General features: G+C 57.8%; 48 protein-coding genes, 7 tRNA genes and 1 pseudogene (1 of these 56 running past the window's edge). 28 read left to right on the top strand and 28 right to left on the bottom strand.

What is annotated here, in order from left to right; genetic code table 11:
* From dnaB to rpsF, 5 genes are all read right to left on the bottom strand, one after another.
* Positions 1-622, bottom strand: partial view of a replicative DNA helicase gene (gene dnaB, locus DXD94_RS03740; RefSeq protein ID WP_117763264.1) — the beginning only. Its footprint begins 776 nt before the window's first position; only the first 622 of its 1,398 coding nucleotides appear in the window; it begins with the start codon at positions 620-622; its stop codon lies off the left edge, out of view.
* Between the two features lie 219 nt (positions 623-841).
* Positions 842-1,381 (bottom strand): 50S ribosomal protein L9, encoded by a 540-nt coding sequence (gene rplI / locus DXD94_RS03735; protein ID WP_117763263.1) that lies wholly within the window; start codon positions 1,379-1,381, stop codon positions 842-844.
* A gap of 15 nt (positions 1,382-1,396) precedes the next feature.
* On the bottom strand, positions 1,397-1,663 hold the full coding sequence (gene rpsR, locus DXD94_RS03730) for a 30S ribosomal protein S18 (protein WP_006235829.1): 267 nt from the start codon (positions 1,661-1,663) through the stop codon (positions 1,397-1,399).
* A gap of 72 nt (positions 1,664-1,735) precedes the next feature.
* On the bottom strand, positions 1,736-2,188 hold the full coding sequence (locus DXD94_RS03725; RefSeq protein WP_117743356.1) for a single-stranded DNA-binding protein: 453 nt from the start codon (positions 2,186-2,188) through the stop codon (positions 1,736-1,738).
* 48 nt (positions 2,189-2,236) lie between these two features.
* A complete protein-coding gene (rpsF, locus tag DXD94_RS03720) occupies positions 2,237-2,530 on the bottom strand; it encodes a 30S ribosomal protein S6 (RefSeq protein ID WP_006235831.1) in 294 nt (97 codons plus the stop codon).
* A 505-nt stretch (positions 2,531-3,035) separates the two neighbouring features.
* On the opposite strand from rpsF, the gene DXD94_RS03715 reads away from it, so the two are divergent.
* Both DXD94_RS03715 and DXD94_RS03710 read left to right on the top strand, forming a co-directional pair.
* Positions 3,036-3,126, top strand: a tRNA-Ser gene (locus DXD94_RS03715).
* A 48-nt stretch (positions 3,127-3,174) separates the two neighbouring features.
* A tRNA-Ser gene (locus DXD94_RS03710) sits at positions 3,175-3,265 on the top strand.
* A gap of 235 nt (positions 3,266-3,500) precedes the next feature.
* Here the strand turns inward: DXD94_RS03710 and DXD94_RS03705 are convergent.
* A complete protein-coding gene (locus DXD94_RS03705; protein WP_117763262.1) occupies positions 3,501-4,433 on the bottom strand; it encodes a hypothetical protein in 933 nt (310 codons plus the stop codon).
* 303 nt (positions 4,434-4,736) lie between these two features.
* Here DXD94_RS03705 and DXD94_RS03700 point away from each other — a divergent pair, with 303 nt between their 5' ends.
* Entirely contained in the window at positions 4,737-5,426 is a 690-nt protein-coding gene (locus tag DXD94_RS03700; protein WP_233540312.1) for a trimeric intracellular cation channel family protein, read from the top strand.
* 106 nt (positions 5,427-5,532) lie between these two features.
* The gene (locus DXD94_RS03695) at positions 5,533-6,678 is read left to right on the top strand and encodes a polymer-forming cytoskeletal protein (RefSeq protein ID WP_117734801.1); all 1,146 of its coding nucleotides are present in this window, start codon (positions 5,533-5,535) and stop codon (positions 6,676-6,678) included.
* Positions 6,679-6,805: 127 nt separating this feature from the next.
* On the opposite strand, the gene typA is transcribed toward DXD94_RS03695, so the two are convergent.
* The 9 genes from typA to DXD94_RS03650 all read right to left on the bottom strand — a co-directional run bounded on the left by typA (position 6,806) and on the right by DXD94_RS03650 (position 13,151).
* The gene (gene typA, locus DXD94_RS03690; RefSeq protein WP_117734802.1) at positions 6,806-8,644 is read right to left on the bottom strand and encodes a translational GTPase TypA; all 1,839 of its coding nucleotides are present in this window, start codon (positions 8,642-8,644) and stop codon (positions 6,806-6,808) included.
* Between the two features lie 117 nt (positions 8,645-8,761).
* On the bottom strand, positions 8,762-9,211 hold the full coding sequence (locus tag DXD94_RS03685; protein WP_117734803.1) for a hypothetical protein: 450 nt from the start codon (positions 9,209-9,211) through the stop codon (positions 8,762-8,764).
* A gap of 30 nt (positions 9,212-9,241) precedes the next feature.
* The gene (locus tag DXD94_RS03680) at positions 9,242-9,631 is read right to left on the bottom strand and encodes a hypothetical protein (protein ID WP_117763260.1); all 390 of its coding nucleotides are present in this window, start codon (positions 9,629-9,631) and stop codon (positions 9,242-9,244) included.
* Positions 9,632-10,132, bottom strand: a complete 501-nt coding sequence (locus DXD94_RS03675) for a bifunctional nuclease family protein (protein ID WP_117734805.1) — start codon at positions 10,130-10,132, stop codon at positions 9,632-9,634. It lies immediately after the preceding gene.
* 186 nt (positions 10,133-10,318) lie between these two features.
* Positions 10,319-10,395 (bottom strand) — tRNA-Ile (locus DXD94_RS03670).
* A 4-nt stretch (positions 10,396-10,399) separates the two neighbouring features.
* Positions 10,400-10,475 (bottom strand) — tRNA-Ala (locus tag DXD94_RS03665).
* Between the two features lie 67 nt (positions 10,476-10,542).
* A tRNA-Ile gene (locus tag DXD94_RS03660) sits at positions 10,543-10,619 on the bottom strand.
* Positions 10,584-11,702: a VanZ family protein gene (locus tag DXD94_RS09795; RefSeq protein ID WP_233540311.1), complete on the bottom strand. Its 1,119-nt coding sequence runs from the start codon at positions 11,700-11,702 to the stop codon at positions 10,584-10,586. Before DXD94_RS09795 ends, DXD94_RS03660 begins: the two co-directional genes overlap by 36 nt.
* A 237-nt stretch (positions 11,703-11,939) precedes the next feature.
* A complete protein-coding gene (locus tag DXD94_RS03650) occupies positions 11,940-13,151 on the bottom strand; it encodes a Fic family protein (protein WP_117734806.1) in 1,212 nt (403 codons plus the stop codon).
* 330 nt (positions 13,152-13,481) lie between these two features.
* On the opposite strand from DXD94_RS03650, the gene DXD94_RS03645 reads away from it, so the two are divergent.
* Positions 13,482-14,075, top strand: a complete 594-nt coding sequence (locus DXD94_RS03645) for a hypothetical protein (protein ID WP_117734807.1) — start codon at positions 13,482-13,484, stop codon at positions 14,073-14,075.
* Between the two features lie 332 nt (positions 14,076-14,407).
* On the opposite strand, the gene DXD94_RS03635 is transcribed toward DXD94_RS03645, so the two are convergent.
* From DXD94_RS03635 to DXD94_RS03595, 9 genes and pseudogenes are all read right to left on the bottom strand, one after another.
* Entirely contained in the window at positions 14,408-16,060 is a 1,653-nt protein-coding gene (locus DXD94_RS03635) for an RNA-binding domain-containing protein (protein WP_117734808.1), read from the bottom strand.
* A 1,061-nt stretch (positions 16,061-17,121) separates the two neighbouring features.
* Positions 17,122-17,346 (bottom strand): annotated as a pseudogene (locus DXD94_RS03630) (dTDP-glucose 4,6-dehydratase); the annotation flags it as partial.
* A 12-nt stretch (positions 17,347-17,358) separates the two neighbouring features.
* The gene (gene gyrA, locus DXD94_RS03625) at positions 17,359-20,109 is read right to left on the bottom strand and encodes a DNA gyrase subunit A (protein ID WP_199406615.1); all 2,751 of its coding nucleotides are present in this window, start codon (positions 20,107-20,109) and stop codon (positions 17,359-17,361) included.
* A gap of 41 nt (positions 20,110-20,150) precedes the next feature.
* On the bottom strand, positions 20,151-22,181 hold the full coding sequence (gene gyrB, locus DXD94_RS03620) for a DNA topoisomerase (ATP-hydrolyzing) subunit B (protein ID WP_117734810.1): 2,031 nt from the start codon (positions 22,179-22,181) through the stop codon (positions 20,151-20,153).
* Between the two features lie 105 nt (positions 22,182-22,286).
* Positions 22,287-22,850: a DciA family protein gene (locus DXD94_RS03615; RefSeq protein ID WP_117763259.1), complete on the bottom strand. Its 564-nt coding sequence runs from the start codon at positions 22,848-22,850 to the stop codon at positions 22,287-22,289.
* Positions 22,837-23,943 carry a DNA replication/repair protein RecF gene (locus DXD94_RS03610; RefSeq protein ID WP_117763258.1) on the bottom strand — a complete coding sequence of 369 codons (1,107 nt, stop codon included), beginning with the start codon at positions 23,941-23,943 and terminating at the stop codon, positions 22,837-22,839. The genes DXD94_RS03615 and DXD94_RS03610 overlap by 14 nt, the downstream gene beginning before the upstream one ends.
* Positions 23,944-23,952: 9 nt before the next feature.
* Positions 23,953-25,056 carry a DNA polymerase III subunit beta gene (gene dnaN, locus DXD94_RS03605; protein ID WP_022094338.1) on the bottom strand — a complete coding sequence of 368 codons (1,104 nt, stop codon included), beginning with the start codon at positions 25,054-25,056 and terminating at the stop codon, positions 23,953-23,955.
* Between the two features lie 238 nt (positions 25,057-25,294).
* Positions 25,295-27,019: a DnaA ATPase domain-containing protein gene (locus tag DXD94_RS03600; protein ID WP_117763257.1), complete on the bottom strand. Its 1,725-nt coding sequence runs from the start codon at positions 27,017-27,019 to the stop codon at positions 25,295-25,297.
* Between the two features lie 15 nt (positions 27,020-27,034).
* Positions 27,035-28,180 carry an ATP-binding protein gene (locus DXD94_RS03595; protein ID WP_117763256.1) on the bottom strand — a complete coding sequence of 382 codons (1,146 nt, stop codon included), beginning with the start codon at positions 28,178-28,180 and terminating at the stop codon, positions 27,035-27,037.
* A 345-nt stretch (positions 28,181-28,525) separates the two neighbouring features.
* Between DXD94_RS03595 and rpmH the strand changes: the two genes are divergently transcribed.
* From rpmH to DXD94_RS03550, 9 genes are all read left to right on the top strand, one after another.
* On the top strand, positions 28,526-28,660 hold the full coding sequence (rpmH, locus tag DXD94_RS03590; protein ID WP_019127408.1) for a 50S ribosomal protein L34: 135 nt from the start codon (positions 28,526-28,528) through the stop codon (positions 28,658-28,660).
* 20 nt (positions 28,661-28,680) lie between these two features.
* Positions 28,681-29,019: a ribonuclease P protein component gene (gene rnpA / locus DXD94_RS03585; RefSeq protein WP_117763255.1), complete on the top strand. Its 339-nt coding sequence runs from the start codon at positions 28,681-28,683 to the stop codon at positions 29,017-29,019.
* Complete coding sequence (yidD, locus tag DXD94_RS03580) at positions 29,016-29,240, top strand: membrane protein insertion efficiency factor YidD (RefSeq protein WP_117584026.1); 225 nt, start codon at positions 29,016-29,018, stop codon at positions 29,238-29,240. The genes rnpA and yidD overlap by 4 nt, the downstream gene beginning before the upstream one ends.
* A 29-nt stretch (positions 29,241-29,269) precedes the next feature.
* Complete coding sequence (locus tag DXD94_RS03575) at positions 29,270-30,040, top strand: YidC/Oxa1 family membrane protein insertase (RefSeq protein WP_117734818.1); 771 nt, start codon at positions 29,270-29,272, stop codon at positions 30,038-30,040.
* A gap of 44 nt (positions 30,041-30,084) precedes the next feature.
* Positions 30,085-30,654: a R3H domain-containing nucleic acid-binding protein gene (locus DXD94_RS03570; protein ID WP_022093802.1), complete on the top strand. Its 570-nt coding sequence runs from the start codon at positions 30,085-30,087 to the stop codon at positions 30,652-30,654.
* 168 nt (positions 30,655-30,822) lie between these two features.
* Positions 30,823-31,488 (top strand): 16S rRNA (guanine(527)-N(7))-methyltransferase RsmG, encoded by a 666-nt coding sequence (gene rsmG / locus DXD94_RS03565; RefSeq protein WP_233540310.1) that lies wholly within the window; start codon positions 30,823-30,825, stop codon positions 31,486-31,488.
* Between the two features lie 134 nt (positions 31,489-31,622).
* Positions 31,623-32,423 carry a ParA family protein gene (locus DXD94_RS03560; RefSeq protein ID WP_117743374.1) on the top strand — a complete coding sequence of 267 codons (801 nt, stop codon included), beginning with the start codon at positions 31,623-31,625 and terminating at the stop codon, positions 32,421-32,423.
* The gene (locus tag DXD94_RS03555) at positions 32,416-33,321 is read left to right on the top strand and encodes a ParB/RepB/Spo0J family partition protein (protein ID WP_199412330.1); all 906 of its coding nucleotides are present in this window, start codon (positions 32,416-32,418) and stop codon (positions 33,319-33,321) included. Before DXD94_RS03560 ends, DXD94_RS03555 begins: the two co-directional genes overlap by 8 nt.
* Positions 33,311-33,565: a hypothetical protein gene (locus tag DXD94_RS03550; protein WP_117763253.1), complete on the top strand. Its 255-nt coding sequence runs from the start codon at positions 33,311-33,313 to the stop codon at positions 33,563-33,565. Before DXD94_RS03555 ends, DXD94_RS03550 begins: the two co-directional genes overlap by 11 nt.
* Positions 33,566-33,763: 198 nt before the next feature.
* Here DXD94_RS03550 and rlmN read toward each other — a convergent pair whose 3' ends face one another.
* The gene (rlmN, locus tag DXD94_RS03545; protein ID WP_117763252.1) at positions 33,764-34,816 is read right to left on the bottom strand and encodes a 23S rRNA (adenine(2503)-C(2))-methyltransferase RlmN; all 1,053 of its coding nucleotides are present in this window, start codon (positions 34,814-34,816) and stop codon (positions 33,764-33,766) included.
* A gap of 85 nt (positions 34,817-34,901) precedes the next feature.
* On the opposite strand from rlmN, the gene DXD94_RS03540 reads away from it, so the two are divergent.
* Both DXD94_RS03540 and DXD94_RS03535 read left to right on the top strand, forming a co-directional pair.
* Positions 34,902-35,867 carry a D-alanine--D-alanine ligase gene (locus DXD94_RS03540; RefSeq protein WP_117763251.1) on the top strand — a complete coding sequence of 322 codons (966 nt, stop codon included), beginning with the start codon at positions 34,902-34,904 and terminating at the stop codon, positions 35,865-35,867.
* Complete coding sequence (locus DXD94_RS03535; protein ID WP_117763250.1) at positions 35,861-38,755, top strand: helicase C-terminal domain-containing protein; 2,895 nt, start codon at positions 35,861-35,863, stop codon at positions 38,753-38,755. Before DXD94_RS03540 ends, DXD94_RS03535 begins: the two co-directional genes overlap by 7 nt.
* Here the strand turns inward: DXD94_RS03535 and DXD94_RS03530 are convergent.
* On the bottom strand, positions 38,752-39,669 hold the full coding sequence (locus tag DXD94_RS03530; protein WP_117763249.1) for a YafY family protein: 918 nt from the start codon (positions 39,667-39,669) through the stop codon (positions 38,752-38,754). The two genes, DXD94_RS03535 and DXD94_RS03530, sit on opposite strands and share 4 nt — an antisense overlap.
* Positions 39,656-40,678 carry a YafY family protein gene (locus DXD94_RS03525; RefSeq protein WP_117763248.1) on the bottom strand — a complete coding sequence of 341 codons (1,023 nt, stop codon included), beginning with the start codon at positions 40,676-40,678 and terminating at the stop codon, positions 39,656-39,658. The genes DXD94_RS03530 and DXD94_RS03525 overlap by 14 nt, the downstream gene beginning before the upstream one ends.
* A gap of 198 nt (positions 40,679-40,876) precedes the next feature.
* Between DXD94_RS03525 and DXD94_RS03520 the strand changes: the two genes are divergently transcribed.
* Positions 40,877-44,074, top strand: coding sequence for a hypothetical protein (locus DXD94_RS03520; RefSeq protein ID WP_117763247.1), 3,198 nt, complete (start codon positions 40,877-40,879; stop codon positions 44,072-44,074).
* A gap of 21 nt (positions 44,075-44,095) precedes the next feature.
* Entirely contained in the window at positions 44,096-44,314 is a 219-nt protein-coding gene (locus tag DXD94_RS03515) for a hypothetical protein (RefSeq protein WP_117743380.1), read from the top strand.
* Positions 44,315-44,380: 66 nt separating this feature from the next.
* On the opposite strand, the gene DXD94_RS03510 is transcribed toward DXD94_RS03515, so the two are convergent.
* The gene (locus tag DXD94_RS03510; protein ID WP_117763246.1) at positions 44,381-47,812 is read right to left on the bottom strand and encodes a SpaA isopeptide-forming pilin-related protein; all 3,432 of its coding nucleotides are present in this window, start codon (positions 47,810-47,812) and stop codon (positions 44,381-44,383) included.
* 297 nt (positions 47,813-48,109) lie between these two features.
* On the opposite strand from DXD94_RS03510, the gene DXD94_RS03505 reads away from it, so the two are divergent.
* From DXD94_RS03505 to DXD94_RS03460, 10 genes are all read left to right on the top strand, one after another.
* Positions 48,110-48,184 (top strand) — tRNA-Gly (locus tag DXD94_RS03505).
* A gap of 555 nt (positions 48,185-48,739) precedes the next feature.
* Positions 48,740-50,086 (top strand): adenylosuccinate lyase, encoded by a 1,347-nt coding sequence (purB, locus tag DXD94_RS03500; RefSeq protein ID WP_055251306.1) that lies wholly within the window; start codon positions 48,740-48,742, stop codon positions 50,084-50,086.
* Between the two features lie 128 nt (positions 50,087-50,214).
* Positions 50,215-50,478, top strand: a complete 264-nt coding sequence (locus DXD94_RS03495; RefSeq protein WP_117629999.1) for a TIGR03905 family TSCPD domain-containing protein — start codon at positions 50,215-50,217, stop codon at positions 50,476-50,478.
* Positions 50,478-51,689: a twin-arginine translocation signal domain-containing protein gene (locus DXD94_RS03490; protein ID WP_117763245.1), complete on the top strand. Its 1,212-nt coding sequence runs from the start codon at positions 50,478-50,480 to the stop codon at positions 51,687-51,689. Before DXD94_RS03495 ends, DXD94_RS03490 begins: the two co-directional genes overlap by 1 nt.
* A 152-nt stretch (positions 51,690-51,841) precedes the next feature.
* Positions 51,842-52,564: a response regulator transcription factor gene (locus DXD94_RS03485; protein ID WP_117716225.1), complete on the top strand. Its 723-nt coding sequence runs from the start codon at positions 51,842-51,844 to the stop codon at positions 52,562-52,564.
* An 11-nt stretch (positions 52,565-52,575) separates the two neighbouring features.
* Positions 52,576-54,141 (top strand): cell wall metabolism sensor histidine kinase WalK, encoded by a 1,566-nt coding sequence (locus DXD94_RS03480; protein WP_117763244.1) that lies wholly within the window; start codon positions 52,576-52,578, stop codon positions 54,139-54,141.
* A gap of 118 nt (positions 54,142-54,259) precedes the next feature.
* Entirely contained in the window at positions 54,260-55,138 is an 879-nt protein-coding gene (locus DXD94_RS03475; RefSeq protein WP_117734832.1) for a phosphoribosylaminoimidazolesuccinocarboxamide synthase, read from the top strand.
* Entirely contained in the window at positions 55,139-55,714 is a 576-nt protein-coding gene (locus tag DXD94_RS03470) for a hypothetical protein (RefSeq protein ID WP_117763243.1), read from the top strand.
* Between the two features lie 90 nt (positions 55,715-55,804).
* Positions 55,805-57,085, top strand: a complete 1,281-nt coding sequence (locus DXD94_RS03465; protein WP_117763242.1) for an aminopeptidase — start codon at positions 55,805-55,807, stop codon at positions 57,083-57,085.
* A gap of 28 nt (positions 57,086-57,113) precedes the next feature.
* A tRNA-Lys gene (locus DXD94_RS03460) sits at positions 57,114-57,186 on the top strand.
* Positions 57,187-57,671 lie beyond the last annotated feature (485 nt).

The following is a 57,671-nucleotide window of genomic DNA, read 5'->3' as shown; positions in this document are numbered from 1 at the left end:
GGTCGAGCGACGGGAAGCCCGTGGGCACGCCCGCAGCCTGGCCACCGGCCTGGCACACTTCCTCAGCCTCGTTATAGGCCTCGACCATAAACTCGGTCAACGTCTTGTAGCTCGACTTGACCTCGCGCGCCGTGACCTTGAGCAGCTTGCTCTCGGCCAGCTCCACGACCTCTTTGGTGTCGGTGGGAGCGTTATAGGCCAGCGCGTTGATCTCGTTGGTGGCGCCGATCAGCTCACGCAGCATCGAATCGCGGCGAACGATGGCGGCATGGTGCTGCCAGTTCACGAGCGACAGAGTCTGACCCATCAGCTCCAAAATGTACGCCTCGCCGCCCACGGCATCGAGCTTGTTGATGCTTCGCAGGTAATCGATCAGCGAGATGGAGTCGATGGGAATGCGGCTGTTGTACATATCGACCATCGCGGTATAGATGGTCTTATGAATGGGCCGGTAGAAGTCATCGGGCTGCAGCTCGACCTGGGCCTCCTCGACCACCTCGGGCGATAGCAGCATGGCGGCCAGTACATTGGCCTCTGCATCTTGGTTTTGGGGAAGACCCAACTTTGAGCCGCGGTCCTCGACCGTCACTCCCGTCCCCCTTTCGTCATATGCCATGAGCATCCTCATTCATATCGCTTGCGAGCATCCATAGTATCAGCCACGGTCCCAAAACGCGCCGCGCGCCGCCAATCATCACCGAACGAAACGGATGAACGGTCCTGTATATAGGACTTCGGCGCAACGTTCGCCATGACACTCACTCAGCGCAAAAAAACAAAAGGGCACCCCGGTTTCCCAGAGCGCCCTTCTTAGAACAAGATTGTTGCGTTGCAGCAAATGCTACTCGGCAGCAGCCTCAGTCTCGACCTCGGCGGTCTCGGCCTCGGCGGCCTCAGCGGCCTCCTCGACCTCAGCCTCGGCAGCGAGCTCCTCGGCGGTAACGCCGACGAGAACGACAACCTCGGCCTTGATCTCGCGGTACAGCGAGATGGCAACGGTGTGGGCACCGGCAACCTTGATGGGCTTACCGAGCTCGACGCGCTTGCGGTCGATGTCCATACCGAGCTGAGCCTTGATGGCGTCAGCGATCATAGCAGCGGTAACGGAGCCAAAGAGGACGCCCTCGTCGCCGACCTTGACGTCAACGGTGACCGTCTTGCCCTCGAAGGCGGCCTTGGTCTCGTTGGCGGTAGCCAGACGAACGGCCTCGCGCTTAGCGATGTTGTTGCGACGCTCGTCGAGCTGCTTGAGGTTGCCCTTGGTGGCGGCAACAGCGAGCTTCTTGGGGAACAGGAAGTTCTCAGCGTAACCCTGAGCGACCTCTACGACGTCACCCTCGCCGCCCTTGCCCTTGATCTCATCGAGAAGAATAACCTTCATGATGCGTCTCCCTTCTTAGCCGCGGTCGCGGTTGCCACGAGAGGAAACCACGGGGACGGTGTACGGCAGGAGAGCCATCTCGCGGGCGCGCTTGATGGCGTTGGCGATGTCATGCTGATGCTGCGTGCAAGCGCCAGTGACGCGACGGGGCTTGATCTTGCCACGGTCGGTCATGTACTTACGGAGAAGCTGAGTGTCCTTATAGTCGATGAACTCAGTGTTCTCCTTGCAGAACTGGCAGTACTTACGACGCGGCTGACGTGCAGAAAAATCATTAGCCATGTCAAAATACCTTTCGTTTGGCAACTTCGGCGAACCGAAGCCGCCTCTCACTCAAAAATAGGTGAACAACCCTTAGAACGGGATGTCCTCATCGTAGACGTCGACCGCGGGCGGCGTAGCCACCGGTGCGGCAGGACGTGCTGTGGGCGCGGGAGCTGCGGGGGCGTAACCGCCCTGATCGTAGCCACCCTGGCCACCACGGGAGCTCATAAACTCGATCTCATCGACGATGACCTCAAGCTTGCTCCGGCGCTGGCCGTCGCGCTCCCAAGAGCTGTAGCGCAGCTTGCCCTCGATCGCGACCTTGTTTCCCTTTGCCAGGAAACGGCTCACGGCCTCGGCGCGGGTGCCGAACATAGTGCAGTCGACAAAGTTGGGATAGTCCTCCCACTCGCCAGTCTGCGCGTTGCGGCGACGATCGTTCACAGCGACGCCAAAGGACAGAACCTGGGTTCCGCCGGCGGTGGCGCGCAGCTCGGGATCGCGGGTGAGGTTACCGGTGATGTTCACTCGATTGATGCTCATAACTCACTACTTCCTCTTGGGGCACAAGCCCAGTCCAAAACGACAGTCTTACTCCTGGTCGTCGCGACGGACGATCATGTGGCGGACCACAGCGTCGGTGATGCGCAGGACGCGATCAAGCTCGGCGATCTGGGTAGGATCTGCGTGGAAGTTGATGAGGGTGTAGTCACCATCGGTGAGGTCGTTGATCTCGTAGGCGAGCTTGCGCTTGCCCCACTCGTCAACGGAGTCGACCTTGCCAGCGCCCTCAGCGATCGTGGTATCGATACGCTTCATAACAGCGAGACGAGTCTCGGGGTCGAGCGACGGGTCAACAAAGAACAGCAGTTCATAAGCCTTCATATTGTCACCTCCTCTGGGCAAATGTGGCTTCAGGTCGTGAAGGTGCGCCTGAAGCAGGAAAAGACTTGGTAATAATATCTTTCAACCTCCTAGGCTGCAAGAATATGCAGCTACAACCTCATGACCTCCACATATGCCCATACTCGCACGGCACTTCATGCGTCCTCCAACCAAATGCTGACCAAATGCTTGACGGAACTGTGGACAAGATACGGCGCCGTGGGGACAAGTCGCACCAAGCCGCAGGTCAACGGGCACAACGCTGTGGTCGCGAAATGCATACCAGTGGTCCACAACGCCAACCAAAGATTTTTAAATTCATTGCCAAGTCGCTTATGAATACCCTTTTTTGAACAATTGAGGTGATCAACCACGCTGGTCGGAAGCCGTTTTTCGGAACCTCAAACCCCACTGCAGCGCCAAGCGCGGCCAAGCGTTTTAAAAAATGCCAACTTTTCTGTTTGCACCTTACGATTCCTCGTGTATACTAACTTTCGCATTTAACGGAGAGTTGTCCGAGTGGCCGAAGGAGCACGATTGGAAATCGTGTAGGCGTCAAAAGCGTCTCCAGGGTTCAAATCCCTGACTCTCCGCCAGTTAATTCCAAAGCAGGCCTTCGAGCCTGCTTTGTTTTTACCCCACGCGGAGGGGTGGCAGAGTGGTTGAATGCGGCGGTCTCGAAAACCGTTTGGCCTGTATAAGGTCACGAGGGTTCGAATCCCTCCTCCTCCGCCATTTTGGTTGAGAAAGCTCCCAGCAATGGGAGCTTTTTTGTTATCGAAATACGTCTCGATCCCACGCTTCCCCAAACATGTACGTCACCCTCCAAAACCGACATTTTTCGACATCTTTGAAGGCTGACGTACACGTTTGGATTGAGCTCACGGGAGTGGCACTATTCGGAAGGTGCCTCTTCGTCTCGCATGCCTTTCCAGTTGCGGATAAGCGCCTTGCGTAGTTCGTTTTGCTCTCACTGGTGCCCGGTGTCGGTACAGCGAGGCATGCCGAGTGCTTCGCGAATGTTGTTCATGGCGCGGTGAAAGGCGAGCTGACTGCCGAACTGAGCCGAAGTGAGCGTAACGATTCGATATCCCATTTGGGAGAGAACGGCCTCTCGCTCCGCATCTGCTCCTTTGCGCTCGAACTCATCGTGAAAGCCGCCCTTATATTCGATACCGAGCTCCCTGCGCTTGTAGGTAACGAGCGCATCGATTTTGAGTGTTCGAGCTTTGGCGCAATGCCAGAGACGTTGAGGGATCTCGAGCGGTTTGTTGAGTTCGATACCTCGGATGCCAACGCCGCCTTCGCTTGTTGGGAGTGAGAGGGCGATTGCCGAAGCGGTCTCCATAGGCGAGGCAGAGCGATCGTAGATGTGCCTGAGCGCGAGCCGTGCACGTGTGGCACCGGGTTTGCCGGGATGCCGATCGAGCAGTTCGATTATTTCATCCTTGGAGGTGGTGGCTGGTTGCTCGGTATAAGGGTCGGCGGGATTGAGCCTCATGCGATAATCGCCGCAAACTTCATAGCCATATTCGAGATATTCGATCCTATTCATCCACTCGGCAGCGAGCACGAAGGTGAAGGCTTCGTCGGTGATGAAGACTCCGGGCGTCAACTCGTTAATATGCTCGTAGGGAAGATTTTGTCCAAGCATGTGGCAAATGACGCCTTTGGTGCGAATTCGCTCGAATTCGAATACAACCGAGATATCGATAGTCTTGAGCATATCGGACGGAATGCCGCAGTCGGTAAGGGCCTGTCGTATGCGCGCAACACGTTGCTGGGTGGAAATGCCTTGTGCGCCTATCTGGTAGTCGTGCCGCGCAAGAGACTGAACCAAATTCTGGGGTGCATGATGGACAAGCCATGCGGTTTTATGCGAAATGAGAACAGGGGTGTCCATTGAGGGCCTCTCGCTCTGAGCCGGTATCCAACTCTTATGTCCGTTGAAGTGGGGAAATATACCGGATGTGAGTAAATCAACTCATTCATGCTGTGGGCCCAATCCAAACATGTACGTCAGCCTCCAAAGATGCCGAAAAATGTCGTTTTTGGAGGGTGACGTACATGTTTTGGACCCCTGACATTCCAGCAATGCCACGCCCGCGCCCAGTCCCTACCGTTTGCCGAGCAATAAGGTCTCAATCGCCGTCAACCATGTACTATGTACGGGCATTGTTCAAACCTACAACTCAAAGGACCCATCTTGCCCGTCGCCGCCGCTATGACCATTACTTCACATGCTTCGGATGCCATGGTCGCTATCCCATTTTGGCTCGAGATGTTCGCCGTTGTCGCGGCATCGATCTCGGGCGTGCTGGTCGCGCGCGAGCACAAGCTCGATCTGGTGGGCGCGGTCGCGCTCGCAGTGGTCTGCGGTCTGGGCGGCGGTCTCTTGCGCGATATGACGCTCCAGGTCGGCAACGTGTATATCCTCAACCAACCAATGGCGTTACCGCTCTCCATCGCCACGGCGGCCATGATCTATATCTTCCCGGCAATCGTCGATAAGCCCGACAAGCTCATTCCCCTGCTCGACATCATCTCGGTCGGCATTTATGCGGCCACCGGCGCGGACAAGGCGCTGGTCTACGGCTTTGCGCCCGCCGTATGCATCATGATGGGCTTCTTCACCGCAGTGGGCGGCGGCATGCTGCGCGACGGCTTTATGGGCGTGGTGCCGGGCATTTTCCAACGCACTAACTTTTATGCCATCGCGGCCATCGCCGGATCGACAAGCTATGTAGGCCTCGTCATGAGCGGGCTCATGAGCAATGTCGCGGCGCTGGTCGTATGCGTCATCGTGACCATGGGGCTGCGTTGGCTATCGCTGCGCTTTGACATCAAAAGCCCAACCGAAGACGACATCGCACGCTTTTTGCACCGTAAAAAGTAGGTAGCACGGCCCAGCCCTTCGAAATGCAACCGGCAGGTTCTTTTAGAGCGCTTGCGCATTGGGTACCCTGTTAGATACCTGTCGAGTATCTAACGAAGGATTCACTATGCCTTACAACCAAGTACCGTCAACCCGGCGCCGCAAAGCGCGGAGTCACATCGCTATCCTATTCGCGCTGATTGCGCTCGCGCTCACCGCACTCCCCACGGCATCGTTCGCCAGCACCGACACCGCGGGAAACGTGCTCGCGACCGAAGTTGACTCAACTCCGTCGGGTGTCGAAGGCGACCTGTACTGGGCCGGCCAAAGCCTCAACCTAGACGACGCCTCCATCGGCCGCGATATTATCGCGGCGGGCGAGAGCCTGTCGATTCGCGACTGCACCGTAGGCGGCGCCGTTCGCCTGGCGGCGCGTACCATCGATATCGCCAAAACCACAATCGATGGCAGCGTCACGGTGGCCGGCCAGCACGTCGTCCTCAACACCGGCAGTACTGCCAACTGTTTTTACGCGGCGGGCGAGACGGTCGCCCTGCGTGGCTCTGCCAAATCGGCGGCGCTCGCCGGCGACACCGTTACCATTGACGGCACCGTCGATGGCGATGTTGAGGTCTGGGCCGACAAGCTCATCCTGGGCAAAAACGCCCGCATCACCGGCACGGTGAACGCCCACGTCTCACAGGATCCCGAGCGGACAGAGGGTGCCCAGGTTGGAGCCCTCAAGATCGACCGAACCGAAAACGAGGACACCTCTACGGTCAACGACATTATCGGCGGCATCGTTGCCGCGGCGCTTTCCACCTGCTTTGTCGCCATCCTGCTTGAGCTTGTCTTTCCGCGCGCAACCGCCAGCGCCGCCGGCATGCTGCATCAGCGTCCCACGCCGCTGTGGGTAAGCGGTCTTCTGGGCACGGTTGCCGTCATTCCCGCCGTCGTGCTGCTCATCATCTCGATTGCAGGCCTGTCGCTCGCCGGTGCCCTCATGTGCGGCATCATCGGCATCGCCCTGGTCTCGGCGGCATTTACGGGCACCGCGATCGCACGCATGGTCGGACACAACCAGAATCGCTACGCCATGGCCGCCGTGGGCGGTATCGTCGCGGGCGCACTCACGGCACTTCCTCTTATGGGCAACTTTGTCAGCGGTGTAGCCTTCGTCTTCACACTCGGCTACGTCATCCAGATCATCTGGCGCAACGCCCACCTCAAGCCGCAGCAGCCGGCTAACACGCCGGGACTCCCCACCGCCTAACCACCAACCACCACAAAGGGGACAGGCACCTTTGTGGTGGCGCAGGCCGTCTCAATCCACGTGCACCAAAAAGGGCGACGACCATTGCGGTCGACGCCCTTTCATTTAAAGCTATGAAGCCCGGCGCTTATTTGTTGACCTGGCCGGCGCGGACAGCAGCCTTCTTGCGGTCGGTTGCGTTGAGCAGACGCTTGCGCAGGCGAATGTTCTTGGGAGTGATCTCGACCAGCTCGTCGTCGGCGATGTACTCCAGCGCCTCCTCCAGCGAGAAGACACGAGGCGGCACCAGCTGAACGGAGATGTCGGAGGTCGAGGAACGCTGGTTGCCCAGGTTCTTGGTACGGGCGATGTTGACGACCATGTCGCCAGCCTTGCTGCGCTCGCCCACGATCATGCCCTCGTAGCACTCGGTGCCCGGCTCAACGAAGAGCTGGCCGCGCTCCTGCAGCGTACCCAGAGCATAGGCAACGGCCTTCTCAGTGGTCATGGAGATCATGGCACCGTTCTGACGGTTGCCGATCTCGCCGGCGTAGGGACCGTACTCCAGGAAGGTGTGGTAGAACACGCCCTCGCCGTGGGTGACGTTCATGATGCGGTTCTTAAGGCCCATGATGCCACGCGTCGGGATCTTGAACTCGAGATGCGTCACGATGCCCGAGGTATCCATGCTCGTCATGATGCCACCGGAGGTGCCGAAGACCTCAACGACCTTGCCCGAGTACTCGTCCGGGCACTCGACGACGGCCTGCTCGACAGGCTCCATCTTGTTGCCGTTCTCGTCCTTCTTAAACAGAACGCGGGGACGACCGACCTGGAACTCAAAGCCCTCGCGGCGCATGGACTCCATCAGAACGGACAGATGCAGGATGCCGCGGCCCGAGACCTCGACGCCGCTCTTGTCCTCGAGCTCCTCGATCTTCATGGTCACGTTGTTCTCGGCCTCGTTGAACAGGCGCTCCTTAAGCTGACGGGCGCCCACGATGTCGCCGTCGCGGCCGACGAGCGGGGAGGTCGAAGCCTCAAAGACGATGGACAGGGTCGGCGGGTCAATCTCGATGGGCTCGAGCTCGACGGGGTTCTCGGGATCGGTGTAGACATCGCCGATATCGGTGCGGTCAATACCCACGACAGCGGCGATATCGCCGGCGCCGACTTCCTGGCACTCGGTACGGCCCAGGTAGTCGAAGGTAAAGAGCTGCTTGACGGTAGCGGTGGCGCTGGAGCCGTCGTTCTTCACAACCAGAATCTGGTCGCCCTGATGGATGGCGCCGGAATACACGCGACCGATGCCGATACGGCCAACGAAGTTGGAGTGGTCGATGGTCACACACTGCATGGCCAGCGGGGCGTTCTCGTCAACCTCGGGCGCGGGCATGTCGTCGATGATCATGTCGAGCAGCGGGTACATGTCCATGTTGCCGTCCTCAGGGTCATGACGGGCAAAGCCGTTGACGCCGCTGGCGTAGATAACGTGCTCCATGGCAAACTCGAGCTGGTCGTCGGTAGCGCCCAGGTCTGCCATAAGGTCGAGGCAGTCGTTGTAGGCCTTCTCGGGGTTAGCGCCCGGACGATCGATCTTGTTGATGACGATCATGATCTTAAGGCCGGTGTCGATAGCGTGACGCAGCACGAAGCGGGTCTGGGGCATGGGACCCTCAAAAGCGTCGACCAGCAGCAGGGCGCCGTCGGCCATACGCAGCACGCGCTCGACCTCGCCGCCAAAGTCGGCGTGGCCCGGGGTGTCGATGACGTTGATCTTAACGTCCTTGTACTCGATAGAGATGTTCTTGGCGAGAATCGTAATGCCGCGCTCGCGCTCCTGGTCGTTCGAGTCCAGGACGCGGTCCTCGACCTGCTGGTTGGCACGGAAAGCGTCCGTGGCACGCAGGAGCTTGTCGACCATCGTCGTCTTGCCGTGGTCGACGTGGGCGATGATGGCGATGTTCCTCAGATTGTCTACGCGCATGTAGTTCCCCTATCTTCTATCCATATACAAACGGCACGCGTATGCGGCCCGCCCAGCGATACAACGCTCAGCGAGAATATTGAGCCTTTTACCGAAAACTCGTTTATTTTAGCGATTTTAGATAAGAGGGGTTTCCTCACCTGCAGGTTCAGGGTCGCTCCACATAAAACCATCGCCGGCACCCATGCCCTCATACAGCACGTATGCCGAAAAACCGCTCTCGAGCGTGGTTTCGAAGAAGCTCACGAGCAGGGCGTCGTGATAGCCGCCGTCAATCTCGACGCAGCCGGTATAGCCGATAGCATAGCGGGCGATACGGCCCAGGCCCTCGTCCTTAAGACCCATCTTGTGCTCGGAGATAAAGTTGGTGGCAGCCTCCAGGCATGCCTCCTCGCCATCCTCGTCGAGCGCGGCAAGATAACGGTTGGAAGTGGCGTCCTCAATTGCCACAACCACGCCAGGGTTTTCGCCCGCGGCCAGGTCGTCCAAGAAGGCGCCAATCAGATCGCACACCATGGCGTCGAGCTCGGCGGAGACGTTACCGGCGTCCTGCATATCCTGTGCCATCTTTAGACCTTCCCATCGAGTCCGGAGTCGTTACAGTTCCTGTGCCTCGGCGGCGATCTTGGCGGCAGCGTCGCGGGCGCGCATCATATCCATCGCGCGCTTGTCGAGCACCTTGATCTGACTGGTCAGCATCACCGCGTCGACCACGCCCCAGATCACCAGGCCCGTAGAGATCGAAAACCCAAGCGCACCAACTGTACCACGAAGGCGCGAGCAGATTGCCGCGACAAGGGCGGAGATGACGACCATCTTGATAAACGAGCCGCGGCGCTCGCGAAGCGTGCGGGCCTGCGTCACATAGACAATGCGAGCCGCCTCAAAAGCCTCTGAGCGCATCTGGGCTTCACGCGCGATGGCGGCCGCCTCGGCCGACATGCCGCCGGCCATCAGCGAACGCTCCGCAACCTGGACGCCCCGCATTTAGAAGTCATCGGGGGAGAGCGTATGGACGAACTCGTCGAACTTCTCGAACTCCCGCTCGTCGTCGACTTCCTCGGCGTGGGTAGAAAGAGTGCCCAGGCGATTCATGATGTCGTCCTCCACAAACATGGGAGCATTGCTGCGCACGGCAAGGGCAATGGCATCACTGGGGCGGGCGTCGATCTTACGCTCCTCGCCATCGGCCAGCACGACGATCGTCGCGTAAAACACCGGCGGCTCGGCGCGGACGATCTCGATGCGCTCGAGTTTGGCGCCCAGGGCGCCAACAGTATCGAGCAGCAGGTCATGGGTAATCGGGCGCTCGGCGCGGCCGCTATCGATGCCGCGGCTGATGGCAGCAGCTTCAAACGAACCAGTCTGAATGGAAAGGGAACGCAGCGGCGCGGGCGAGTCCGATTTGCTGCAGCGCTCGCGAAGCACGATAAGCGATGGCACGGGACCGGCGGCCATGACGATGGTCTCTATGTCGACACGAACCATGGAACACCTCCGGTACGTAGCGATTAACACACGGCATCTTCGCCGCATTGAATAGCTATACTACCCAATCTTTCGCACAGCACACAAAATTAAAGTAGTTAATTAGGGACGGGGCTTTTTTGACTACTTTCAGTAGGTAAGAAAAGAGCCCCGAGGCAATTGCCCCGAGGCTCTTCACAGTTTTGATGGTGGACCTGACAAGATTCGAACTTGTGACCTCCCGGTTATCAGCCGGACGCTCTAACCAACTGAGCTACAGGTCCATCATGGTGGAGGTTAGGGGGATCGAACCCCTGACCTCAGGCTTGCAAAGCCCGCGCTCTCCCAGCTGAGCTAAACCCCCACGGAGACAGTAATAAACACCCCAGCGGCGACTCGGCTCTCGCTGGGGTGTTTATTGCGAAAGAAAGTGGTGGACCTGACAAGATTCGAACTTGTGACCTCCCGGTTATCAGCCGGACGCTCTAACCAACTGAGCTACAGGTCCATCGCGGGGATTAATATAGCCCAGAGGTCGGTGGCGCGTCAACAACTTTTTTTCAAATTTGTTTTGAAAAATGAGGCGGTACACGAATGAGCCAATACTCCAAGCTATAAAGACGCAGGTAACAGCCGTGATGTAGCCTGAGGCATCCAGAAACAAATCGAGCTTGTCGAAGTGACGACCAGGCACATACAGCTTGTGATACTGGTCGGCAAACGACGCCGCCGCGCAGGCCAGGATAGTCAGGGCGTACATGAGCCACGTTCTCCATATACGAATGTGGCCTCGACGGCTGCGACGGTGCGCCCATCCAGACATCCAGGCGAGCACGTTGAGGGCTATCACTCCGCCCAAAATGGCAAATTCGACCACGTGCGCCTGCTGGCGAACGGATAGACCATGGTTAGAGAACTTCACAGAAAGCAGCAGGATGTGAGCGGCCGTCCATTTGATTGGATCGTCCTCGAAGGCCGGAATCAGCCCAGCCTGCACCAAATAGGCCCCATGTTCGGCAAGCGAGCCCGCGCCGGAGGACAGGGCGGATGTGTCTGCGACCGACTGCTCTGTAAGGTAGTAGACGGTCATCGCCCCGAAAACAAGCAGGCCGAGGCACAAGATACGCGCGATCCAGCGGAGCGCAGATGCGCCGCGGCGAGGCTGAGGCTCGGCGAGCTGCTGAGACGTCTTGCGTGTGGGGCGCTCGGGTTTTGCCGGAGACGGGTCATAGGTGTCAGGATCGTAGGCCGACGGATATGGCTGCTGACCACGCTGCCCATATGCTGCCTGATCTGCAGGAAGATTCTGCCGAGATGTGGGCGGGCGACGCATTTGCACCGTTGGAGCATCCTGCATGATGCGGTGTTGTGGAGCCGTGCTGCCTGGCGATGCAACCTGGCCGTCCTGAACATTAGGAGACTCGTAGGGGCTCGGCTGCGGAGTCGCTGCTTGAGGGCTGGTGTATGGATCAGGCTGCAGCCCCGCAGGCCAAGAATCTGCGTAGGGGTTATTCACCACCGTCTTGTCGGCAGACGGGTAATCGCCAGATGGCGCATTTTCGTTTTGAAACGGGTAATCGTTGTTGGGCATGTTGACCCCCTTCCAAACGCCATCATTTTCCTACGGTTTTATTCCAAGCGCGGAAACTCAACGGAATGGGCATGAGGAGAAATGCGCGCAACACGCGATCCCACTTTATAAAGGTTCGATTACAGGGCCCTCTCCACACCCTGCAGTAAACCCCTTAAAAGAAAGAATTGACGATTTCTTTCTTTTAAGGGACTCCTGTTTGACCCATCTGAAAGAGGGGCACGTTTCTTTTTTCCGTTACCCAATGCCCAAAAGCTCGGCACCCACATCCGTCAACTTATAAATAGGAGGTCGCTGTGAGACCCTAGACATTAACTCCAGCCTCTCAAGCTCTTTCGCGCAGTTTCGAGCCGTCGGCAGTGATACATCCAGGTATTCTCGCAGCCCATCGAGCCTGATTTCCCCAAAAATGCTGTAAAGATGAATCTGCGCCGCGTAACAAAGCGCCTCGAGCTGCCTCTTGCTGAACTCCCCTTCCAGATTATGCACGCACTCAAATAGGCCATCTAGAGCGCGCTTCTTCTCCTCAAGATTCGCGATGAGCCCATCTTGCGCGTCCGAAATCAAATCCAGAATAGCAATGACGAAGCTTGTTGCATCCGATCTGTTTAATGGGCGCTCGACCGCATCGAATGCGCGATAATACGTTGCCTTGTTTTCTGCAATCACGCGAGATAACGATAGAACGGTCGGCTGAGACAGCGGTCTGCTCAACTGCAAAGCAAGCAGATACCTGCCGGTTCTTCCATTGCCATCAAAGAAGGGGTGAATATAACCGAACAGAAAGTGACACAGTGCCGCAGCATACAGCTCGGGAATGTCCTCACGTTGAGAAAGGCCGAGCCACGCGCTCATCATCTCTTCGATTTTCTGAGGCGGGTAAACCCCTTTGTGGACTGTCTTCCCATGCTGATTGAGTATCTCGACCGGCCCGGACCGAAACAGACCATCCCCCGGTAGGTCTTCGGGGGATATCGCATCCGCAACTACCGAGTCGTATATCCGCCTGATGTCTTGCAGCGATTGGGGCATAGGTGGATTGTTGCTCAAATTAAGATACAACTGAGCAAACTCAACAAAGGGTGCATGAGCCGACTTGTCGTTGGCGGCGAGAGCCTCCTCAATCTGACGCCGGGTACTGTGCACACCCTCAATCTCATTGCTATACACAACCTCATCCATAATGAGGGAGCGAACGTAGGCACCCAAGGCAACGATAGGCAGGTCCCTCCAAAGGGCAGACACCCTTCTCTCCTTGCGAAGCACTTGTTCCGTGTTATAGAGCAGCTCATGGGGCACAGACAGAAACATCTCGCCCGATTCGAGCTCAATTCCAGTTCTATAGGTCGATTCGCTATTGAATCTAGACGTATACAGTTCTTCGACATTTGCATATCGATCGGACGAAGCGTCCGCATAGAAAGTTTTTTCGAGAGTACAGTATGCCATCAATCCTCCCTACTTTTTTCTTTTACGGTAACAGGAAGTGCTTATAAAAGAAAGAAATCGCCGTTTTTTTCTTTTATAAGATTAAATCTACCCCAAGATAAAAGAAGCGTTTTTTCGCGTTTACACCGTTTGAATCGCAGACGAGCCGACCTCTTTCCACAATGAATATCACTCTCTTCGGCAGCGGCCCCACTCACATTGGCAATATGTCCAACCTCAACAGAGTTCAGACGCACCCCAGCAGGGGTCGACCGAAAACGTCACACGATATGTACGCCCTCTACACTTGGGCAGAATCAATAAATACCGACGACAAGGAAGTAATATCACATGGAGCTTTTTAGCGCGCTCGGAGCCAATATCGACCACCGAAATCTAATTCAACTTGACGGAACCTCCCCCTCGCAACATGCTCTATATGAGAGAAGTCCGGTATTCAGTGACACCACCACAAGCTCGCTCTCCAGGAAACTTGATTTGGAAAGCGACGATCGAAAGCGTCTGGAACTTTGGAAGCACTTTTGGCTCGAGTATATTGATTCCTTTGACACACTAGCAACCGTACGCCCCGACTCCGTCGCAACCGCCTATCTAGGTGGACATGCAGTTGAACTTGGGTTTAAGTATCTCCTGCTCGCCAAAACCAACTCCTTCATTAGAACCCACAACCTCGGTGTTCTTGCCGAGAAGGTCAATAACGCATATAGCCCGCTACCGGCGTATTGCGATTGGATTGTCGATTTCTGCACGTTATACCAAAAGTGCGTTGAGGAGGGACACATTGAATACTTTCGGTATCCAGAATACGGCGGTGCGGAAGGCAGCTCCCTATTCAAAGGCATGAAGTTGGACATTCACTGGATTTCATACAACCTCGCGCTGATTACGCTCAAGCTATTACATCTTGCAGGAATAGAAAGATAATTGCGTCGAGGTCCGCTTTGAAGAACTCGAAGTCGGGCCACATCCCTCCGGAAGAACTTGTCCTTCATGTGGCCGAAGACCTGCTCCATGGCGCCGTCGTCGATGCAGTTACCCTTCCGGGGCATGCTCTGCTCAATTCTCAATGACCACGGCACTCAGGAAGCGGTGGTCATTCGGACCACATCTTAGTGAACATCAACAGTGACTACACCGTCAGCTATGAGCCTTTTGAGACGATATCTAACATCACCCCATCTATATCGGACTATCTCTGTGGTATCGATATAGATGTCAGAGTTCCAGATATAGTTCGATATAGATATTGAGCCCCACTACTGGGAGCTCAGGACGTAATGGGCGTCCGGACCGCGTTTTGCCGACTTAAGCTCTCCAGCCTTGATCAACTTCCGAATTTCATAGTAAGCAACATCGGGATTAACGTGAAGGAGCTCCGCCACATCCTGCTTGGTCACACGCCCCTGTTCCCGCGCCAGTCTTAAAATGAGTTCTGGATAGCGGATCGAATCGATGTCCGCCTGACGTACATACTCCTTAACTCTTCCCGTGCGCTTATATACTTTTGAGCTCATACGGTATTCCCTATGCGCCGCCGAGCCAACTGCCTCAACCAGACCAGACTCGACCAGCAGCTCTACCGTCTGGATGAGTTGAGCCTTTCGAACGTCAACATGCTCTGTCAGCACCTCAATCGTAGCTCGACGCAGGCGCTTGAGCGCATCGAGGACAAGCAGGGTCTGCAGGGGAAGCGGCGCAGATCTCTTCTCCGACTCTTCCGCAATGAGCTTGATGAATTCCTGGTCCGGCTTGCTGCGCGCAATAAACAGGCTGACGCCCGTCGAACCGGATTCGGAATAATCCGGGAGAGGCCTGCCCGAAAGCAGGGAGCCTTCATAGATTCGGTCGATCCCTCGCCCGGTTCGCTCTGCGAGGCCGATGCGCTTAAGGGCGTCCATGAGACTCGGATTTCTTCCATGGGGATCGGCAGTGAGAAGGTTATCGATCGATATGCCTTCGATAAAACCGCCCGGATTCGAAATGGTTAAACCCGTGTCGTCAATCAGAACGCGGACCCTACCCAACATCGAGTAATCCCTGTGCCCGAATGCGTTTACAAGCGCCTCGCGAATTGCGCGGCCGTTAAACGTTTCAATCGGATCGCTGAACAACCCCAAAGATACTTCGGTGACGGGATTCCACGGTATGATCGCCTCGGAGACCTGCTCGATAGTGCGGAGCAGGGGGCCTTTATAGGTAAGGTTTACCCTCACATTCGTGCCCTCCAGCACCTGAAGGGTCGCCTCGGAAGTGGGGACGGCCTTGGCAAGAACATCTTCGCGGCCGATCATCAACAGTCCCGTCAAAGTTGGAATTGTTTGGTCTCCAACGGTTGCGACAAACCCCAACGCCCTCTCAAGATCCTCATCGTCGAGCTCTAGAAGCGATTTATCGCTGTTATTGTATTTCCGCACAACATTACGAAGATTTTCCATCGCCAACGGATCAAAATCTTCACGCGTAGTATCCGGGACGGGCTGGGCGGAGTAATCCAAGCGACCAAGGTCGGAGAGGCGGGTCGATATCTCGTACGGATACATTGGTATGCTCTCAGGTTCGCCGTTGGCCTTGAGACGCCGGCGCAGGATACGCCCCTGGGCGGAAGCGATGACGCTCGTGGAACGCGGAACCTCTATTCGAGTAATGTACTTTTCGTCTTCCACAAGGACGACCGTTCGCACGGAGACAGAAGGCACTGTCTTGTTCGCAATCATGGCGCTCATCTGCAACGGGTCTCGATGTTGAGGCTGAGCACCGGTGAGCGTTCCGTCGTCCTCGACACCAATGTACAGCTCCCCTCCATCGGTGTTGGAGAGGGCAACCACCTCATCTACGATGACATTTTCGGAGATGGTCTTACGATCGCTCTTAAATTCTACGATTAAAGATTCGCGCTGCGGGACACTCATATCCAACTCCTTATATCTGAATCTGTATCAGATTATATCTGTAATCAGATATATATATCGATAGTATAGATATAGTTTGATATATCGCCTCACGACGGGGCATATTCCAGCAATTAATTCCAAATTCCTCGGGAACGGCTTTTTTTCGATATCGTGAGACTAGAATGCCCTTTCAAGGACCTAACATGCACGCAATATGAATGGAGACGGCATGACTTGTGATCGACTCATAGAGTTAGCAGTTCAAATCATAAGCGCGATAGCAACTGCCACAGCGGTCATAGTCGCACTCCGAGACTCTCATCGCGCAAGAAATGTACACGATGAAGATATGCGGCGGCGCTCAGGTGGAAGGCGTCTCGTGCTGGCTTGAGGATCTCGGGCCCGACGACCACCCATACGACAGCGCTTTCCTATACATGCGGACTGTCTTGTCAAACAAAAGTGAATCTCCGGTTTACAACGTCGTCATAACTTGTGTTGGAATCCAGGGAAGCGGCCCTAAACCTAACGGTGAACTCGCCGGCCCTGACTATGAATGTCGTTCTTACATATCCGTTCTTCCTCCGGGTTCCTGGTCCACTCTTTTGCCAACTCACGGGCGCGGAATGGGAATTGTTCTTGGCTCAGAGATTGCTTTTACCGACGCCCGTGGCACATCGTGGATCCGTAGGGCGAACGGCCACCTCGAAACAATAGACACCTCTCCGATTAATTTCTATGGGATAAGCCTTCCGATACCATGGGCGACATGCGATCTCGATATATCCGACACCCTGATACACGGTCGGAGATGGGTGTGAATGTTATAGGCATTGGCTCTCCAGGGGGCTGGATAATTGACAATCTTGAAGTGCCGCTGAGGATTAGGACGAATGGCATCGCAAATCGACACGGATGAAGAGGCCGCTCCATGCCTAACCAACCCACGAAATGAGACGCCCCCATGGACCCGCCATCATTTGGGTCCACGGGGGCATCGTCAAACCAATGGAAGCCTCAGGCGAGACAGGCCCTTTCGGAAGACGCCAGAGAGGCCCGCCGTATTGACGCGGGCGGTCCTACTGCCCCTGAGATTTGTACCTGGCCTCGGTGGCCTCCTTGGCGGAGCGCCGCCGGGCCTCGTTGGCGCGGTACCAGCGGATCGTCCCCGCGAGGCCCGCGGCGAAGTCGGTGTTCCTCGGCTCCCAGCCGAGCTCGCGGCGGAGCTTGGCCGCGTCGATGGCGTAGCGGCGGTCGTGGCCGGGGCGGTCGCGCACCCAGTCGAAGTCGTCCTCGGGGCGGCCGAAGGCCTTCACTTACTCCTCGAGCAGGTCCTCCAGCGCCTCGTCACCAGAGCCGATGTCAACATGGTCGTCATCGGCCGGGGCTTCCATCGCGCCGGCGGCCAGCGGGTCGAGCGACTCCTGGCCCTCGGCAACGGCCGGAACCTTGGCCTTCTTCTTGGCACTCGTCATACGAGCCACAGCGGTGACGCGGTCGCCATCTCCCACGCTCATCATCTTCACACCCTGGGTCGCGCGACCGGTCTGGCTGATCTCGTCGGTCTTGACTCGAATGACCGTCGCGCCTTCCGTCACGATGAACAGCTCGTGCTGCGGGCCCACCGCCTTCATGGCCGCGAGGTTACCCTTACGCTCGGTCATTTGGATGGTGTAGACGCCCTGGCCGCCGCGATTCTGCTCCGGGTAGTCCGCAACCGGCGTGCGTTTGCCGTAGCCGCGCTCGGTAATGACGAACAGATCGCCGTTGCCGTTAGTGACTTCCATGCCCAGAACGCTCACGCCGTCCTTCATACCGATACCGCGAACGCCGCTGGTGTCGCGGCCGGTGGCGCGCACCTGCTCCTCGGAGAACATAATCGCCTTGCCCGCAGTGGTGGCCAGGATGATCTTGTCACCCTCGCGCACGCGGCGCACGTTCAGCAGCGCGTCGTCGTCACGCAGGTTGATAGCGATCAGGCCGTCGCGGCGGCTGCGGTCATATGCGCTCATCACGGTCTTCTTGACCATGCCGCTCTTGGTGGCAAACATCAGGTACTCGTCGGCCGGGAACTCGCGGCAGCTGATGACGCTCGCGATCTTCTCGCCCTCCTCGAAGGGCAGCAGGTTGACGATCGCGGTGCCGCGGGCCTGGCGGGTGCCCACGGGCAGCTCATGCACCTTGAGGCGGTACACCTTGCCGCGCGTCGAGAAGAACAGCACGTATTCATGGGTGCTGGCGATGAACATCTCGTCGATGACGTCGTCTTCCTTGAGGCTCACGCCGGAGACGCCCTTGCCGCCGCGCTTCTGGGCGCGGTAGGCGGCCACCGGGATGCGCTTCACGTAGCCGGTGTGGGTGATGGTCACGACCATGTCCTCGTCGGCGATGAGGTCCTCGACGTCGAGGTCCTTCTCGGCGTGGGTGATCTCGGTGCGGCGCTTGTCGCCAAACTTGCGGGCGATCTCGCGCATCTCCTCCTTGATCACGCCGAGGATCTTCTCCTCGTGCGCAAGCAGATCCTCGTAGTAGGCGATGGCGCGGCGCAGGCCTTCGAGTTCTTCCTCGATCTTGTCGCGCTCCAGGCCGGTGAGGCGGCGGAGCTTCATCTCAAGGATGGCCGTGGTCTGCTCGGGCGTAAACCCAAAGCGCTCGATCAGGCGGCTGCTGGCCTCGGAGTCGGTCTGCGAGGAGCGGATGATGCTAATGACCTCGTCGATATGGTCAAGGGCCATCAGGTAGCCCTCGAGGATATGCGCGCGGGCCTGGGCCTTCTTAAGGTCGAAGCGGGTGCGGCGGGTGACGACGTCGACCTGGTGGTCGATGTAGTGCTGCAGCATCTCGCGCAGGCTCAGGCATTTGGGCACGCCGTTGACAAGCGCCAGGTTGTTGGCGCCGAAGGTCGTCTGCAGCGAGGTGTACTTATACAGGTTGTTGAGCACGACCTGCGGAATGACGCCCTTCTTGAGCTCGATGACCAGACGGATGCCCTTCTGGTTGGACTCATCGCGCATGTCTGAGATGCCCTCGATGCGCTTGTCGTTAACGAGCTGGGCGATCTTCTCCTGCAGGGTGCCCTTGTTGACCATGTAGGGAATCTCGGTAAAGACCAGGCGGCTGCGGCCGGTCTTGGTGGACTCCACATGTGCCTTGGCACGCACGGTAATGGAGCCGCGGCCGGTCTCGTAGCTCTGCTTAATGCCAGCGCTGCCCATGATGATGGCGCCGGTGGGGAAGTCCGGACCGGGCATGATCTGCATGAGTTCGTCGACGGTGGCGTCGGGGTTGTCGATCAGGTAGCAGGTGGCCTCGATCGCCTCGGTGAGGTTATGCGGGGCGATGTTGGTGGCCATGCCGACGGCGATGCCCTGGCTGCCGTTGACCAGCAGGTTGGGGAAGCGCGCAGGCAGCGCCTGGGGCTCGGCGAGCGATTCGTCGTAGTTGGGCTGCCAGTCGACGGTATCCTTCTGCAGGTCGCGCAGAAGCTCCATGGCGGGCTTTGCCAGGCGGCTCTCGGTGTAACGCATGGCCGCCGCGCCGTCGCCATCGATGTTGCCGAAGTTGCCGTGGCCGTCGATGAGCGGCGTGCGCATGGAGAACCACTGCGCCAGTCGAACCATGGCCTCGTAGACCGCGGAATCGCCGTGCGGGTGGTACTTACCGATAACTTCGCCGACCGTCCACGCCGACTTCTTGTGCGGGCGGTTGGGGTAGATGCCGCTCTCGTTCATCGCGTACAGGATGCGGCGGTGCACCGGCTTTAAGCCGTCGCGCACGTCCGGCAGGGCGCGCGCCGTGATGACCGACATCGAATACTCGATAAACGACTGCTTCATCTCGCGACCGAACTCCGAAATCTGGAGCTGGCCGCCGTTGATATCCTCGCCGGCCGAGGCGCCACGGTCGACTTCGCCAAAGCTCTCCTCGAGCTCGGCGTCGTCGTCCTCTTCCTCCTCATCATCGGCATCGGGGTTATAGGCGTCCGGATCGCCGTCCTCGCCCTGCTCAGCACGGGCAAGCAGGCGCTTCAGATCGTCGGGCATACCGGCATCGCCGGCCTCGCCCATACCCTCGTTATTGTTGATATCGTCTGCCACGTTACCTCCTCTTAAGCGTCAAGGAATCGTGCATCATGTGCATGTTTTTCAATGTACTCGCGGCGATAGCCGACCTCGGAACCCATCAGCTCGCGCACGGCGCGGTCTGCCACCACGGCGTCCTCGATCGACACGCGCTGCAGAATACGGGTCTTGGGGTCCATCGTCGTCGAGGCAAGCTGCTTGGGGTCCATCTCGCCCAGGCCCTTGTAGCGCTGGACGGTATAGCCCTTGCGTTTCTTGGTGATCTTGCCATCCTTGGCCTTGCCGTCCTCGTCGTTGTCGTCGGGGTTCAGGCCCAGACTCTGGATGGTGTCGCGTAGGATCTCGTCTTCGGGCTGGCGGCCGTTGGGATACACGTAGTGGATCTTGTTGCGCACCTTAATGCCAAAGATGGGCGGGCAGGCAACATAGACGTAGCCGGCATCGATCAGCGGACGCATGTACTTGTAGAAGAATGTCAGCAGCAGGATGCGGATATGCGCACCGTCGACGTCTGCATCGGTCATGATGATGATCTTGTGGTAACGCGCCTTAGCAATATCGAAGTCGCCGCCGTCGCCGGCACTCGTCGTAACGCCGCAGCCGATCGCGGTAATCAGCGACTGGATGGTGTCACTCGAGAACGCGCGGTGGTCGCCAACGCGTTCGACGTTCAAAATCTTGCCGCGCAGGGGCAGAATCGCCTGGATGTCTCGGCGACGGCCGTCCTTGGCCGAGCCGCCTGCCGAGTCGCCCTCTACGATAAAGAGCTCGGTCAGCTCGGCATCGCGCACCGAGCAGTCAGCGAGCTTACCGGGCAGGGACGCCGTCTCGAGTAGGCTCTTGCGACGCGTCGCCTCGCGCGCCTTGCGGGCGGCATTGCGGGCCTTGCAGGCCTGCTGGGCCTTCTTGACGATCTCGCGGGCAGGCTTAGGGTGCTCCTCGAGGTAATCGGCGAGGCCGTCGGTCACGATCTTGAGCGTCAGCGCGCGCATATAGGAGCTGCCGAGCTTGGCCTTGGTCTGGCCCTCAAACTGCGGGTCGGGCAGCTTGACCGAGATAACGGCCGAAAGGCCCTCGCGCACATCGTCGCCGGTCAGGTTGGCGTCCTTTTCCTTGAGCAGATTCTGCTTGCGCGCGTAATCGTTGATTACGCGGGTAAGCGCGGTGCGGAAGCCCTCAAGGTGCATGCCGCCCTCGGGGGTGTAGATATCGTTGGCAAACGACATGACGTTCTCGCCGTAGCCGCTATTCCACTGCAGGGAAACCTCGACCTCGCCCATCTTGGCCACAGGCGCGTCCGGGTCCGATTTGCCCTCGATGTAGATGGGCTCCTTAAAGGCCTCGGGGACGTCCTTGCCCTCGTTGAGGAACTCGACGAAGTCGATGATGCCGCCCTCGTAGCAAAACTCCTCCACGTGGGGAGTCGCCTCGCGCTCGTCGGTCAGCACGATCTTGAGGTTCTTATTGAGGAACGCCGTCTCCTGCAGACGGTTGTGCAGCGTATCGAAATCGTAGATGCAGGTCTCGAAGATCTCGTCGTCGGGCCAGAAGGTGACGGTGGTGCCCGTCGAATCCGAGGTGCCCACGACCTCCATCTTCTTGACAGTCTTGCCGCGCGAGAACTCCATCTCGTAGGTGTTGCCATCGCGGCGAACCTGAACGACCACGCGCTTGGACAGTGCGTTGACGACGGAGATGCCCACGCCGTGCAGGCCGCCCGAGACCTTATAGGCCGAGTTATCGAACTTACCGCCGGCGTGCAGGATCGTCATGACGACCTCGAGCGTCGGAATCTTTTTAACAGGGTGCTCGTCGACGGGGATGCCGCGCCCGTTGTCGACGACCGTGATGGAGTTGTCGGCGTGGACCGTCACCTGGATCTCGGTGCAGAAACCGGCCATGGCCTCGTCGACGGAGTTGTCAACGATCTCCCACACCAGGTGATGCAGACCGCTGGCGCTCGTCGAGCCGATATACATGCCCGGGCGCTTACGAACGGCCTCGAGACCTTCGAGAATCTTAATCTCGCCGCCATCGTAATCGTTTTCGTTTGCCACACGTCCTCCTTCAGTCAAGAAAATGTGTACAGCCTTACTAGTTTATCGTAAAAAAATACCCTCGGGAACGAGGGTATTTGGCTCTACAAGGCCACCAGATGCGATTTAAGGCTCTTTTTTGCTTTGCACGCCCTTGGCCCACTCGGCACTGGCTCTCATGGCGTTCTCGAGGGCCTCGCGCAGTTTTTGGTCTTCGATGGGCGCCACTTGGCGCTTGATCTCGGTGCGCTCGCCCTCACTTAGGTCGGCGTGCGGGGCCGGCGGGCGCTCGGTCGTCGCCGGGCGCAGGCGTTCCTTGGCGGCGGGCGGCGTGTGACCGGGTGCGGTGGTTTTGAACACCAGGCCGTCCACATGCGCACCGGCGCGCTCCATGCGCGCGCGGATGATCTCGCGCAACAGCGTCATTTCCTGCGTCCACGAGGGCGAGTCGAGATACACCAGCAGCTCATTGGACTCGGGCAGGTAGCGCAGCCCCGTCACATGCCGCCCCTCGCGCGTGCCCGAGCACACCGCGTTCCACGCGCGATGGACCGCGCGCGACTCCTCGGCAGCCTCCATCTGCGCACGGCGCTTAGGCGTCGCCGACGCCAGGATGCGCTGGCGCTCTGCGTTCAAAAAGCCACTGAAGGCGACCGTCTCGCTCTCGCGCTCGTAATTAGCACGTCTCACCCATGCTCACCACCTTGGCTCGATCAAGCAGGTCATCGGTAAAGTACCCCAGGTTGGTCGTGGTTATAACCGTCTGGATATCATCGCCGATCAGACGCAGGAAAGCACCACGCCGCTCGCCGTCGAGCTCGCTCATCACGTCGTCCAAAAGCAGCAGTGGGGCGGTGCCCAGGACATCGCGAGCCACGGCCACCTCGGCCACCTTCCAGGACAGCACCAGCGTTCGCTGCTGTCCTTGGCTGGCAAATGAACGGGCGGAGCGACCCGCCACGGTAAACTCGATCTCGTCGCGATGCGGTCCCACCAGCGTCACGCCGCGGCGAATTTCCTCGTCGGCGTGCTCATCAAGGGCAGCCAGCATGCGCTCGTACGCCCAGCCCTTCAGCTCTTCGCGATCCTCGACCTGGGGCAAATCCCCCAGCGTGGACGCATAGGACACGCTGGCGGCTTCACCGGACGCTACTTGCCCGTAGGCAGCGCGCACATGGCCCGCCAGCCGGTCGAGCAGGGCCAACCGGTGCACGAGCAGAGCCGAGCCCGCGCGGGCAATCGAATCGTTCCACGCGCCGAGCATCTCGCGGCAGCACCAGGTTTCCTTGAGCAAGGCGTTACGTTGGGTCACGCAGCGCCCATAGGTGCTCGCAAGATCGGCATAGCGTGCGCTCAGCTGCATGCCAAAGTCATCGAGGGCGGCGCGGCGCACACTGGCGCCGCGCTTAACCATGTCCAGATGGTCGGGGCAAAACAGCACGCTCGGCAGAACCCCGCGCACACCGGCGGCAGAGCATCTCTTGCCGTTTCGGCTAAACGAGCGCTTACCGTCCTCCGCGCTCAATCCCATATCAAGCACGCGGCCGTCGCCCTCGAGTCTCAGCTCGACCTTGCACGAGCCCACGCCGTCATGGACGAGCTCGGCTGCGGTCGGATGCCTAAACGAGGCGCCGCTCGTCAGCAGCTGCAGCGCCTCTATGAGATTGGTCTTTCCCGCCGCGTTGGGTCCCGCAAGTATCGTCACGCCTTCGTCCAGGGCAAGGCGATAGCTATCGAAACTGCGGTAGTGCGCGACGGAAAGATCGCGGGCGAATATGGTCATGGCGCAGCGCTAGATGCGGACCGGCATGACTAGGTACAGGTAGTTGATCTTGTCGTAGGACTTGAAGATGCCCGCCTGCGAGTAGCTCTTGAGCTCCAGTGTGATCTCCTTCTCCTTGGACAGGGCATTGAGGCAGCCGAAGATGTAGTGGTAGTTGAAGGCGATAGTACCCGACTCGCCCTCGGCCTCGACATCGATCGTCTCCTGCGCAAGGTCCTGGTCATTGGAAATGGAGGACAAGCCCATCTGCCCGTTCTCGACATCGATCTCGAACTTGACGGCGGGGTTGGCGCTCGCGATAACGGCCACGCGCTTGAGAGCGGCGTTAAAGGCGGCGACGTCGATCTTGACGCTTGTCACGCACGAATCGGGGATGAGCTGCTTGTAGTTGGGGTACACGCCCTCGATGCGGCGCGACACGTAGGTGGTGTTGCCGGCCTCGAAGACGACCTGGGTGTCGGTAGCCCCGATCATGATGGTCGCCTGGCTGGCCATGATGTTCAGTGCGTCGTTAAAGGCGTCCGCCGGAACGTTGAGCTCAAAGGAGCCCTCGAGGGTCGAGGTCTCGACCTGCGTATCGCACACGGCCAAGCGGAAGGAATCGGTCGCCACCAGGCGCACGGTGTTGTTCTCGACCTTCATGTGCACGCCGCCCAGGATGGGGCGGGCCTTATCGGTCGAGGTGACGCGCCACACGCGGCCGACCATCTCGGACAAGATATCGGTCGGCAGCTCCACGGCACTCTCGATGGCATAGGCCGGAAACTCGGGGAAGTCATTGGCATCGAGCGTGTTCAGGCGGAAAGAGCTCTTCTCGCAACCAATCAGCACCTGGCGCTCGGACAGCTCAAAGGTGACCGGGGCATCGGGGAGAGTCTTGGTGATATTGGAGAGCATCTTACAGGGGATAACCATCTCGCCCTCTTCTTCGACATGCGCCGCGATGCGATGACGGATCGAGATGGTGTAGTTAGAGGTCTGGAATTCCAAGATGCCGTCTTGCGCCTTAACGAGCACGCCCGACAGGATGGGAAGGGTGGATGCCGAAGCGACACCCTTCATAACGACGCCGATGGCTTGTGTAAGCGAGCTCTGACTGACGGTGAACTTCATCTTTTAATACCTTTCTATAGATATAAATATCTTAATAATAGTAATAGCACTGACGAAACTGTTGATTACTCCCAAAGACGCAGGTCAGACCCAAAAAGAGAATCGACAGCAACCTGTGTGCAACGGGGGTGGTTTTCCACGTTCAAAACCTGCGCAAAACTTTTCATCACCGCGGGTTGGGTTTTAGACACCTTATGCCCGTGGTTTCGACAAGTTTTCAACAGGTGTCTCTATTTCCCTACGATCGCAGTGTAATTTTATCGCGCAGCGACTTGAGGTCTTCGGTGACGGTGCGGTCTTCCTGGATCATCTTCTGGACCTTTTTGTAGCTTGTGCTGACGGTCGAGTGGTTGCGGTTGCCAAATTCGGCGCCCACCGCCGTGGTCGTCATCTCGCACATCTCGATTGCCAGATAGATGGCAATGTGGCGTGCTTTGGCGATGTTGGCGTTGCGCCGCGGGCCGATGAGCTCCTCGTGCGTCACGCCGTACTGCTCTTCGATGACGGACTGAACCGTTTGCACGTTGATCTTTTTGGCCGATGTGTCGAAGTACTGGCTGGCGATGGCGTCGATATCATCAAAGGTGAGCTCGCCGCCATCGCGCTCGCGGTCACCCGCCTCGCCGGCGCAGCGCTCGCAGAAGCTCTCGAGTTCGCGGATGTTGGTGCCCGAGACCTCGGCCATGTGTTTGAAGTGCTCATCGGTCAGGTGCCCGCCGTCGCCCCCATAGGCCGCCAGCAGCGAGTCGTCGCCTGCCTCGGGAGCGGCGACGATGGTGTTCTCGTAATAGCGCTGCAAGATCTTGTATTTCATCTCGTAGCTGGGCTCTGCGACCAGGCAGAGCATGCCGGCGTTGAAGCGGCTGGTCAGACGCTCGTCCATGCTCAGGTCCTTGGGGGCGCGGTCTGCCGCGATGACGACCTTCTTGTTGTTGCGGATGAACTCGTCCATGAGCTGGAAAAAGTAGTCCACGCTCGCGCGCTTACCGATGATGTTTTGGATGTCATCGATGATGAGCACGTCCACGCCGTGGTACGCCTGCATGATGGGGGCGTTGCTCTTCTTTTGGCGGTCGAACTCGGTCATCAGGTCGTCCAGATATGCCTGGGAGTTGGCATACTTGACCTTGATCTCGGGCGACTTCTCGGCGAGCTCGTTTTTGATGGCAAGCAGCAGGTGCGTCTTGCCCAGGCCCGATTTGCCGTAGATGAACAGCGATGTGCACGTGCCGCGCTCGTCCGCGAGGGCGGCAAACTTGAGTGCCGAGCGATAGGCATGGCTGTTCTCGGGGCCGTAGACAAAGTTCTCAAAGGTAAATTTTGAGTTCGCGGCGAGTGGGGCTCCATCCGTATTCTGCTCGGCCGGCACGGTCGGTGCTGGCATGGGTGAAGCGGGGGTCGCAGCTTGCGTGGATTTAGTCGGCGCTCCGCCCTTCATCTGGTTCATCATGCGACGAAAATCATCGGCCGAGAGCGTGTTCTTGATTGCAATGCCCGAATCCGCGCCCGCCGCTGCGTCGTGGGCGATGGGCATGTGCGTGACGGGTGCGTTCGTTGACGTCGCCGCCGCGGCCGGCAACGGTGCCATGGTTTCACGGGAAACATCGCCGTGCTGGTGCTCGATTGTCGGCGCGTCGCCTGCGGAGGCCGGCGCCGCCGGGGAAGTAGCGGGAGCCGTGGCGGGCGCCGTCGCGGCAGCGGATTCTGTCGCGGCGCCTTGCGGTGCCACGATGTCGAGTGCAATCGGTGCAAAGGCGATTTCTTCCAGATAGGCCTCAATAGTCGACTGATGCTTTTTGAGCTGCGCGATGGCAAAGCGCGAGGGCGCCTCGATCGTGAGCGTATCTTCGGTCAGGCTTATGGCGCGCGATTGCCCCAGCATATTGATGAGGCGTGCATCTTGGCCGTCGCGCTGGCAAAAGGCGATGGCATCCCCCAGGATGATGCTTGCTTCCTCGTCCACTGTCTCTCCCGTTCTTTAGCTCTGAGCTCGCACGCGAGCGGCGCCGAGTTCGGTCAGATGGTATTTCTGGCCATGCTTGATGACCAAGCCGGCCTGCGCCAAGTCATTGAGCGTGCGTGACCAAGTGGGGGCCGAGTTTCCAAACGCCCTCGCCAGATCGGTTGCGCCGCACGCTTGATTTTGCGCCAGATAGCCCAGCGCGGCGTTGCCGCGATCGCTTACGAACACGTCCGGTTGTGGCTGCGCATACTGATTTGCTGCATTAGGATACATCATTTGAGCTGCTGGTTGTTGAGAACTCTGCACCGACGGCATTTGCTGTTGAAAACTTTGGGGCCACTGTTGGTAAGGCTGCGGAGGCATCTGCTGGGCCCAGGGGTTGTACTGCTGCTGCGGCATCTGCTGGTACGGCTGCTGATATCCCTGCTGGTACTGCTGCGGGAACTGCTGGCCATACCCCAGTGGCGGCATCTGCTGCGTTGCCATGGGCTGCTGCGCAAAAGCTCCCGACAGGGGATATGTGGGCTGCTCCGTCTCGGGCCGCACGGCAGCACCGCGTCCGCCGGCACGCTCGATTTCCTGCACGCGCTTGGGGTCCAGACTTACCGTAACCACGGTGCCGCTGCCCATGTTGTCCTCGATGGACACGGCGCCGCCGGCATTTTCCAGGTATTCCTGCACCATGGGAAACCCAGCCCCAGTCCCGCGAATGTATCGCTTCATGTTGCTGTTTGCGCTGGTCACGCCAAAGTCGAAAGCGCGTTCCTTGTCATCGATGCCCGGTCCTTGGTCTGCAAAGCGGATAGTGTCGCCGCCGTCCAGGATCGAGATGATGGGCTCGGCAAAGTGGGCGTGGATAAAGTTTTCGACAATCTCGCGGATGACCATGAGCGAGATATGGCCACCTTGTTCTTTCATGCACTGGTAGACGGTGTTGGTTGTCTCTTCCAAATACGTGCGGACATCTTGCGGATCTATGACGATCACACGCGGCGTCGACAGCATATCGTCATAGACCGCTATGCGTGCGGCGTACATGGCTTTTGGCGCCTGCGTGGTCGTCTGCTCGCCTTCGTCGCGCTCTTCGCGCACGCCGGTGATGTGCTCGTTGTCGGGTGCCGGGTCTCCGGAATCGACCATGGTGTAAAAGTCGTCAGACATGCCGCTCGCAATCTTTCAATAGGTTTCGAACAAATAGTAGCTCACCGTGCAATGTTTCTCATCTTTCGACAAACTTTCAAAACCTGTTGAAAACTTTGGAAAACGGACGAAAAGTTCTCAACATTGCCAACATGACCTGTTGAAAACTCGATGAAATATCGTGAAAAGTTGCCACGCACCGCTAAATCGAGCTCGGCTTATGGGGGAACCGTGTGAACTGCGCAACCTTTTACCTTTGATTTCTTGACATTTGAACATTGATTTCCCTACAATCTTCAAGCTCACGTGTCTATATCTGCGTCCGCGCCCCCGCGGACACTCGAAATGCAGCAGGAGGAACTTAAGATGAAGCGTACGTATCAGCCTAATAAGCGTAAGCGTGCCAAGACCCATGGCTTCCGTGCCCGTATGGCCACCAAGGGCGGTCGTGCCGTGCTCGCCCGTCGCCGCGCCAAGGGCCGCAAGCGTCTCACTGTCTAGCAGCGATACACACATCTCGCATGAAGACTATTAAGTCTCGGCAAGATTTCGAGCATGTGTTCAGTCAGGGGCGTCGTTTCAATCACCCTCTGATTCGAATGACCATATGTGAATCGGTTGGCGAAGGCGACTCCGGAAGGGTCGCCTTCGTTGGTGCTAAACGGCTCGGTTGCGCAGTCGTGCGCAACCGTTCTAAGCGTGTGATGCGCGAGGCCGCCCACAGCTGCGGATTTCCCGTTGCGGGTTATGACATCATCTTGTTCGCAACTCCCAAGACGAGGGATTCCTCGCCGCAGGAGATGGACAAGGCATTGCGTTCGCTTATGAAACGCGCCGGCGTTGCCGGGGAGGAGCGATGAGCAATCACGTTTTGCGACGTGTTGCCATCGCTCCTATTCGCATATATCAACAGGTTATTTCGCCCTTATTGCCTGACGCCTGCATTTATTACCCAACGTGCTCGCAATACGCCATCCAGGCGATTGAGAAGTACGGTGTTTTGAGAGGCTGCTGGCTTGCCGTGAGGCGCATCGCTCGCTGCAATCCCCTGCACGTCGGCGGTTATGACCCTGTGCCTTAGCGGGCACTCGCTATCGGAGGAAAACTTACATGTGGGATTGGATCGTTAACATCCTTTTCGAGCTGCTCAAGCTCATCCAGACCTTTGCGGTCGACTGGGGCCTGTCCATCATCATCCTGGTGGTCATCATCCGTCTGCTGCTGACGCCGCTTATGCTCAAGTCGACCAAGTCGACGGCTCGCATGCAGGTGCTGCAGCCCAAGATGCTCGAGATCCAGGAGCGCTATGCCGACGATCCCCAGCGTCAGGCCGAGGAGATGCAGAAGTTCTACAGCGAGAACAAGTTCAACCCCATGGCTGGTTGTCTGCCGCTGTTGATCCAGATGCCTGTCCTGTTCGCCCTATTTACGCTGCTGCGTAACCTGCCGGACTACTTTAACGACGGCACGTTCTCGTTCTTTAATATTCTGCCCGACTTGACCACCACGCCGAGCGCCTCTTTTGCCGATGGCTTTATGGTCGCACTGCCTGCGTTGATCTGCCTGATCCTCTTTGCTGTCCTGACCTTGATTCCGCAGCTCTATATGTCGCGCAATCAGACCGGCCAGCAGGCGCAGAGCATGCGTATGATGGCCGTTGTTATGACGGTCATGATGCTTTGGATGGGCTGGAGCCTGCCCGTCGGCGTTCTGCTGTACTACGATGTGTCCTCTGCCTGGCAGGTTATCCAGCAGATCTTCGTGACGCAGAAGGTTATTGACAAGGCTAAGGCCGATGAGGAGGAGCGTCTTAAGAACGCTCCGCTGCAGGTCGAGGTCACTCGTCGCGAGAAGAAGCCGCGCCCGCACAAGAAGAAGTAATGGGACAGTAATCTTATTTAGGTACCTAACTTTTGGAGTACGTTATGTCTGAAGAGATCATCGAGGATATGCTTGAGGAGGTTGCCCCGCAGGTCGCGGGCGATTATCCCGAGATTGCACAGCGCTACAAGGCTGGTGAAGAGCTGACAGACGAGGAGCTCGACACCATTGCCGATGTCGCGATTTCCATCCTGCGTTCCATCCTTTCGCACTTCGATGCCGCCAACTCTCCTATCGATGAGTATGAGGGCGACGAGGGTGAGCTGATTTTGGATGTAACGGCTCCGGATCTTGCTGTTCTCATTGGGCGTCATGGACGTACCCTCGATGCCCTTCAGGTTATGTTCTCGCTGCTGGTGAGTCGCAAGCTTGGCTTTAGGTATCCGGTCGTCGTGGACGTCGAGGGTTATAAGAGCCGCCGACAGGACAAGGTTGCTTCCATGGCGCAGTCCGCTGCCGAGCGCGCCATTCGCACTCATAAGAGTGTTTCCTTGCCGCCCATGAATGCCTATGAGCGTCGACTGGTTCACATTGCCCTTCGCGGCAACGATGCCGTTGACACTCATTCCGAGGGCTCTGATCCCGATCGCCATGTTGTGATTGTTGCTCGATAATCTACTCGAGCTTATGCTTAGGGGACGTGGTTTCCACGTCCCCTTTTTTTGTCAAAAGTTCTCGATACACTGATTTTTGTCAGAAAGGAGCTTTCGTTGTTAGTGCTTACTGATCAGCAAGCTGACGAGATGTTGAGTCGTCTAACTTCCTATTGCAATGAGTATTCCTTGAGCGTAACTGATGTTGAGCTGATGAAATGTATTCAGCATTTGGATTTAGTTCTGGAAACAAATAAGACAACGAATCTTACCCGCATCATTACCGTAGAAGATGCTGCGATACTTCATATCCTCGACTCACTAGTTTTGCTCCCCTATATCAATAAGGCTCCTGAGGGGGCTTTGCTCGATATGGGAACAGGTGCTGGCTTCCCTGGTATTCCTTTAACCATAACCACGCATCGTAAAGCTACTTATATTGACTCTGTTGGCAAGAAGGTTGATGCCGTTAATTCTTTTGTTCATGCTCTTGGATTGAAATATGCTCATGCGGTTCATTATCGTCTTGAAGAATATGCTCGAAGCCATAAGAAGCAGTTCTCTGTCGTAACCGCCCGCGCACTGGCCCCTCTACCGATTCTTGTTGAGTATGCCGCTCCGTATCTCAAGGATGGAGGGTTATTTGTTATCACCAAGGGCAATCCTTCGGGTGAGGAGCTTGCTTCCGGCATGTCAGCAGCTAAGATCTGCGGTTTCACTTTGCTTCTGAATGACGCAATCGATTTGCCTGATGGCTTGGGCCACAGGGAGTTTATTGTTCTTAAAAAGAGTCATCCGGCATCCGTTTCATTGCCCCGTGCAAATGGCATGGCAAAGAAGAATCCGCTTGCCTAGATGTTTCACGTGAAACATAATGGAGATTAACAACTTGCAGTGTTTCACGTGAAACATGGCGGTTGATATCGATTCGGAATGTTTCACGTGAAACATCCTCCGTTTGACAGCTTTAATACACACCAGGAGGGACCGTGGGATTTCGCGACGTTAAGCGCTCTAAGAGCGCAAAAGACACGCGTATCATTGCAATCATCAATCAAAAAGGCGGCGTTGGTAAGTCGACGACGGCTGTAAACCTTGCGGCAGCATTGGGTGAGCAGGGTCGTAAGACACTGATTGTCGATTTCGATCCGCAGGGAAATAGCACCAGTGGATTTGGAATTGAAAAAGAAGACCTTGATCACTGCATCTACGATGCATTGTTGAATGATGTGCCGGCAGAATCGCTTGTTCTTGATACAAATTGCAAAAAGGTATTCGTAATTCCTGCTACAATTCAGCTTGCAGGCGCTGAAATTGAGCTCGTAAGCGCAATTGCTCGTGAAACACGCCTCAAAGATTTGCTTGAGCCGATTCAGGATGAGTTCGATTTCATTTTTATTGACTGTCCTCCATCGCTCGGCCTGCTTACTATTAACGCCTTGACTGCAGCAGATAGCGTATTGATTCCGATCCAGTGCGAGTATTACGCACTCGAGGGTGTTACGAAGCTGCTTGAGTCAATGAAGATGGTCAAATCACGTCTGAACAAGAGCTTAGACACCTATGGCGTGCTTATGACTATGTATGACTCGCGTACTTCTCTGTCGAATCAGGTTGTTGAGGAAGTTCAATCGTACTTTGGTGATAAGGCGTTTAAGACACTGATTCCTCGTACGGTTAAAATCTCCGAAGCTCCGTCTTTTGGAGAGCCGGTAATTACCTATGCGCCACAAAATAAGGGTGCAAAAGCATATATGAACCTTGCAAAAGAGGTGATCAAGCGTGCCTAGTGCAAAGAAACGTGGCGGATTGGGACGTGGACTCAATGCTTTGGTCTCAGAGGCCGAGTATGAGACCGGTGGTTCGGCTGCATCTGCTTCAAATGCTGCATCTGAAACAAAACTACCTATTGAGGATATCGTTCCCAACCCAAATCAGCCACGAATTCACTTTAACGAAACTGAACTTCGCGAGTTGAGCGAGTCAATCCAAGAACATGGTGTTTTGCAGCCGCTTTTGGTTCGCAAGCATGGAAACGGCTATGAGATCATCGCAGGTGAGCGTCGTTACCAGGCATCAAAGCTTGCTGGTCTTGAGGAGTTGCCTGTCATCATTAAAGATGTTAATGATGAAGAGATGCTGGCTCTTGCACTTATCGAAAACCTTCAGCGTTCTGATCTGAATCCCGTCGAAGAGGCTAAGGGGTATCGCCAGCTCATTGATGCCAGCGGTATGACCCAGGAGGCATTGTCGAAGGCGGTAAGCAAGTCACGTTCTGCAATTACAAACTCGCTGCGCCTTCTCGATCTCCCCGAAGTTGTTCAGCAGATGATTTTTGAGGGTAAACTTACAGCTGGTCATGCACGTGCTATTCTTGCAGTTCCCTATGAGGATGCTCGAATTCGACTTGCTGAGAAGGTTGTTGCAGAGGGCCTTTCCGTTAGAGCGACAGAAAATCTTGCTCCGTTGTTTTCTGCCGGAGAGACACCTAAGACGCCGCGGCCTGCAACGCCTCAGTCTTTTAAAAAGGCTGCCCGCGTACTTCGTCAGGTATTCAATACCAACGTACGTGTGAAGAGCTCACGTGGAAAGAATAAGATTGAGATTGAGTTTAAAGACGAGGAAGAGCTCTCTCGTATTCTTGGTGAAATGATTCAGTTTGATCAAGGAGACCAAGATGAGGAATAAGATTTTAACTGCGATTGCATTAGCTACGACTGTCGCGGCTGGTGCCTTTGCTGGCTATAAGATCGCGACAGACGATGAGCTCCGAGGTCGTTTGCTTCGTGGTGCGCAAGATATTGTTGATACGTCCAAGAAGAAAATGGATGTTATGACTGAAGATGTTGCCATGCGTACTGCTCAGTTAACGAAGAATCCCAAGATTAATCAAGGTTGGGTTAGCAACCAATGGGAAAATGTAGGCTATTAGGTACCTAATAATTACTTAGCATTTTTGAGGGGTCCTTGTCTGATTCACACGACAAGGACCCCATATTTTGGCTGTTATTAATGGGACCAGTAGCAGCTGATTCATAATCGAGGTCAATAAATGAAACAGCCCCGGTTGCATATCCTGCAACCGGGGCTGCTCGATGTTTCACATGAAACGTTTTGGGGTGTGACTCCCCTATGCGTTCTTTTGAACTTTGAAGCGCTGCTTCAGCTGTCCGCAGGCGGCATCAATATCATTGCCGCGAGAATTACGGATTGTGGTCTCGATGCCACGAGACTCAAGGCGGCGCTGAAGATCCTCAACCTTATGAATCGGCGACGGCTTGAGCGGGCTGCCCTCGATGTCGTTAAGCTGAATCAGGTTAACGTGGCACAGCGTTCCCTCGCAGAAGTCGCAGAGCGCCTGCATCTCGGGATTCGTATCGTTGACGCCTTCAATCATGGCATACTCATAGGTCGGGCGGCGGCCAGTCTTCTCGGTGTAGAGCTGAAGCGCCTCGTGAAGGCGAAGCAGCGTGTACTTCTTAACACCGGGCATGAGTTTATTGCGCGTCGACTGGATGGCGGAGTGCAGGGAAACGGCAAGCGTGAACTGCTCGGGGATATCGGCAAATTTGCGAATACCAGGAATAACGCCGCTGGTAGAGACGGTGAGGTGACGGGCGCCGATACCGATGCCATCGGGGTCGTTGAGGATACGCAGTGCCTTGAGAACCTCATCGTAGTTGGCAAACGGCTCGCCCTGGCCCATGAAGACAACGCTCGTGACACGCTCGCCAAAGTCGTTGGATACATGAAGTACCTGGTCGACGATCTCTTGAGCGGTCAGAGAGCGCTTGAGGCCGTTGAGGCCAGTAGCGCAAAAGGCGCAGCCCATGCCACAGCCTGCCTGGGTGGAAACGCAGACGGAAAGCTTATTACGACGGGGCATGCCGACGGTCTCGACGGAAATGCCGTCGTGATACTCGAGCAGATACTTGCGAGAGCCATCTTTGGAAACCTGCTTGGTGAGTTCAGTCGGCGTGTCAAAGGCGAAAGCGCCTTTAAGCTGCTCGCGGAAAGCCTTAGGAAGGTTGGTCATATCGTCAAACGAACAAACGTTCTTCTCAAAGACCCATTCGATGAGCTGCTTTGCGCGGAAGGCGGGCTGGCCAAGTTCGGCCACGAGTTCGCGAATATCGTTTTGGCTCAAGTCGCGAATGTCCTGAGATTTAGTCCTGGGATTCATGGAAGCCTTTCAATTTTGGGGAAACGTAGAGTGTATCGCTACAATATGGTATCAGCTGCAGAAATTATAGAGGAGGAGTCTGCCCATGCCGGGTAAAAGCCTAGAGAACATGCACGTAGCGGTCTTGGCGGGCGGTCATTCCGCCGAGCGCGAGATCTCGCTCAACTCGGGAAAGAACGTCGTGGCGGCACTGAAGGAAGCCGGCTACACCTCGGTGGAGCTGCTCGACACCGCCGCCGATGACTTTATGGTAACCATGGCGACCGGCGGTTTCGATGTGGCATTTATCGCCATGCACGGCGCCGGCGGTGAGGATGGCGCCATGCAGGGTGCCATGGAGACCCTGGGTATCCCCTACACGGCCTCGGGCGTGCTTGCCAGCGCCTGCGGTGCCGACAAGGAGGTCTCTAAGCTCCTGTACGCCAAGGCGGGCATTCCCATTGCCCCCGGCCTCGCGCTCGAGGTGGGCGATGAAGTCGATACCGATCATATCGTCGAGGTTTGTGGCGAGCGCTGCTTTGTGAAGCCGGCCGTCAACGGTTCCAGCTATGGCATTTCCCTGGTCCATGAGTCCTCCGAGCTGCCCGCGGCAATCGCCAAGGCGTTTGAGTACGGCGACAAAGTGCTGATCGAGAAGTGCATCGAGGGTACCGAGATCACCGTCGGCGTATACGGTGAGGACGACGTGCGCGCCCTGCCGATCGTCGAGATTCGTAAGCCCGAGGACTGCGAGTTCTACGACTTGGACGTAAAGTACGTCGATCCCACTGACATCCATCGTATTCCGGCGCATATCTCGCCCGAAAACTATGCGCGTGCCCAGGAACTTGCCTGTGCGGCCCATAAGGCACTCGGTTGCTTGGGCATCTCGCGCAGCGATTTTATCGTGAGCGAGGACGGCCCCGTCATTCTCGAGACCAACACCATCCCCGGCATGACCGATACGTCACTGTATCCTGACGAGATTCGCCATACCGACGACATGACGTTCCCGCAGGTGTGCGACAGCCTAATCCGTATGGGTCTCCGTCGAGCGGGCGTTGCATGCTAATCGAGGACGCTGTATCTCCTGGAACGCCACAGTTTGTCATCGACTCCTATGCCACGCTTGCAGAACGCGCAAAGACACAATCGTTTGGCCTCATCGAAGAGGACGTTATCGTCCTCGATACCGAGACCACGGGTCTTTCGGTACAGGACAACGAGTTAATTGAGATTTCCGCGGCCCGTCTTTCGGGCCGCGAGATCATCGACCGCTTCGATACCTTCGTGCATCCCAAGCAGCTGATTCCCACCGAGATTACCGAGCTCACGAGCATTACAAATGCCGATGTGGCAGATGCCCCGTCGGCCGTTGAGGCCGTCGCCGCTCTCGCCGATTTTGTCGGTGGTTGCCCGGTGATCGCACATAACGCCACGTTCGACCGCTCGTTTATCGAGTCGGTCAAAGGCGGCGTCAACGTGAGCGACATCTGGATCGATTCGCTGGCGCTGTCGCGCATCGCGCTACCGCGCCTGGCCTCGCACAAGCTGTCTTTTATGGCCGATCTGTTTGGCTGTGACTCGGTATCACACCGTGCCAATGCCGACGTCGACGCCCTGTGTGGCGTATGGCGCGTGTTGCTCGTGGCGCTCACCGACTTGCCCCAGGGCCTCATGGCGCGCCTAGCCGACATGCACCCGGGTGTGCCTTGGTCCTATCGTCCTATCTTCTCATTCTTGGCGGGGCAGAACCCTGGCTCTATCTTCTCTCTCAGCGCCGCTCGTGCTGACGTTCTCAAGGCCGACCGCGCCGACGATCGGGTGGACGCCGACGAACTGCCGGTCCTCAAGATGCCGAGTCGTGAGGAGATTGAGGCAGACTATGCGCCGGGTGGCCTAGTCAATCGCATGTATCCCACCTACGAGCCGCGTGATGAGCAGATCGCGATGGCGCTCGAGGTCCGCGATGCGCTGGCCACGGGCACTCATCGTGTAATTGAGGCGGGCACAGGCGTCGGCAAATCGATGGCCTATCTGGTGCCTTTTGCCGAGGCAGCACGCCGCAACAACATCACGGTTGGTATCGCGACTAAATCGAATAATCTCGCCGACCAGCTCATGTATCATGAGCTGCCCAAACTTGCCGAGCAGCTGGACGGAGGCCTATCGTTTTGCGCCCTCAAGGGCTATGACCACTATCCATGCTTGCGCAAGCTTGAGCGCATGAGCCGCGGCCAAGTCGAAATTACGACTAAGCGTGATCCTGCCGATACGCTTACGGCAGTCGCGGTCATCATGGCGTACGTCTGCCAATCAGCCGATGGCGACCTCGACTCGCTCGGCATTCGGTGGCGCAGCGTCAACCGCCCCGACTTTACGACGGCTTCGCGCGAGTGTGTTCGTCGCCTCTGCCCGTTTTTCCCTGATAAATGTTTGGTCCACGGCGCTCGCCGTCGTGCGGCGCATGCCGATGTGGTGGTCACCAACCATTCCCTGCTGTTCCGCAATGTCGCGGCCGAAGGCAGGATTTTGCCTCCGATTCGTCATTGGGTAATCGACGAGGCCCATTCCATCGAGCACGAGGCTCGCCGTCAGTGGGCGCGCGTGGTGTCGGCGGATGAATCACGCGTTCTGTTTGAGCGCCTGGGCGGCTCGAGCACCGGCGCGCTAAGCCAGGTTTCCCGTGATTTGGCAACCTCCGAGGGCTCTACGCTCTATCTGGGCCTTACTGCCAAAGCGACCTCGACGGTTTCGCGTGCGAGCATGGCGATCGCCGACGTGTTTGATGGCGTTCGCGAGCTCGGCCGCCGTGCCCGTGGGGGTTATGACAATGCCAATCTATGGATTGGCCCCGAGCTGCGCGAATCTGACGACTGGCATGATTTCTTGCAGTCGGCCTACACTGCCATCGACGCATTGGAACAAGCTGACAAGAGCGTCGACGCGCTGGTACAAGCCGTCGCCGCCGACAAGCCCGAGGTTGTTGTCGACCTGGGTGAAATCTCGCGCCGCCTGCACGAGCTGGCCGAGAACCTCAAGCTCATCATTGACGGTACCGATGAGCACTACGTGTATTCGTTGCAAGTCAATTGCAGGCTGCGTGCCGGCGGCGAGTCGATGACCGCGGAGCGTATCGATATTGGCGAGGCCTTGGCAACCGAGTGGCTGCCCGAGGTCCACACGGCTATCTTTGCATCGGCGACCATGACGGTTTCCAAGAGCTTTGAGCACTTTAACCACGCCGTCGGCCTCGATCGCATCAGTGCCTCGATATCCTCATCGCTGCACTTGGACTCGAGCTACGACTTCGATTCGAACATGGCTGTAGTCGTTGCGGGCGATATCCCCGATCCGCGCGATCGTGAGAGCTATCTTACGGCGCTCGAGCGTGTGCTGGTCGACGCGCATCTTGCCATGGGCGGCTCGGTGCTCACGCTGTTCACCAATCGGCGCGACATGGAAGACCTATACGCCCGCGTTGAGCCCAAGATGGCCCGTGCGGGTCTGGAACTCAACTGCCAGCAGCGCAACTCATCTCCTCGCCGTCTGCGCGATCGCTTTATCAACGAACCGACCTCGTCACTCTTTGCGCTTAAGGCCTTTTGGGAAGGGTTTGACGCCAGCGGCGAGACGCTGCGCTGCGTCATCATTCCCAAGCTGCCGTTCTCGAGCCCCACAGACCCGCTCTCATGCGAGCGCAATCTGCGCGAAGATCGCGCTTGGGCGCGCTATTCGCTGCCCGAGGCGGTGCTTGAAGTCAAGCAGGCAGCCGGTCGCCTTATCCGCTCATCGACCGATTGCGGCGTACTCATCTTGGCCGACCCGCGCCTGGTGACGAAGGGCTACGGCAAGAAATTCTTAACGTCGCTGCCCACGAGTTCCTATCAGCGCATCGAATCGGCACAAATCGGGCACTATCTACAGCTGTGGCGCGCACGCCACGAACGGCGCCGCTAAAGCGGACAGACGAGGGATTTTGCCATATCGCACAGACGCTCTGACAGGGCGGGGTCATCCAAGATGCGGATGGCCCCGCCCGCTGCGATTACCTGGCTCAGTAGCCAACGCTCGGAGCCATAATGCACGGTTAGCGTTGCCGTGTCTGCCCCGCCGCGCTCGATGAGGGTGACGCCGGCCCAGTCCAGATGCTCCGCCATATCGAATGGCATCAAGAGCTTTGCGCTACGCTGCGTCCGGGCAAGGGAATCGTGGAGGGATGCAACGTCCGGTGCGTGAGGCACGACGGAGTCTTCCGTCAGGGCGAGTCCCTCGATTTTATCCATGCGATAGGTGCGCTGCTCATCGACCGCGATGTCCCAGGCAATCAGGTATGTTTGGTCGCCGTTTGCCGTAATGCGCAAGGGGTCGACCAGACGCTCGCGTGGCCGTGCATCGTCCATCGAGCGATACGAGATACGACAGCGAACGCCGTCCTGAATGGCGCAGCTCAGCTGCTGCCAGTGCGACCCGCGGTTGACGGTGTCAAAGACGCGCTGGTTATAGCCGAGCTCTTCGGGTAGAAGAGCAGATCGAATCCGAGCCGCCGTCTGCGGCTCGATCCCCAACGATTCAAGTTCATGGTTGAGCACAGCGCCCTCGGCGGCACTCAGGCGCAGCGGTAACACACGCCCGGCGTCACCGGTGAGGACCACACGCTCGCCGTGGCATTCGCAGATGATGCGCGCACCCGATTCTCGATCAGCGAGTGTCGAGACGATCTCGAGAATCTCGTCGAGCGACACCCCCGTGATGTTAAAGCGACTGCAAATCTCGGTTCGAGTCATGCCGTTCTCGCCGGCGGCGTAGAGGGCCTCCATGATGTCGATGGCGCGCGAGAGCCTCTGCTCGCTGGTGAGTTTACGCACGGGCATGCTCGTGCACCGTCCTTTCAATGAGGTGGTTCCACGCCTGTTTGAGCGATTTGGGGGCCACGGGCCTCATGCCGTCCATGGCGTGGGCCATGCAAAATGAAGCGGCGGCTTCAAGGTCGCGCACGTCAACGGTCCAGGTCCATCCCAAATCGGTGTGTGCGAGCTCGCCGCGCCCGCGCGTGAGACCGTTGATCATATCGATCTGCGTCTGAGGGGCGAACGAGAACGTAGCTGCAACGGGCGGTCGGTCGGCAAAATCGAACTCAAAGAATAAGTAATCGTTGAGGTTGAAGTCCGCAGGGATGGCGTAGGCCTTCGAAGGACGCCAAGCGCGAACGATACGGTCGCAGCGGAATGTCCTGATGTCGTCGGTGACATTGTCGAGGCCGCAGAAGTACGCCACGCCCTCGCGCTCGAACATGCCGTAGACGCAAACGGTCCGCTCGCGTTGCTCGCCGCGTCCGTTTTGGTACAAAAAGCGCAGCGCGCAACGCTCGGCAAAGGCACTCCATACCGCATCGACGGCGGGAGAGCGGCGGATCGGTGCTTCGTCCACCGCCGTCCCACCGGTGAGGTAGGCAATTTTGGAGCGAATATCGGCAAGCGGCGCGGCAAAGGTGGAAGAGCCGGCCGCTAGCGTCTGGTCGATGGCGTTGAGTAGGATGTCGGCGTCGCCTGCGGTGATGAGGCCACCTGCGGCAAACGTGTGCTCGCGGTCGATTGTCCACGAGCTTTCCTCGGTCTCCTGCGCACCGGCGGGGCGAACCTCCTTGATTAAGATGCCACGCTCGAGCAGTTTGTCACGATCGCGCCGAAACTTGCGCTTATCCGAGTCGATGTTGCCCGAGCCATATCCCAGGTCAGAATCCAAGACGATCTGCTCGGTCGTCAGCGGTTCGGGGGAGCTGTTGAGCACAAAGAAAAGATTGAGGATGCGCTGAGCCGTTTTATCGAAACTGGGCTCCGAATTCCCCTTTTTAATTGTCGCGGTCGTGTCGCTTGCCGTCATAGAGTCCTCGCATGAGAAGGTGGTTTGCTGCCATGATTTTAGTCCGATATGGAGATTAGGCTATATCCTTGTCCGCTCGGGGCGTTAAGATGGCCCGAATTCGGTCGTTTGCGCTCGCTCGGGGTATACTTTCGACTATATACGGTTCTAATGTGCATGCATTGGGCCTATTTGTCGGATTATGGATGTGGAGCGCACATGGCGAACACCCAGAACTATATTAACCACCTGCTGCAGAACACCGGCATTACGCCGGCATGCAGTGAAGAAGAGCGCTTGGCTGCCGAGGATATCGCTCAGATCTTCCGCAACCACGGCTTTGATCCCGAGGTTCAGGAGTTCAATGCCCCGGCGCCCAGTAGGTTGGCATTTGCCGTTACCGGTATTCTTGCGTTTGCCGGCGCCCTGCTGATGGGCATCGGCGGCGGTATCGGCTTGGTCGGCACCTTGCTGGCCATTGTCGGTGCCGTGCTCTACGTGCTCGAGCGCACGGGCCACCCCGTGGTTTCGCGCCTGGGCAAGACGGGCGTGAGCCAAAATGTCATCGCCTACCACAAGGCCTCGGGCCCGCTTGCGTCTCCGCGCAACCGCCCGGTGGTCGTTGTCGCACACTACGACTCTCCCCGCGCTGAGCTGCTTGCCCGCGAGCCTTATGCTTCGTATCGTGCGCTCATCGCCAAGTTGTTGCCCGTTGCCACGGTTGCCCCCGCTGCCGTTGCCATCCTGCGTATCCTGCCGCTCCCCGGCGCGCTCAAGGTTCTGCTGTGGATTGTCGCGATCCTCGCTTCCCTCGTTGCACTTGCCAACGCGGCAAACATCATCTCTAACCGCCACATTCTTCCCTATACGTCCGGCGCGGTGTGCAACAAGTCTTCTGTCGCCGCTATGCTCGGCGTTATGGACAACGTTGCTCCCTTCCAGGGCGAAAACGAGTTTCCCGACGATGCTCCGTTCGATACCTATTTTGGGGAGCAAAAGCGTCGTGCCGAGGAAATGGCGCGCGCAGCGGCGGAGTATGCCGCGGCCCAGCAGCAAAACGACTACGGCAACACCATCGAGTATGAAGAGCCCACCTACGCCGAGGACGAGTTCGGTCAGCCGATTGCTCCCGACGCTCAGGCCGAGCCCGAACAGGGTGAGGCTTTCGACGAGCAGATCGAGGGCTTTGAGGGTGCGTCTGCCGACGAGACGCTGATTGGCGCCATTGTGCCCGAGGATCAGAATCAGGCTGTCCAGGCCGAAGAGTTCAATGACGAGGTTCCCGCTGTCGAGCCGGCGGAGGAGCCTGTCGCGCCCGACCCCGAGCCCAAGCTCTATCGCAATGCCGCCGGCAACATCCGTTTTGGTTCGGATGCCATCCGTGCTCTCGGAATGCTTCCCGAGTCCTGCACGCTCGATTACGAGGAGGGCGAGGAGCCGACGTTTGAGTCCGAGCCTGTCCCCGTCGTGACTGCGCCTGCGCCCGTTGCCACCGTGGATGATGAGTCTGCCGCGGTTGCCGCTGCCGTTGCCGAGCCCGAGGCAGTGTCCGCGATCGATCCCGCTGCAGGACTGGACGTTTTGGCTCCCGCCGCGCCGGCGCAAGACGTTGCGGACGAGTCTGACGACGATTACGTTGAACAGCCGAGGCTCGTGTCTTACGAGAGCGATACTGATTTCTCAGCCGAGATTCCCGCGGCAACGCCCCATGCCGATATCGCATCCGCGTTCTCTTCGATTGGCGCCAGCGCTTCCAACTTCTTTAAGAGTGCGCTTGCAAAGGGCAAGAAATTTGTCGACGATTTCGAGGAGAAGCGCGCTGCCGCACGCGAGGCTGCCGAGCAGGAGGCTATCGCTCAGCAGCAGGCAGCCGAGGCGGCACGTGAGCTCGCGGCGCAAGAGTTCGAGCAGAACGAGGCTATGCAGTCCGTGCCCGTCGATGCCGCCGAAGCTACAACGTCCTTTGAGTCCCAGCAGCCGACGTCCGCGGATATTGTTGAGGCGACAACGTCTTTCGAGGCTCAACAGCACGTCGATAGCACCATGTCGTTTGATGCCGCGCAGTTCGATTCCACGATAACGTTTGAAAAGCAAGGCACCGCGATTGCCGAGCCCCTTCCTGTTTCCGATGAGCAGGGCGATGCGGCAGACGATGACGAGCCTATTGATGCTGCCGAAATCCAAGATGCCGCCGAGGACGAGCCCGTCGAGGCCAACTCTGACGAAGAGCAATACGCGACAGCCGAGCAAGATGATTCGACCGAGGTCGAGCAGGAAGAAGTGCCTGCGGTTTCCGAGGCTCCCGAGATAGATGAGTCGAGGCCTTACTCCACGCAGATTTTCACCATGCCGACCCCGAGTGGTTCCGGTGCCACGGTTGCCGATGTTGCTCCCACCCAGGACGAAACGGTCGATTCCCTTATGGCCCAGATTTCCTCCCAGGCATCGCCGCGTCCGCAGATGAATGTTCCTGATCCGGCGTCGGCTCCGTCGCCTGCACCTTCCTCGTCTCCGTTGGCTTCGGTCCCCGATCCGTCGCTGCCGTCGATGAAGCAGGCAAACGTTGCGTCTCGCACGTCGCTGTTCGACCTTCCCGACCCCTCCGCACAGGCCAACGACCCCTTTGCTACCGCTCAGGGTCCCGAACCCACATCGGCACCCGTTGCGCCTCCTATGCCCGTTGCGTCGGGCGCTCAGCCGATCGAGACCATTTCGGCTCCCGCCCCGGCGGCACCCAAGTCTCGCAAGCGCGGCCTGGGCGGCCTGTTCGGTCGTAAAAAGAAAAACGAACAGGACAGCATGAGTGATTGGCTGGGCGTCGAAGACGATTACGATGCCAAGAAGTCCGGTCGCGGCATCGGTTCGTGGGATAATTTCGAGGACGATAACGATGGCTGGAAGGGCGGCGCTACGTCTTCCGACGGCGCTTCTTCTGAAGATATGCTCTCGGCTGTCGCCTCTATGGGCGATGATGAGCTGCTCGGTCACGATATCTGGTTTGTGGCAACGGGCGCCTCGGATTGTGATGGCGCCGGTATGAAGGCCTTCTTGGCTTCGCATCGCGATAAGCTCCGCGGTGTATTCTTCATCAATCTTGAATCCGTCGGCGCCGGTAGGCTTTCGGTGGTGACGATTGAGGGCGAACAGCAGCTGCTCAAGGGCGATCGCCGCATCATGAACCTGGTCAGCAAGGTGTGCAAGTCGTTCCATGTCGATTGTGGCGCGCTCGAGATGCCCTATGCCAAGACCGATGCCTACGCCGCGCTCGAGGCGAGCCGCCGAGCCCTCACCATCGCCGGCGTGGACGGCACGCGCCTGGCTTGCGCTCGTACCGAGGACGACCTGCCCCACAATGTCAACCCGACGAACATTGCCACGGTATCCGAGGTCGTGACCGAGGTTATCCGCCGTTCGTAGACGGAGCTCTAAGGAGTCAACGTGTTTTCGTATATTAAGCGCCATTGGCCTGTCTACGTGATTTTGACCTTGATCGCCATTGCGTTAGGATTTGGGGCTGCCTACATCGTGGGTGCGAAGGGCTCGACCCCCGCCTCCGCAATCAGCGAAGAGGTGGAGCAAGAACAGAGCACGGGTGCCGATGGGATTCCTGAGTCCGAGCAGGCAATCGTTGATGGTGGATCTTCGTCTGCAGGGTAGATACGGCGATTTAAATGATTGAAAGCGGGCGAGCCGGGGGACTGGCGCGCCCGCTTTTTTATCGCGCTAGCGCTTCTTTGGGATCGACCTAAGGCGAGCGAACCATATGGCTGCGGCACCCGAGGTCAGGAGCGCAGTGATGCAAGCGGCGATGGGAACTGATCCTGTTGCCGGTAGGTCCTGCGGTAGGGTACAGCGTTGAATGACGCGGTCCTCGTCATGTGACTCAAGTTTATCGCCGCCGCCGTTGCGGCAAAGATCGACGCGCGCGCTGTTGGTGAGTGCGGTTTGGGGCGTATAAGCCGACGTTGCCTGCATGTGCACGACTGCGCTCCGAGCGTCTGTGCCAAGGATTACTTTGGCATCGTCAAGGTCGTCGTGCTCATCTTTGAGATCATCATGGGTCCAGGAATCTGTATCGCTTCGAGTCGTAAAGTCGGCGGCTACCGCACCGTATTCAATGCGAATGCCCGTTACGATGGTATTGGATGCAAGGTCGAGTTCTTTCGCCTCGAGTGTGGTGGATTCTGTGGTCGAGACATCCGCCTTCCAGAGGTGCCAGCCGTCGTAATCGACGAGGCGGCAGTCCTCACCAAGGCTCTCCTTTACCTCGTCGGACTTAAGCCAAGGATTTTCGTGCCCATCGTCAAGTGTCGCGTTTGCCGTCTCATCGACGTCTGTCGAGTCCAACGGCGTCGTGCGATACCACACGTTGCACAGACCGTTGAGGTCGCCGATGGCGACGGGAGTTTCGATTGAGACGAATCTCGCCGTATCGTCCTCGGCACACTCAAGATCATCGGTAATCGTTAATTCATCAACCCAGGTAGCTGAATCGTTTCGAGCGTCGATGGTATAGGAGAAAAGTCCGTCCGTATTGGTTTGCGTTGCGGCGCGATTTTTACCATCGCCGTTGGCCAGCAGACCCTTCCCGATAGGTTGGACAATCTCCTGACGCTTGTCGACCTGTCCTTTGATCTCGATGGGCGCATCCTTCATCGCGACGGATTGGACTTCTCCCGTATCCTTTATTTCAAACGTTATCTCCTCGGCAAGGTCATAGGTCCGCGGAGACATCATTTCGCGCAACGAGTAGGTGCCGGGTGCAAGATGTTCGACGCGGTGCGGCTTGTCGGATGAGGTCCAGGAGTCTATTTCGGTTTTATCGGGACCATATAAGGTGAGCTGTGCACCTTCCACTTCCTGCTCACCACTTGCATCGACCTTGGAGATATCAACCTTGGTGTAATCGTTGGATACGTTAAGCCGTGCCTCCACAACGGGTGTTTTCTGGTCGGCATAAGTAAGGTCGACAATATGGGATGTCCGATCGAGTAAGAAGCCTGCCGGCGCTTGAGTCTCGACAACCTCGTAGCGCGCGGTACCAGATCCCAGCGGGAGGTCGTCCGCGCGTGCTTCTCCAGCTTCATCCGTCATGACAGTAGCGACAGTCTCACCGTCGAGCGCGGCAATGCTACCGTCGGGGCGCACGATATCACCCGAGGCGCGGATCTCAAAGATGGCGCCCGCGAGGCTGCTGCCGTCTACGGCATCGGTTTTAACGATCCTGATGTTTCCGGTCGCGGCGTGGTCATAATACGAGACGATTGCAACGGGCGTTAGGTTCATGTCGGCGGGTATGTTTACCTCGATCTCTTCGCCGACAAGATAGGGATCTTTGGCCGAGGTTTCGCGTACATAATAGGTGCCCGGCACGAGCGATTCGGGCAGTGTGATGGTCCCGGTCGCGTCAGTCGTAAAGGTGTCCATTACGTTATGTGCTGGATACCAGCAAGTTTGTGAGACAGGTTCGTGATTGCTGTCGAGTAGTTGGAAGGTGAATCCGGCTAGTGGAACAGAAGCGCCTGTTTGGGCATCGCGTTTTACAATTTGGAGATGCGTCGACAGAGCGTGGTTGTCCACGATATATTGAAGCTCGGCGCCGTCGGAAATCTGATTGGCCCCGACGGTCCATTCCCCTGCCCGTTTAAAACCCTCGGGGACGGTTTCCGGAACCTCGCGAACCGTGTAGCCGGCGCGGTCGTATGGGATGGCTCCGTGGACACCGGCGGGTCGCTTGCCTGCGCCAAACCATGCTTCTGACTGATCTTTGGTTGAGGCAAAGCCATAGATGTTTGTGGTCAGTGTGCCAACAACCTGCTGAGAGCTGTTGCTGACAACCTCAAAGACAACACCTCCCGCCGGCTGCTCCAGGCCGGATTGGTCGCTATTGCCGTAGTCCTTGAATTTGGAAATCTCAAGGTCAAACGCAATGGGGATATCGGAAACGCGCGATTCGATCTCGACCACGCCTGAATCACCGAGCTGGTCGGCTCCAACGGTATAGGACCAGCTGTCGTTGGATGGCAGGTAGCCCTCGGGGGCTTTTGATTCGTAGATGGTAAAGGCTCCTAAGGGGACATCGGTGAGGGTGGCTCGACCGCTTTCGTCGGTCGTGAGGATTTGCGCCCATCCGGGGGTTGATTGCGACACACACGTGAACTCTGCTCCTGCGAGTGAAGATCCCACCTGGGGGCCGGCATTCGTCGCGGCATCGAGTTTTACGATACACAGGTTGATGGTGCCGGGCTGTTCATCAATGGTGACCTGTCCACCGTCATTCCCCGTGGTAAAGGCGATGCGATCACGACGGGGGACATAGCCGGCCGGCGCCTTCGTTTCAACTAGGTAGTATGCCGTATTGGGCAGAAGTGCTGCCTGCGCTCGACCGTTGCCGTCCATCTGGATGGTGCCGACACGTGCGTCGCTGGCGCTCTCAAAAACAGCGAATGTTGCCCCGTCAAACTGATAGGTATTATTTCCGCTGGTAATAACGGTGTTCGCAGACTGCTTTTGGAAGGAAACAGAGACCGCCGGCAGTACATAGAGCATGTCTTGACGTTTGCTGCCGCTCGATACGGTTCCAAAATAGCGCCGCGCGCGGTGCGGAGCGGCTTTGATGCTTCCTGATTTTGCGTTGTCGTGGAGCCACCGCGCAGCCGCCACGACTTCATTGTCGGCGGTAAAGTGCCCACTCTTGGTTTTGCCCTGAGCGGTCGTGTAGGAGTAGGTGCCGTCGACATGGGTAGTGCCGTTGAGCATCCATACGGCAAGCTGGGTGGCGGCGCGGGCGCGATCTGGTGAAAGATGATAACCACCAAACGACGTGGCGGTAGGATATCCGTGACAAACGATTGCCGCGAACTCGTCGTCGAGCCACACCCAGCCTTGATCAAAGTTGAGCCATGGGCCGCCCGGCTTGGTGGGCCCGGGGCGTTCCTGGTTCATGCAGTAGGCAATCGAGGCGTCCTGAGCTTCATATTTGCCGATGAAGAAGGGTCCACAATCGTCGCTAATGGTGCGGAAGCCGAGCTGATCGTAGCCATCGACGGCAAATGCGGCTCCCGGTGCCAGGCAGCCGAAAAGCAGGAAGAGGAGCAGGAGCAGCGGACCTGTTGCGATTGCGCTGTGGACAGAGTGCGTGGGTGCGTTGGACATGGCTGCTCCTTATCCCTCGTGCGCCGCACGGGGAGGCTGCGGCGCGTAGGATGAGGCTACAGCCGAGGTTCATGCGGGTAAGTACCGGAGCCTGACCAAAAGCTTGCCCAATTCCTGACAAATTGAGCTCAAATACAACAATAAGAAAAAAGCGCAGGTAGAAGATAGGGAGAACAGGAGGTCAAAGGTCCTCGTCTCCACAATTGATGTGATATTCAAACGAATCTCCACAGCTAAAACAAGCATCGCCACCCTTGTATCGAACAAGACAACCGCGTTATACTAGCCAACACACAAGCGGGCATCGCCAAGTGGTAAGGCATCAGCTTCCCAAGCTGACACTCGCGGGTTCGAGTCCCGTTGCCCGCTCCAGTTAAGAGCACAAGCACGGCACCATCACGGTGCCGTGCTTTTTTCAATAAAGTGCCGGGACTCGAACCCGACAGGGTGCGAGCGTAAAGCAAACGCGAAGCGTTTGTAGCGAGCAGGCGAAGGCGCCGGCAGGCGCCTGAAGCCGGTGCGGATTTGCGAAGCAAATACGCGGACGTCCCGTTGCCCGCTCCCCCGGCAAAGGGAGACGCTGGGACACACGGCTCGACCGGGTCTCCTTCAGCGGTTCCGTGGACCGGAGCATGCCGACCGCAGCCGGTGCGGATTTGCGAAGCAAATACGCGGACGTCCCGTTGCCCGCTCCATCGAGCGTGGGAGACCTCGGGACGGCCAATTCAACAAAGCCTCCCCATCGTCTCCGTGAATCCGAGGAGATCGCCCACAGCCGGTGCGCGTCCGCGACGCGGGCGCGCGGACGTCCCGTTGCCCGCTCCAATTCCAAAATGTTAGGTTCATGCCTACTGTCCATACTTGCACCTGCGCACGGTACAATGGTTGGGTTACGACCAACGTGCCAATAACCAAAAAGGAGCCGCTATGATCGATCGCTATACCCGCCCGGAGATGGGACACATCTTCTCCCTCGAGAATAAGTACGCCATTTGGCAGGAGATCGAGGTTCTGGCCTGTGAGGCCCAGGCGGAGCTCGGCAAGATCGGCATTTCTAAAGACGAAGCCCAGTGGATCCGCGACCACGCCAACTTTGAGAAGGCAAAGGTCGACGAGATCGAGGAAGTCACGCGCCACGACGTTATTGCCTTCCTGACCAACATGAAGGAGTACATCGACGCCGATGTGCCCGAGGGCGACCCCAAGCCCAGCCGCTGGGTTCACTATGGCATGACCAGCTCCGATCTGGGCGATACGGCTCTGTGCTACCAGCTCACCCAGGCCTGTGACCTGATTATCGAGGACGTCAAGAAGCTTGGCGAGATTTGCAAGCGTCGCGCCTTCGAGGAGCGCAACACGCTCTGCGCCGGTCGCACCCATGGCATCCATGCCGAGCCGATGACCTTCGGTATGAAGTTTGGCTCTTGGGCCTGGGAGCTCAAGCGCGATCTGGATCGTCTTGAGGACGCTCGCAAGAACGTTGCCTTCGGTGCCATCTCCGGTGCCGTCGGCACCTACAGCTCCATCGAGCCGTTCGTCGAGGAGTACGTCTGTGAGCACCTGGGCCTGGTCCACGATCCGCTGTCCACGCAGGTCATCAGCCGCGACCATCATGCCTACCTGGCCGGCGTCCTTGCCACCACGGCGGCCACCTGCGAGCGCATTGCTACCGAGGTCCGCAATCTGCAGAAGACCGATACGCTCGAGGCCGAGGAGCCGTTCCGCAAGGGTCAAAAGGGCAGCTCCGCCATGCCACATAAGCGCAACCCGATCACCATGGAGAAGGTCTGTGGCCTGTCGCGCGTCGTGAAGTCCAATGCCCAGGTTGCCTTCGACAATGTCGCCCTGTGGCATGAGCGCGACATTTCGCACTCCTCTGCCGAGCGCGTCGCCCAGGCCGATAGCTTTATCGCACTCGACCACATGTTCCAGTGCCTTATCCGCGTTATCGACGGCCTGCAGCTGTATCCGGCTCGCATGATGGCCAACCTCAACAAGACTCGCGGCCTCATCTTCTCCTCCAAGGTCCTGCTGGCCCTCGTCGATACGGGCATCACCCGCGAGGATGCCTATGCCATCGTGCAGGAAAACGCCATGGCTACCTGGCACGAGGTGCAGGATTGCGTCTCCGGTCCCACCTTTAAGGAGCGTCTCGAGGCCGACCCGCGCTGCACCGTCAGCCAGGAGAAGCTCGACGAGATCTTTGATCCGTGGGACTTCCTCACCCGTATCGACACGGTCTTCGATCGCCTGGAGCAGCTGAGCTTCGAGTAGGTTCGGGCATAACGTTAGCTTTTTAGGGCGCTTTGCTGGTAATGTGTGTTGCCGGCAAAGCGCCTCGTTGCATTTAGGGAAAGACGGGGATAATAGTCGTCTCGAATAACATTCTGAGAGGGGATCGCATGATTTCGTTTGATTACAAGCCTCAGGGCGTGTGTGCTCGCAATATTCACCTTGACCTGTCCGATGACGGCAACAAGGTGGTGGGCGTCGAGTTTACCGGTGGCTGCAACGGCAATCTCAAGGCTATCTCCAAGCTGGTCGAGGGCGCTCCTGCCGATCGCGTCATCGAGGTTCTCGCTGGTAATACCTGCGGTATGAAGAAGACTTCTTGCGCCGATCAGCTCACGCGCGCTATCGAGGCCGCTCGCGCCGAGATCGCCTAATGGGTATCGCCGGCCAGATCAAGAACGGAATATCGCGCCGCGGCTTTGTGCTCGGAGGGGCTGCCGCGGGCGCTGCCACGGTGCTTGCCGGATGCTCAAAGAAAACGGGTACCAGCGACGACGCTGCCGGCGAGCCACAGGTTATCAAAGACGACTCAAAGATTATCTCGATTACGGATGAGTATGAGGCCGTCGATATCGATCTTGAGCCCACGGCTTCATGGACATTGCCCTTGGGCACGCTACTGTACTACTGCGATGGTGACTACGCTGCCGCGATGATGGCGCCTGCTTCTGCCCTGCATGCCAATACGCTTGGTGTGCTCAACCTGGGCGATGGCTCGCTCACGACGCTTATCGAGGATCCCGTCGAAGGTACGGGGTATTCGTTTTACGATGTCCGCGCCGGCGATGGCGTGTTTGCTTGGGTCGAGATGAACTTTGCGAATTCGTCATGGAAGCTCTATGCGCAAAGTATGGCAGGCGCGTCGCTTGTCGGCGATGTGGTTGAGCTCGACCGAGGCGGCAAGGACTACGATCCGCCGATGTTTACGGCGTTCGAATCGTCTGTCATTTGGTACAAGATGCCCTCAACGGGCGGAAATAAGACGAGTAGCGATTCGTATTGCTACCGCCGTTCGCTCGATGAGGCAAAGGCCGAGACCATTTGGAAGTCAACGGGTCGCTTTGCATCTGCCCCGCGCGTGAGTGACGGTATCTTGACCATATCCCCGCGCGTGCGCAATGACGAGGGTGTCTACTACGGCATGACGGCGATTGACCTGACGGACGGCAACAATACCAAAAGGGCTCAGCTGGTCCTTCCCTCCTCGGTGTCTCCCTTTGAGGCCGTATATATGGGTGACACATTTGTGTTCTCCATCGAGGCGACCTATAACGGCGTGGGAAGTCTTGGCAACATGGGCACCTATATTGGCAACGAGAACGGGACCTTCCTATTCCTGTCGCGTGAGCCGCTTGCATGTGCCGCCGGCAGGAAGAACAAATATCTGGTTAAGGTTCAGGCATCGCATTTTCTGATCGATACCTCCGCCAAAACCTATGGCTCGCTGCTGTCGCCCGACCGCGCCCTTGAATATGGCGATTATCCAGCTACGGCGGGTAAATCGAATACGTTTTTGACCTATGCCACGGTACGCAACAGCCAGGGAATCCCCGAGACGGTCACTGCCCGCCTATTCTCTCTTTAGTACCGAGGGGTTAAAAAGGCGCCAACGGGGGAATAAACGCGTTGTAATTGTGAGTACCGCCCGCCGAGCCGCCGCACTGCAGCGGTGCTCGGTGGGCATAGGTGCGTTAAAATGGGCTTGTTCTTAGCTAATTGAGACAGGGGGGCCGTGTTATGGCTTCAGATGCAAAAAAGATTCTGCTGGTCGAGGATGAGAAGGCAATCCGTGACGCTGTCGCTGCCTATCTCGAGCGCGAGGGCTATTGGGTTGTGGGTGTGGGCGACGGCCAGTCTGCTATCGAGGAGTTCGAGAAGCATCAGTTCGACCTGGTCGTGCTCGACCTCATGCTCCCTAAGATTCCCGGTGAGCGCGTTTGCCGCACCATTCGCGACACCTCGGATGTGCCTATTATCATGCTTACCGCCAAGGGCGAGATCGAAGACCGTATTATCGGCCTCGAGCTCGGAGCCGACGACTATCTGATCAAGCCGTTCTCGCCGCGCGAGCTTGTTGCGCGCGTTCGCGCTCTGTTCCGCCGTGCCCATCAGGCCGACGAGCCCGCCGTCGAGGTACTCGACTTCGGCGATCTGGTCATCGATATCTCGGGCCACAAGATTTTGGTCGAGAACAAGGAAGTGGACCTGACCGCTTCCGAGTTTAAGCTGCTCACCACGCTTGCTCGTCATCCCGGTCGTGTCTACAACCGTATGGAGCTGGTTGAGAAGGTTCTCGGCTACGACTTTGAGGGCTATGAGCGCACCATCGACAGCCACGTGAAGAACCTTCGCGCCAAGCTGGGCGACGACCCCAAGAAGCCTAAGTGGCTCTATACCGTCCACGGTGTTGGCTATCGCTTCGAGGCCCCGGCCAAGACCGATAAGTCGGACGAGAAATAGGGAAATCACATATGACACCTGCGCGCTTTGAAATCGGACAAAAGCACAAGCAGGAGAACGAGGCGGGTTCCAAAGCAAGTTGGAACACGCCTCGTTCCGATTCACGGCCAACGATGAGCTATCCCTCGCGTATGGCCCTGGCTTTTGCCCTGACGTCGCTCATGACGGTATTGGTGCTGGTGGGCGTTGTCTCCGTTGTATGGGGCACCGTCTTTTCGGATTACACGCGTTCCAATATCGTTGAGATCGCCAATTCTGCCGCCGAAAAGCTTGCGACCTCGTACGAGGAAAACGGCAATTGGACGGCGGGCGAGCTGCGCACGGTCGCGACATCGAGTTTGGTGTCCGACGATCTGGGCATGCAGGTCGTCAACAAAAAGGGCGTGATCGTTTATGACGACTCATGGCCTTCGGCAAGTGCGACCGCCGATGTGCGCGAGAGCGAATCGGCGTCGAGCAGCTCGAGCGGTAAAAAGGCCTCGCATAGCCCGGTTTCGTCGGCGCCCACCGACTCCGATAGTGTTGCCAACGTCGAAATCATAACGTCTTCCGGCGAGCATGTCGGACAGGTAAAGCTATGGGCCATCGGCTCCGACGCCCTGCTCACCAAGGCAGATTCTGCGTTTAGAGAGAAGACCTTTAACGCCATGGCCCTTGCCGCGGTTGTGGCAGTCTGCATCTCGGTCGTTATCGGATCGCTCATGTCGCGCATGCTCACCAAGCCGATTCATCGTATTACCAGCACGGCCAAGCAAATTCGCGATGGCGATCTATCCGCTCGCACGGGCTTGCGCGGCGATGACGAAATCGATCAGCTGGGTGAGACCTTTGACGAGATGGCCACCTCGCTCGAGAAGGATATGAAGCACGAAAAGCGCCTGACCTCGGATGTCGCGCACGAGCTTCGCACACCGCTTATGGCCATGCTTGCAACGGTCGAGGCCATGCAGGACGGCGTGTATCCCACCGATGATGAGCATTTGGAAACCGTTGCTTCCGAGACGCGTCGACTTGCCCGTCTGGTGCAGCAGATGCTCGACCTGTCGCGCATGGAAAACAGCACGGCGCCGCTCAACCTTGAGCAGATGGACATGGTCCCCTTCGTGCGCTCCATCGTCAACGCTCAGGAGCGCCTGTTTGTCGACCGCGATCTGCGCTTGCGCTTTGCAGACGAGACCCAAGGTCACGATGATGTCGTCGAGGCCGACCCCGATATGATCACGCAATGCGTCATCAACCTCATGAGCAACGCCATGCGCTACACCCCCGAGGGCGGTTGGGTCGTGGTGTCGGTGCTCAGTGACCGCAAGCATGTCAGTATTGCCGTTTCGGATACCGGTATCGGCATTGCCAAGGACGATCTGTCGCGCATCTTTGGCCGTTTTTGGCGCGCCGATGCCAGCCGCGCCCGCGAAGCTGGCGGCCTGGGCGTTGGCCTCGCCGTGACCAAGCAGATCGTCGAGCGTCACCATGGCTACATATCCGTGGAGTCGGAGCTTGGAAAGGGTACGACTTTTACAATTCATCTGCCCCGCGAGCACACGGCGGACGCGGCATCTACTACAATGGAGCACTAGCTTTTCGCTATTCGGTGAAGGAGGGGCCGCGTCCCTGCCGCTCCGAGTTTGCGAAAACGTGTGGGAAAGAACCCGCATTTCTGTCGTATTTAGGTAAGGAGTGACTCACGTGACAACGATGGAGCGTCGTCCGGATTCCCGTGGCAAGGTTCGTGATATCTACGATGCCGGTGAAAACCTGCTGATGGTCGCCACCGACCGCATTTCTGCGTTCGACTTCATTCTTCCCGACGAGATTCCGTTTAAGGGAGAGGTGCTCAATCGCATCTCGGCGTTCTGGTTCGACAAGTTTGCCGATATCGTCCCCAACCATCTCGTCTCCATCGACCCGGCGGATTTCCCCGAGGAGTTTGCTGAGTATCGTGACTACCTCGCTGGCCGCGCCATGCTGGTTAAGAAGGCCCAGACGATTCCTATCGAGTGCATCGTCCGCGGCTATCTGACCGGTTCGGGCAAGAAGACCTACGACGAGAACGGCACCGTCTGCGGCATCCAGCTGCCTGAGGGCCTGATCGAGGCTTCCAAGCTTCCCGAGCCGCTGTTCACGCCGTCCACGAAGGCCGAGATCGGTGACCACGACGAGAACATCTCGTTCGAGCGTTGCTGCGAGATCGTGGGCGAGGACATCGCCACGCAGATTCGTGACCTGTCTCTCAAGATCTACAAGGCCGCTGCTGAGTACGCCGCGACCCGTGGCATCATCATTGCCGACACTAAGTTTGAGTTTGGTGTCATAGATGGCAAGGTCACGCTGATCGACGAGTGCCTCACGCCCGACTCCAGCCGTTTCTGGCCTGCTGCCAGCTACGAGGAGGGCAAGATCCAGCCTAGCTACGACAAGCAATTCGTCCGCAATTGGCTCAAAGCCAACTGGGATATGACGGGGGAGACTCCGCACCTGCCCGCCGAGGTCATCGATGGCACGTCCGAGCGCTATCGCGAGGCCTTCCAGATCATCACGGGCTCCCAGTTCACAAGCATGAAGGAGAACGCATAAGTGAGTACCCGTAGCGCCACGAACAAGCGCACGCAATCCCACGAGGTTACCGGGGTTGCGCGCAAGTCCGCCGCATCTGCTAAACCCGCCCGCCAGGCAGCGAGCTCCGTTCGCGTCGTGCCGGCTTCGTCTAAAGCTCGCCGCAAAGAGCTCGAGAAGGGTGAAAACCTGGAAGGCCTTTCCAAGGAGGAGAAGCGCGCCCGCAAGGCCAAACAGCGTGCTCGCGAGGATCGTATCTACACGGTGTCGAATATTCTCCTCAAGCAGGACGAGGACTACACCAAGCGCCGTCGTATCTGGTGGGCCGTGCTCGCCATCGGCATGGTACTCGTCGTGGCAATTGGGGCTTCGCTCTACTTCGCTCCCGGCGGCACGGTGTCCAGTCCCGTCCAGATGGTCGGCATCATTTTGTCCTATGTCATCATTCTGGGTGATTTTATCTACGACTTCGTTCGTATTCGTCCCCTGCGCAACATGTACCGCACGCAGGCCGAGGGCATGTCCGAGAACAAGCTCGACGCCCTTATCGAGCGCGCGGCTGCCGAGGAGGACAAAAAGGACTCCAAGAAGAAATAGCGTTTGCATTCATACTTATCGCTAAGATATAAGGCGCGTCGTTTTTGCGGCGCGCCTTTTTTACTGTTCTATAGATAGATGGAGTGGCACATGATTCGAGCTGCCCTGACGGTTGAAGAGGCTCTGGAGGGCATGAAGGCCCTGGAGCCCAAGATTAAAAACTACGCTCGCCTGGTCGTCCGCAAGGGCGTAAACGTCAAGCCCGGCCAGGAAGTCGTCGTTCAGTCTCCGGTCGAGTGCGCGCCGTTTGCGCGCGTGGTGGTCGCGGAGGCCTATGCTGCCGGCGCCGGCCACGTGACGGTCATTTGGGCCGATGATGCCGTGACGAGGCTCACGTACGAGCATGTCGATAAAAGCTATTTCGAGCAGACGCCCGAGTGGAAGCGCCTGCAGCTGGATTCCCTGGCCCAGGACGGTGCCTGCTTTATCTTTATTGAGGGTGCGGATCCTGCAGCCCTCAAGGGCATCGATCCAGCCAAGCCGGCCGCGGCATCCAAGGCGAGGAATACGCAGTGCAAAGTTTTCCGCCGTGGACTGGATTACAACATCAATCCGTGGTGCATCGCCGGCGCTCCGGTCGTGGCTTGGGCGCGCGAGGTGTTCCCGGGAGACGCCGATGAGGTTGCAATCTATAAGCTGTGGAATGCGATTCTGCACACCGCTCGCGCCGATGGCCAGGACCCGGAGAGCGACTGGGAGCTTCATGACGCGGCGTTCGAAAAGAACTTGCGCTTCCTGAACGACAATCGTTTTGACCGGCTGCATTACACCGCGGCAAATGGAACCGATCTGACGATTGGCATGACGAAGGGTCACGAGTGGGCCGGCGGCAAGGGTAAGACGCCCGATGGACATCCCTTCTTCCCCAACATCCCCACCGAGGAGGTCTTCACTTCGCCCGATCGCATGCGTGCCGACGGTATCGTGTACTCGGCCATGCCGCTCATCCACCACGGTAACAAGGTCGACGATTTTTGGATTAAGTTCGAGGGCGGCCGTGTGGTGGACTACGACGCCCGCGTGGGCAAGGCGACGCTTGCGAGCATCATCGATACCGATGAGGGCGCTGCTCATCTGGGAGAGGTCGCGCTCATTTCCAAGAACACGCCGATCCGCGAAAGTGGCGTTCTGTTCTACGATACGCTCTATGACGAGAACGCCAGCTGCCACCTTGCGCTGGGTGTCGGCTTCCCCGAGTGCATCGAGGGCGGGTATGACATGTCCAAGGAGGAGCTCCTGGAGCATGGCGTTAACGTCTCGAGCACGCATGTTGACTTTATGATCGGCACGGACGACATCGATATTACGGGCATTACGCCTGATGGACGTGAAGTTGTGATTTTCCAGAACGGCCAATGGAGTTGGGAATAGACCCAGACCGTGGTACAATGCCACCCGCGGGCCGTTAGCTCAGCTGGCAGAGCAGGGGACTTTTAATCCCAAGGTCCAGGGTTCGAACCCCTGACGGCCCACCCAAAGATTGTTGAGACGGTCAACTTCGGTTGGCCGTCTTTTTTGTCGCCCTTCCATGGGTTCGAACCCGTCGGGGCGCGGAGCTGAGTAAACGCGAGAGCGTTTGCCAGCGCAGCGCGCAAGGCGCGAAAGCGCCGCAGCGGCCGCCTGCGAAGCAGGCTGAACCCCTGACGGCCCGCCATAGAACAGAAAGCGATTGACTCCGGTTGGTCGCTTTTTGTTGCCGAGCCACGGGTTCGAACCCGAACTTCTCTATATATAAGAACGCTTGGCGAACAAAACCTGCCTTTTACCGACGGGAAACAAATAGCTGATGCTTTTGGAGTAAAGTGGCGCTCCAGAGATGACCGACGCCTTAACACCTATAAACCAGCTGGTCATCGCCAATATCAGAAGCTCTTGCTTCGAATACGGCCTCAGTGAAGCAACTAAGGGTTCTATTCATTTGTGAACAAAATATGGAGTGCGTGATTCCCGGCCCCGG

It is taken from the genome of Collinsella sp. TM10-22, assembly GCF_003466125.1.
Classification (GTDB): Bacteria; Actinomycetota; Coriobacteriia; order Coriobacteriales; family Coriobacteriaceae; genus Collinsella.
Note: the sequence above shows the minus strand (reverse complement) of the source record. Positions and strands in the feature narration are given on the sequence as shown.

What these genes read in the sequence shown, in the direction of transcription:
- rplI (WP_117763263.1), bottom strand. Translation starts at nt 1,381, where the DNA reads ATGAAGGTTATTCTTCTCGATGAGATCAAGGGCAAGGGCGGCGAGGGT.
- rpsR (WP_006235829.1), bottom strand. Translation starts at nt 1,663, where the DNA reads ATGGCTAATGATTTTTCTGCACGTCAGCCGCGTCGTAAGTACTGCCAG.
- DXD94_RS03725 (WP_117743356.1), bottom strand. Translation starts at nt 2,188, where the DNA reads ATGAGCATCAATCGAGTGAACATCACCGGTAACCTCACCCGCGATCCC.
- rpsF (WP_006235831.1), bottom strand. Translation starts at nt 2,530, where the DNA reads ATGAAGGCTTATGAACTGCTGTTCTTTGTTGACCCGTCGCTCGACCCC.
- DXD94_RS03705 (WP_117763262.1), bottom strand. Translation starts at nt 4,433, where the DNA reads ATGGACACCCCTGTTCTCATTTCGCATAAAACCGCATGGCTTGTCCAT.
- DXD94_RS03695 (WP_117734801.1), top strand. Translation starts at nt 5,533, where the DNA reads ATGCCTTACAACCAAGTACCGTCAACCCGGCGCCGCAAAGCGCGGAGT.
- typA (WP_117734802.1), bottom strand. Translation starts at nt 8,644, where the DNA reads ATGCGCGTAGACAATCTGAGGAACATCGCCATCATCGCCCACGTCGAC.
- DXD94_RS03685 (WP_117734803.1), bottom strand. Translation starts at nt 9,211, where the DNA reads ATGGCACAGGATATGCAGGACGCCGGTAACGTCTCCGCCGAGCTCGAC.
- DXD94_RS03680 (WP_117763260.1), bottom strand. Translation starts at nt 9,631, where the DNA reads ATGCGGGGCGTCCAGGTTGCGGAGCGTTCGCTGATGGCCGGCGGCATG.
- DXD94_RS03675 (WP_117734805.1), bottom strand. Translation starts at nt 10,132, where the DNA reads ATGGTTCGTGTCGACATAGAGACCATCGTCATGGCCGCCGGTCCCGTG.
- DXD94_RS09795 (WP_233540311.1), bottom strand. Translation starts at nt 11,702, where the DNA reads ATGCCCAACAACGATTACCCGTTTCAAAACGAAAATGCGCCATCTGGC.
- DXD94_RS03650 (WP_117734806.1), bottom strand. Translation starts at nt 13,151, where the DNA reads ATGGCATACTGTACTCTCGAAAAAACTTTCTATGCGGACGCTTCGTCC.
- DXD94_RS03645 (WP_117734807.1), top strand. Translation starts at nt 13,482, where the DNA reads ATGGAGCTTTTTAGCGCGCTCGGAGCCAATATCGACCACCGAAATCTA.
- DXD94_RS03635 (WP_117734808.1), bottom strand. Translation starts at nt 16,060, where the DNA reads ATGAGTGTCCCGCAGCGCGAATCTTTAATCGTAGAATTTAAGAGCGAT.
- gyrA (WP_199406615.1), bottom strand. Translation starts at nt 20,109, where the DNA reads ATGGGCGAGGCCGGCGATGCCGGTATGCCCGACGATCTGAAGCGCCTG.
- DXD94_RS03610 (WP_117763258.1), bottom strand. Translation starts at nt 23,943, where the DNA reads ATGACCATATTCGCCCGCGATCTTTCCGTCGCGCACTACCGCAGTTTC.
- dnaN (WP_022094338.1), bottom strand. Translation starts at nt 25,056, where the DNA reads ATGAAGTTCACCGTCAGTCAGAGCTCGCTTACACAAGCCATCGGCGTC.
- DXD94_RS03595 (WP_117763256.1), bottom strand. Translation starts at nt 28,180, where the DNA reads ATGTCTGACGACTTTTACACCATGGTCGATTCCGGAGACCCGGCACCC.
- rpmH (WP_019127408.1), top strand. Translation starts at nt 28,526, where the DNA reads ATGAAGCGTACGTATCAGCCTAATAAGCGTAAGCGTGCCAAGACCCAT.
- rnpA (WP_117763255.1), top strand. Translation starts at nt 28,681, where the DNA reads ATGAAGACTATTAAGTCTCGGCAAGATTTCGAGCATGTGTTCAGTCAG.
- yidD (WP_117584026.1), top strand. Translation starts at nt 29,016, where the DNA reads ATGAGCAATCACGTTTTGCGACGTGTTGCCATCGCTCCTATTCGCATA.
- DXD94_RS03575 (WP_117734818.1), top strand. Translation starts at nt 29,270, where the DNA reads ATGTGGGATTGGATCGTTAACATCCTTTTCGAGCTGCTCAAGCTCATC.
- DXD94_RS03570 (WP_022093802.1), top strand. Translation starts at nt 30,085, where the DNA reads ATGTCTGAAGAGATCATCGAGGATATGCTTGAGGAGGTTGCCCCGCAG.
- DXD94_RS03550 (WP_117763253.1), top strand. Translation starts at nt 33,311, where the DNA reads ATGAGGAATAAGATTTTAACTGCGATTGCATTAGCTACGACTGTCGCG.
- rlmN (WP_117763252.1), bottom strand. Translation starts at nt 34,816, where the DNA reads ATGAATCCCAGGACTAAATCTCAGGACATTCGCGACTTGAGCCAAAAC.
- DXD94_RS03540 (WP_117763251.1), top strand. Translation starts at nt 34,902, where the DNA reads ATGCCGGGTAAAAGCCTAGAGAACATGCACGTAGCGGTCTTGGCGGGC.
- DXD94_RS03535 (WP_117763250.1), top strand. Translation starts at nt 35,861, where the DNA reads ATGCTAATCGAGGACGCTGTATCTCCTGGAACGCCACAGTTTGTCATC.
- DXD94_RS03530 (WP_117763249.1), bottom strand. Translation starts at nt 39,669, where the DNA reads ATGCCCGTGCGTAAACTCACCAGCGAGCAGAGGCTCTCGCGCGCCATC.
- DXD94_RS03525 (WP_117763248.1), bottom strand. Translation starts at nt 40,678, where the DNA reads ATGACGGCAAGCGACACGACCGCGACAATTAAAAAGGGGAATTCGGAG.
- DXD94_RS03520 (WP_117763247.1), top strand. Translation starts at nt 40,877, where the DNA reads ATGGCGAACACCCAGAACTATATTAACCACCTGCTGCAGAACACCGGC.
- DXD94_RS03510 (WP_117763246.1), bottom strand. Translation starts at nt 47,812, where the DNA reads ATGTCCAACGCACCCACGCACTCTGTCCACAGCGCAATCGCAACAGGT.
- purB (WP_055251306.1), top strand. Translation starts at nt 48,740, where the DNA reads ATGATCGATCGCTATACCCGCCCGGAGATGGGACACATCTTCTCCCTC.
- DXD94_RS03495 (WP_117629999.1), top strand. Translation starts at nt 50,215, where the DNA reads ATGATTTCGTTTGATTACAAGCCTCAGGGCGTGTGTGCTCGCAATATT.
- DXD94_RS03490 (WP_117763245.1), top strand. Translation starts at nt 50,478, where the DNA reads ATGGGTATCGCCGGCCAGATCAAGAACGGAATATCGCGCCGCGGCTTT.
- DXD94_RS03485 (WP_117716225.1), top strand. Translation starts at nt 51,842, where the DNA reads ATGGCTTCAGATGCAAAAAAGATTCTGCTGGTCGAGGATGAGAAGGCA.
- DXD94_RS03480 (WP_117763244.1), top strand. Translation starts at nt 52,576, where the DNA reads ATGACACCTGCGCGCTTTGAAATCGGACAAAAGCACAAGCAGGAGAAC.
- DXD94_RS03475 (WP_117734832.1), top strand. Translation starts at nt 54,260, where the DNA reads ATGGAGCGTCGTCCGGATTCCCGTGGCAAGGTTCGTGATATCTACGAT.
- DXD94_RS03465 (WP_117763242.1), top strand. Translation starts at nt 55,805, where the DNA reads ATGATTCGAGCTGCCCTGACGGTTGAAGAGGCTCTGGAGGGCATGAAG.